Annotated in this window: 57 protein-coding genes and 1 rRNA gene (1 of these 58 running past the window's edge); 16 read left to right on the forward strand and 42 right to left on the reverse strand. The window is 41.9% G+C overall.

Features of this window, described 5'->3' with window-relative positions; translation table 11 throughout:
• Nucleotides 1-64: ribosomal RNA gene (locus DP73_RS05015) — 16S ribosomal RNA — on the reverse strand; the annotation flags it as partial.
• A 422-nt stretch (nt 65-486) separates the two neighbouring features.
• Nucleotides 487-810 (reverse strand): hypothetical protein, encoded by a 324-nt coding sequence (locus tag DP73_RS05020; protein ID WP_034597954.1) that lies wholly within the window; start codon nt 808-810, stop codon nt 487-489.
• Nucleotides 811-946: 136 nt separating this feature from the next.
• Between DP73_RS05020 and DP73_RS05025 the strand changes: the two genes are divergently transcribed.
• The gene (locus DP73_RS05025; RefSeq protein WP_034597955.1) at nt 947-2134 is read left to right on the forward strand and encodes an N-acetylmuramoyl-L-alanine amidase; all 1188 of its coding nucleotides are present in this window, start codon (nt 947-949) and stop codon (nt 2132-2134) included.
• Here DP73_RS05025 and DP73_RS05030 read toward each other — a convergent pair.
• The 7 genes from DP73_RS05030 to DP73_RS05060 all read right to left on the reverse strand — a co-directional run bounded on the left by DP73_RS05030 (nt 2131) and on the right by DP73_RS05060 (nt 8361).
• Nucleotides 2131-3717 (reverse strand): peptide chain release factor 3, encoded by a 1587-nt coding sequence (locus DP73_RS05030; RefSeq protein ID WP_034597956.1) that lies wholly within the window; start codon nt 3715-3717, stop codon nt 2131-2133. The genes DP73_RS05025 and DP73_RS05030 overlap by 4 nt on opposite strands.
• 141 nt (nt 3718-3858) lie before the next feature.
• Nucleotides 3859-4215, reverse strand: coding sequence for a hypothetical protein (locus DP73_RS05035; RefSeq protein ID WP_034598029.1), 357 nt, complete (start codon nt 4213-4215; stop codon nt 3859-3861).
• A 95-nt stretch (nt 4216-4310) separates the two neighbouring features.
• A complete protein-coding gene (locus DP73_RS05040; protein WP_034597957.1) occupies nt 4311-5147 on the reverse strand; it encodes a hypothetical protein in 837 nt (278 codons plus the stop codon).
• A gap of 96 nt (nt 5148-5243) precedes the next feature.
• Nucleotides 5244-5996 (reverse strand): hypothetical protein, encoded by a 753-nt coding sequence (locus DP73_RS05045; protein WP_242865703.1) that lies wholly within the window; start codon nt 5994-5996, stop codon nt 5244-5246.
• Nucleotides 5917-6798, reverse strand: coding sequence for a diaminopimelate epimerase (dapF, locus tag DP73_RS05050; RefSeq protein ID WP_034597958.1), 882 nt, complete (start codon nt 6796-6798; stop codon nt 5917-5919). Before dapF ends, DP73_RS05045 begins: the two co-directional genes overlap by 80 nt.
• A gap of 89 nt (nt 6799-6887) precedes the next feature.
• Nucleotides 6888-7427: a nitroreductase family protein gene (locus DP73_RS05055; RefSeq protein WP_034597960.1), complete on the reverse strand. Its 540-nt coding sequence runs from the start codon at nt 7425-7427 to the stop codon at nt 6888-6890.
• Between the two features lie 34 nt (nt 7428-7461).
• Complete coding sequence (locus tag DP73_RS05060; protein WP_034597961.1) at nt 7462-8361, reverse strand: DUF3658 domain-containing protein; 900 nt, start codon at nt 8359-8361, stop codon at nt 7462-7464.
• Nucleotides 8362-8522: 161 nt separating this feature from the next.
• Between DP73_RS05060 and DP73_RS05065 the strand changes: the two genes are divergently transcribed.
• A complete protein-coding gene (locus DP73_RS05065) occupies nt 8523-8726 on the forward strand; it encodes a hypothetical protein (protein ID WP_034597962.1) in 204 nt (67 codons plus the stop codon).
• Nucleotides 8727-9833: 1107 nt separating this feature from the next.
• On the opposite strand, the gene DP73_RS05085 is transcribed toward DP73_RS05065, so the two are convergent.
• The 8 genes from DP73_RS05085 to DP73_RS05125 all read right to left on the reverse strand — a co-directional run bounded on the left by DP73_RS05085 (nt 9834) and on the right by DP73_RS05125 (nt 19024).
• Nucleotides 9834-10628 (reverse strand): lipid II flippase Amj family protein, encoded by a 795-nt coding sequence (locus DP73_RS05085; RefSeq protein ID WP_034597965.1) that lies wholly within the window; start codon nt 10626-10628, stop codon nt 9834-9836.
• Nucleotides 10629-10902: 274 nt separating this feature from the next.
• Entirely contained in the window at nt 10903-11400 is a 498-nt protein-coding gene (locus DP73_RS05090; RefSeq protein WP_034597966.1) for a hypothetical protein, read from the reverse strand.
• 375 nt (nt 11401-11775) lie between these two features.
• Nucleotides 11776-12021 (reverse strand): hypothetical protein, encoded by a 246-nt coding sequence (locus tag DP73_RS05095; protein WP_034597967.1) that lies wholly within the window; start codon nt 12019-12021, stop codon nt 11776-11778.
• Nucleotides 12022-12316: 295 nt separating this feature from the next.
• Nucleotides 12317-13093, reverse strand: coding sequence for a formate dehydrogenase accessory protein FdhE (gene fdhE / locus DP73_RS05100; protein WP_034597968.1), 777 nt, complete (start codon nt 13091-13093; stop codon nt 12317-12319).
• A gap of 23 nt (nt 13094-13116) precedes the next feature.
• On the reverse strand, nt 13117-13818 hold the full coding sequence (locus DP73_RS05105; RefSeq protein WP_034597969.1) for a cytochrome b/b6 domain-containing protein: 702 nt from the start codon (nt 13816-13818) through the stop codon (nt 13117-13119).
• The gene (locus tag DP73_RS05110) at nt 13818-14600 is read right to left on the reverse strand and encodes a 4Fe-4S dicluster domain-containing protein (protein WP_034597970.1); all 783 of its coding nucleotides are present in this window, start codon (nt 14598-14600) and stop codon (nt 13818-13820) included. Before DP73_RS05110 ends, DP73_RS05105 begins: the two co-directional genes overlap by 1 nt.
• A gap of 2 nt (nt 14601-14602) precedes the next feature.
• Nucleotides 14603-17638, reverse strand: coding sequence for a formate dehydrogenase-N subunit alpha (gene fdnG / locus DP73_RS05115; RefSeq protein ID WP_081962960.1), 3036 nt, complete (start codon nt 17636-17638; stop codon nt 14603-14605).
• 261 nt (nt 17639-17899) lie between these two features.
• On the reverse strand, nt 17900-19024 hold the full coding sequence (locus DP73_RS05125) for a cache domain-containing protein (protein ID WP_034597973.1): 1125 nt from the start codon (nt 19022-19024) through the stop codon (nt 17900-17902).
• A 167-nt stretch (nt 19025-19191) separates the two neighbouring features.
• Here DP73_RS05125 and DP73_RS05130 point away from each other — a divergent pair, with 167 nt between their 5' ends.
• Nucleotides 19192-19647, forward strand: coding sequence for a YbjN domain-containing protein (locus DP73_RS05130; protein ID WP_034597974.1), 456 nt, complete (start codon nt 19192-19194; stop codon nt 19645-19647).
• Nucleotides 19648-19727: 80 nt separating this feature from the next.
• On the opposite strand, the gene DP73_RS05135 is transcribed toward DP73_RS05130, so the two are convergent.
• The gene (locus tag DP73_RS05135) at nt 19728-20378 is read right to left on the reverse strand and encodes a hemolysin III family protein (protein ID WP_034597977.1); all 651 of its coding nucleotides are present in this window, start codon (nt 20376-20378) and stop codon (nt 19728-19730) included.
• 200 nt (nt 20379-20578) lie between these two features.
• Between DP73_RS05135 and DP73_RS05140 the strand changes: the two genes are divergently transcribed.
• Nucleotides 20579-20785, forward strand: a complete 207-nt coding sequence (locus tag DP73_RS05140) for an alpha/beta-type small acid-soluble spore protein (protein WP_014902444.1) — start codon at nt 20579-20581, stop codon at nt 20783-20785.
• A gap of 187 nt (nt 20786-20972) precedes the next feature.
• Here DP73_RS05140 and DP73_RS05145 read toward each other — a convergent pair whose 3' ends face one another.
• The 12 genes from DP73_RS05145 to DP73_RS05200 form a co-directional block, all read right to left on the reverse strand.
• A complete protein-coding gene (locus DP73_RS05145) occupies nt 20973-21170 on the reverse strand; it encodes a hypothetical protein (RefSeq protein WP_014902443.1) in 198 nt (65 codons plus the stop codon).
• A 311-nt stretch (nt 21171-21481) separates the two neighbouring features.
• Nucleotides 21482-21682, reverse strand: a complete 201-nt coding sequence (locus tag DP73_RS05150; protein WP_034597978.1) for a cation transporter — start codon at nt 21680-21682, stop codon at nt 21482-21484.
• A 141-nt stretch (nt 21683-21823) separates the two neighbouring features.
• On the reverse strand, nt 21824-24565 hold the full coding sequence (locus DP73_RS05155; protein WP_034597980.1) for a heavy metal translocating P-type ATPase: 2742 nt from the start codon (nt 24563-24565) through the stop codon (nt 21824-21826).
• Nucleotides 24566-24591: 26 nt separating this feature from the next.
• The gene (locus DP73_RS05160; RefSeq protein ID WP_034597982.1) at nt 24592-24942 is read right to left on the reverse strand and encodes a metal-sensitive transcriptional regulator; all 351 of its coding nucleotides are present in this window, start codon (nt 24940-24942) and stop codon (nt 24592-24594) included.
• Nucleotides 24943-25169: 227 nt separating this feature from the next.
• A complete protein-coding gene (gene hutH, locus DP73_RS05165; protein ID WP_034597984.1) occupies nt 25170-26738 on the reverse strand; it encodes a histidine ammonia-lyase in 1569 nt (522 codons plus the stop codon).
• Between the two features lie 283 nt (nt 26739-27021).
• Nucleotides 27022-27462 carry a HutP family protein gene (locus DP73_RS05170; protein ID WP_034597985.1) on the reverse strand — a complete coding sequence of 147 codons (441 nt, stop codon included), beginning with the start codon at nt 27460-27462 and terminating at the stop codon, nt 27022-27024.
• A 272-nt stretch (nt 27463-27734) separates the two neighbouring features.
• On the reverse strand, nt 27735-28343 hold the full coding sequence (locus DP73_RS05175) for an isoprenylcysteine carboxylmethyltransferase family protein (protein WP_034597987.1): 609 nt from the start codon (nt 28341-28343) through the stop codon (nt 27735-27737).
• 102 nt (nt 28344-28445) lie between these two features.
• Nucleotides 28446-30578 (reverse strand): heavy metal translocating P-type ATPase, encoded by a 2133-nt coding sequence (locus DP73_RS05180; RefSeq protein ID WP_034598032.1) that lies wholly within the window; start codon nt 30576-30578, stop codon nt 28446-28448.
• Between the two features lie 105 nt (nt 30579-30683).
• On the reverse strand, nt 30684-31097 hold the full coding sequence (locus DP73_RS05185; RefSeq protein ID WP_052090410.1) for a metalloregulator ArsR/SmtB family transcription factor: 414 nt from the start codon (nt 31095-31097) through the stop codon (nt 30684-30686).
• Between the two features lie 258 nt (nt 31098-31355).
• Nucleotides 31356-31835 (reverse strand): spore coat protein, encoded by a 480-nt coding sequence (locus DP73_RS05190; protein WP_034597988.1) that lies wholly within the window; start codon nt 31833-31835, stop codon nt 31356-31358.
• Nucleotides 31836-31961: 126 nt separating this feature from the next.
• Entirely contained in the window at nt 31962-33254 is a 1293-nt protein-coding gene (locus DP73_RS05195; protein ID WP_034597989.1) for a methyl-accepting chemotaxis protein, read from the reverse strand.
• Between the two features lie 63 nt (nt 33255-33317).
• A complete protein-coding gene (locus DP73_RS05200) occupies nt 33318-34220 on the reverse strand; it encodes an MBL fold metallo-hydrolase (RefSeq protein ID WP_052090411.1) in 903 nt (300 codons plus the stop codon).
• Between the two features lie 158 nt (nt 34221-34378).
• Between DP73_RS05200 and DP73_RS23345 the strand changes: the two genes are divergently transcribed.
• Complete coding sequence (locus DP73_RS23345) at nt 34379-34543, forward strand: hypothetical protein (RefSeq protein ID WP_165574385.1); 165 nt, start codon at nt 34379-34381, stop codon at nt 34541-34543.
• A gap of 142 nt (nt 34544-34685) precedes the next feature.
• Here DP73_RS23345 and DP73_RS05205 read toward each other — a convergent pair whose 3' ends face one another.
• From DP73_RS05205 to DP73_RS05220, 5 genes are all read right to left on the reverse strand, one after another.
• Nucleotides 34686-36458 carry an acyl-CoA dehydrogenase family protein gene (locus DP73_RS05205; protein WP_034597990.1) on the reverse strand — a complete coding sequence of 591 codons (1773 nt, stop codon included), beginning with the start codon at nt 36456-36458 and terminating at the stop codon, nt 34686-34688.
• A gap of 66 nt (nt 36459-36524) precedes the next feature.
• Nucleotides 36525-36665: a hypothetical protein gene (locus DP73_RS23350; protein WP_165574386.1), complete on the reverse strand. Its 141-nt coding sequence runs from the start codon at nt 36663-36665 to the stop codon at nt 36525-36527.
• 247 nt (nt 36666-36912) lie between these two features.
• The gene (locus tag DP73_RS05210) at nt 36913-38070 is read right to left on the reverse strand and encodes an acetyl-CoA C-acyltransferase (protein ID WP_034597993.1); all 1158 of its coding nucleotides are present in this window, start codon (nt 38068-38070) and stop codon (nt 36913-36915) included.
• A 12-nt stretch (nt 38071-38082) separates the two neighbouring features.
• A complete protein-coding gene (locus DP73_RS05215; protein WP_034597995.1) occupies nt 38083-40470 on the reverse strand; it encodes a 3-hydroxyacyl-CoA dehydrogenase/enoyl-CoA hydratase family protein in 2388 nt (795 codons plus the stop codon).
• A gap of 39 nt (nt 40471-40509) precedes the next feature.
• Nucleotides 40510-41109 (reverse strand): TetR/AcrR family transcriptional regulator, encoded by a 600-nt coding sequence (locus DP73_RS05220; protein WP_034597997.1) that lies wholly within the window; start codon nt 41107-41109, stop codon nt 40510-40512.
• Nucleotides 41110-41402: 293 nt separating this feature from the next.
• Between DP73_RS05220 and DP73_RS23355 the strand changes: the two genes are divergently transcribed.
• From DP73_RS23355 to DP73_RS05240, 5 genes are all read left to right on the forward strand, one after another.
• A complete protein-coding gene (locus tag DP73_RS23355) occupies nt 41403-41573 on the forward strand; it encodes a hypothetical protein (RefSeq protein ID WP_165574387.1) in 171 nt (56 codons plus the stop codon).
• A 158-nt stretch (nt 41574-41731) separates the two neighbouring features.
• Nucleotides 41732-41935 carry a hypothetical protein gene (locus DP73_RS05225; protein ID WP_034597999.1) on the forward strand — a complete coding sequence of 68 codons (204 nt, stop codon included), beginning with the start codon at nt 41732-41734 and terminating at the stop codon, nt 41933-41935.
• Between the two features lie 190 nt (nt 41936-42125).
• On the forward strand, nt 42126-42854 hold the full coding sequence (locus DP73_RS05230; protein ID WP_034598000.1) for a (Fe-S)-binding protein: 729 nt from the start codon (nt 42126-42128) through the stop codon (nt 42852-42854).
• Nucleotides 42851-44266, forward strand: coding sequence for a LutB/LldF family L-lactate oxidation iron-sulfur protein (locus DP73_RS05235; protein ID WP_034598001.1), 1416 nt, complete (start codon nt 42851-42853; stop codon nt 44264-44266). The genes DP73_RS05230 and DP73_RS05235 overlap by 4 nt, the downstream gene beginning before the upstream one ends.
• A 5-nt stretch (nt 44267-44271) precedes the next feature.
• Nucleotides 44272-44961: a lactate utilization protein gene (locus tag DP73_RS05240; protein WP_034598002.1), complete on the forward strand. Its 690-nt coding sequence runs from the start codon at nt 44272-44274 to the stop codon at nt 44959-44961.
• Here the strand turns inward: DP73_RS05240 and splB are convergent.
• The 3 genes from splB to DP73_RS05255 all read right to left on the reverse strand — a co-directional run bounded on the left by splB (nt 44958) and on the right by DP73_RS05255 (nt 48137).
• Nucleotides 44958-46001 carry a spore photoproduct lyase gene (splB, locus tag DP73_RS05245; RefSeq protein ID WP_034598003.1) on the reverse strand — a complete coding sequence of 348 codons (1044 nt, stop codon included), beginning with the start codon at nt 45999-46001 and terminating at the stop codon, nt 44958-44960. The two genes, DP73_RS05240 and splB, sit on opposite strands and share 4 nt — an antisense overlap.
• Nucleotides 46002-46042: 41 nt before the next feature.
• Nucleotides 46043-47722 (reverse strand): AarF/UbiB family protein, encoded by a 1680-nt coding sequence (locus DP73_RS05250; RefSeq protein ID WP_034598004.1) that lies wholly within the window; start codon nt 47720-47722, stop codon nt 46043-46045.
• Between the two features lie 124 nt (nt 47723-47846).
• Nucleotides 47847-48137 carry an ATP synthase subunit B gene (locus DP73_RS05255; RefSeq protein WP_034598005.1) on the reverse strand — a complete coding sequence of 97 codons (291 nt, stop codon included), beginning with the start codon at nt 48135-48137 and terminating at the stop codon, nt 47847-47849.
• 375 nt (nt 48138-48512) lie between these two features.
• On the opposite strand from DP73_RS05255, the gene DP73_RS05260 reads away from it, so the two are divergent.
• A complete protein-coding gene (locus DP73_RS05260; RefSeq protein ID WP_034598007.1) occupies nt 48513-49247 on the forward strand; it encodes a C40 family peptidase in 735 nt (244 codons plus the stop codon).
• Between the two features lie 113 nt (nt 49248-49360).
• Here DP73_RS05260 and hprK read toward each other — a convergent pair whose 3' ends face one another.
• The gene (hprK, locus tag DP73_RS05265) at nt 49361-50251 is read right to left on the reverse strand and encodes an HPr(Ser) kinase/phosphatase (protein ID WP_034598008.1); all 891 of its coding nucleotides are present in this window, start codon (nt 50249-50251) and stop codon (nt 49361-49363) included.
• A 205-nt stretch (nt 50252-50456) separates the two neighbouring features.
• Between hprK and DP73_RS05270 the strand changes: the two genes are divergently transcribed.
• Nucleotides 50457-50744, forward strand: a complete 288-nt coding sequence (locus tag DP73_RS05270) for a UxaA family hydrolase (RefSeq protein ID WP_034598009.1) — start codon at nt 50457-50459, stop codon at nt 50742-50744.
• A gap of 58 nt (nt 50745-50802) precedes the next feature.
• Nucleotides 50803-51960, forward strand: a complete 1158-nt coding sequence (locus tag DP73_RS05275; RefSeq protein WP_034598010.1) for a UxaA family hydrolase — start codon at nt 50803-50805, stop codon at nt 51958-51960.
• A 248-nt stretch (nt 51961-52208) separates the two neighbouring features.
• Here the strand turns inward: DP73_RS05275 and DP73_RS05280 are convergent, their stop codons facing one another.
• Nucleotides 52209-53420, reverse strand: a complete 1212-nt coding sequence (locus DP73_RS05280; RefSeq protein ID WP_034598012.1) for an NADP-dependent isocitrate dehydrogenase — start codon at nt 53418-53420, stop codon at nt 52209-52211.
• Nucleotides 53421-53859: 439 nt separating this feature from the next.
• Between DP73_RS05280 and DP73_RS05285 the strand changes: the two genes are divergently transcribed.
• The 3 genes from DP73_RS05285 to DP73_RS05290 all read left to right on the forward strand — a co-directional run bounded on the left by DP73_RS05285 (nt 53860) and on the right by DP73_RS05290 (nt 55706).
• Nucleotides 53860-54432: a xanthine phosphoribosyltransferase gene (locus DP73_RS05285; RefSeq protein WP_034598014.1), complete on the forward strand. Its 573-nt coding sequence runs from the start codon at nt 53860-53862 to the stop codon at nt 54430-54432.
• Nucleotides 54433-54575: 143 nt separating this feature from the next.
• Nucleotides 54576-54719 (forward strand): LysM peptidoglycan-binding domain-containing protein, encoded by a 144-nt coding sequence (locus tag DP73_RS22390; RefSeq protein ID WP_081962964.1) that lies wholly within the window; start codon nt 54576-54578, stop codon nt 54717-54719.
• 177 nt (nt 54720-54896) lie between these two features.
• Complete coding sequence (locus DP73_RS05290) at nt 54897-55706, forward strand: CAP domain-containing protein (RefSeq protein WP_052090412.1); 810 nt, start codon at nt 54897-54899, stop codon at nt 55704-55706.
• A gap of 170 nt (nt 55707-55876) precedes the next feature.
• On the opposite strand, the gene DP73_RS05295 is transcribed toward DP73_RS05290, so the two are convergent.
• Nucleotides 55877-56593 carry a SprT family zinc-dependent metalloprotease gene (locus DP73_RS05295; RefSeq protein ID WP_034598016.1) on the reverse strand — a complete coding sequence of 239 codons (717 nt, stop codon included), beginning with the start codon at nt 56591-56593 and terminating at the stop codon, nt 55877-55879.
• A 29-nt stretch (nt 56594-56622) separates the two neighbouring features.
• Nucleotides 56623-57671 carry the 3' portion of a PAS domain-containing protein gene (locus DP73_RS21975; RefSeq protein ID WP_052090413.1) on the reverse strand. It continues 625 nt past the right edge of the window, so the window shows 1049 of its 1674 coding nt (coding positions 626-1674); its start codon lies off the right edge, out of view; the stop codon is at nt 56623-56625.

Here is a 57671-nt window from a genome sequence, read left to right on the forward strand (position 1 = left end):
CGACTTGCATGTGTTAGGCACGCCGCCAGCGTTCGTCCTGAGCCAGGATCAAACTCTCCAAAAAAAGTTATTTCAAACTTCTCATTAGAAGAAGATGATTGACTCATGATTTATTTTGAAACTCTTGCGAGTTTCTCTCATTGGCTGTCCTTGTTGTTTAGTTTTCAAAGATCAGGAATTTTTGTTTTGACCCGTTTGGGCCAGAATCATATCCTAGCATTTTCAACTTGCGATGTCAACACTTTTTTATCGATTAGTGGGAGCATGTAACCCCTTCCTAATCTTCCAGCACCTCATTTGTGGCGCTCAGTTATAATAGCATTATCACTATTCCCTGTCAACTAGTATTTCTAAGTTTTTATTTTCTATGCATCTCTATGCATCTCTTAGGCATTATATATAATTTTTTTTATTAAAATTTGAACCGGGAGTCTAAGTAATTACTTTTTTTGTACACCATAGATTATGCCGTTATAAGTCAAAGGGTTACAACTTTTTAGCAGAATATATTATAATCCACCGACTTACAGCTATATCATGCAAAAGGCAGTTACTTACAGACATGGATTTTTTCCAAGTTCTGTTCCACTTAACTCCCAGCCATTGACCAGAAAAATAGGCACTTCCTAAGAGAAGAACCGTAGATAATCTCCATCCAATTCCCAAGTGAATACGGAAAACTACCATAACAAGTACCGGAAAATGAACTGCGAAAAACCACTGAAGAGATAGTCTCTTAACATTCTCTCTCCAATACCCAAAAGGGATATTCAATACTATCACCAAAAACAGCAACCATCCCCAAACCATTTCCACACCCCTTTTCACTATTCTAAACAATAATAAAAGCAAGGGTTTTACAAACTTTTCTCAAATTATGTTTACGAAACACATTCTTACAATATACATAATGAGATAACTCTAGTGAGAGGAGTGTGCTGAAAGATTGTTTAATCGACCGCTGATTGTATTTATTAGCAAGCCCCTTATTTTTACGGGTATCATTGCGTTAATCATTTTATTGATGGGAGCCAGCACCTTAAAATTAACGTCCGTATTTTCTTCCAATTTAAAGGATAAAGTTATTGTGATAGACCCAGGGCATGGAGGAGCTGACCCTGGGGCCCAAAATTCAGGACTTAAAGAAAAAGATATAAATCTAGATATTTCGTTACGTTTAGGTAAAGTTTTAGAGTCTAAGGGGTGCAAAGTTATTCTAACCCGGGAAACAGATAAAGATTATTTTCTCCCGGGCTTTGTCAAAGGACGAATGGCTAAAAGAGCTGAGCTAAACCAAAGAATTCAAATTGCCTCAGAAAATAATGCTGATCTATTTCTTAGTATTCATGCAAACAGCTTCCCTCAACGAAATTCTTATGGAATGGAAACCTATTACCATCTGAAATCATCATCCGGAAAAGCCCTTGCCGAAGTAATTCACGAGCAGCTTATCCAAGTTCAACCTGACAATAAGCGTAGGGCCAAAGCCGGAGATTACTATTTAATTAACCAAGCTGAAATGCCTTCGGTCATAGTTGAGGTTGGATTTATATCCAATGCTCGAGAAAGAAAGCTATTATCCTCCGATGACTACCGCAATCAAGTGGCTAATGCTATCGGAACTGGGGTAGAGAAATATTTTGACGCTTATCCACAGGGAGTACGAGAAAATTTACCCACAGTTGCTCAAGAAGTTCCTCCTCTGATTAGTGAAAACTCATATAAACTCTACTTTTCAGATGATAATTTAGATAGTCTTGTACCAGAAATACGTCATATAAATCAATCCGAATGGTCTCGACTTGATCTTTCGCAAAAAACGAGCCTTGTCATGAGTAAGCTCATACAAGGCCCAGTTTCCAGTAAATTATCACCGACTATTGCTCCAACAACTAAATTAATTTCTGTGACAACACAGAACGGTTTAGCGACAATTAACTTTAGTAAAGAGATTAGAGATGATTTTGCAGGGGGTGCATCCGGGGAAAATATGACCATTCGATCGATCATCTGGTCTGTGACACAAATCCCTGGTATCACCGGAGTTCGCATTCTTGTTAATGGGGAATTTGGCGACTCCATTGGAGGACATATTCTGTTAGATCGAACTTTTACTACTCAATTTGGAGTTTAAAAGGGTTGATTATAAAATTTAATCTCATAGCGTTCGCTTAACCAATTTGCTTTCCATTGATCTAATAACAATACGGCATAGTTATCGTCTTTATCCATCACAACAGTGCTCATGCTTGACTCTGTAAGAAGCTTAACAGTCTTTTCGTCCTTTTCAACCCAGCGCACAATTTCAAAGGGCAGGTGTTGAATATTGACGTTTACCCCATACTCTTCACGCAACCTGTATTCTAAAACTTCAAACTGTAATTGGCCTACTACACCAACAATCGGAGCTTCTACCCCCACATGGAGGTCACGAAACACATGGATAGCGCCCTCTTCTTGCAGTTCCTGAATTCCTTTAATGAATTGCTTGCGCTTTAAAGCATTGGCAATATTTATCCGGGCAAAGTTTTCAGGACTAAAAAATGGCATTGCTTCAAATTGAAGTCCATCCTTTTCAGTAAGGACATCCCCAATCCTAAGAAGCCCGCTATCATGTACCCCGATAATGTCGCCAGCAAAGGCTTCATCGAGAATCGTTCTTTCTTGGGCGAACAACTGTTGAGGTTGGGCAAGGCGAAGACGACGGTGAGAGCGAGTGTGAATCACATTCATCCCTCGCTCATAGCGACCGGTACAGATACGAATAAAAGCAATTCTATCTCGATGCTGGGAATTCATGTTAGCTTGAATTTTGAAGATATACCCAGAAAAACTCGGTGTTTCTGGATCTAGCTCTCCTAAATTTGTGTTTCTGGGTTGTGGTGCCGGAGCTAGTTCCAAGAAATATTGCAGAAAATTAGGCACACCAAAGTTATTTAGGGCACTGCCGAAAAATACCGGTGTCACTTCTCCACGATCTACCCGTTCTTGAGAAAAGTCATTTCCAGCTAAGTCGAGAAGTTCAATCTCCTCGGTTAATTGTTTGACAAGACCTTCTCCGATACCATCCTGCACCAAGGGATCACTAAAAGCACCGGATATAGGCGGCTTAGCGCTGGATCTTGCACTTCCCTCAACAAAACGTTCCACTTGTCCGGTTTTGCGGTCATAAATCCCCTTAAAATCTTGACCCATACCAATTGGCCAATTCATAGCATAAGATTCAATTCCCAGTACCTTTTCTACTTCATCCATCAAATCAAGTGGATCCTTAGCATTGCGGTCAAATTTATTGATAAAGGTAAAAATCGGAATCCCACGCTGACGGCAGACCTCAAATAGTTTCTTGGTCTGGGTCTCAACCCCTTTTGCTGCATCAATCAGCATCACTGCACTATCCGCCGCAGTCAGAGTTCGGTAGGTATCCTCACTAAAATCCTGGTGCCCAGGTGTATCAAGGATATTAATAACGAATCCTTGATACTTAAATTGCAGAGCACTGGACGTAATGGAAATCCCACGCTGTCTCTCAAGTTCCATCCAATCCGAAGTAGCATAGCGTTCCGCTTTCCTTGCCTTTACCGAACCGGCTTCACGAATTGCCCCTCCAAAAAGAAGCAGCTTTTCGGTTAAGGTTGTTTTTCCTGCATCCGGATGAGAAATAATCGCAAAGGTTTTACGAGAATTAATTTCTGATTTTAAATCCGTGTGACTCAATGTTTTAACTCCTTAAACTAATCTTTTGTCATACATCATATTCGAAGGTTCAATTGTTTTTCAATTAGTATAAGAGTTAATTATACACGATATTGTATATATCCTCAATTGGCAGGCCCTATGAAAAAAACACCATTGTCTTCATGTCTCAATAACGGCTACAGGCTCAAAATCCTTAAGCTTGCAGATCTCTTTAAAATAGACCAGCAGGATGAAAACATCCCGCGGCTCTTCAAATTCTTCCACATGTTCGATGTTGATTTGTTTCCCTGCGAAGAAGGTCTTCAGATCCAGGTCCTTGTTATCTTCCTGTCCAATCAGTGCACTATATTCATTGACCAACTCCTGCAATTTGTTTTGATTTTCATCATTGACCTCCACATCCGGAAAGAGGTAATTGCTGGAGTTTTCCCCGAAGCAAAACATCTCTTTAATGGTTGATTCCCCTTCGGCAGCAGCCTCTTCTTCAGGTCTTAACATAATATATTTCTTCGACATCCTACTGTCCTTTCCGGAGGCTGAGCCTCCCTGATCTGGAATATTCCCAGATCCGATATGAATTCTAAGTGACATTTGGAAATTCCCTCATTTTACTATACTTTATTTTTACAAACACATGTGAACCTCATATCATATTTACAGTCAGGCTTAAAAGGCCATAATAATTTGAACTCCGAACTAATATTTATCAAACCACTTTCCAATCTTAATTCCAAGTCATTTTCCGCTTGAATAGCCCCTTCAATTCCACCATACTGTCCTTCTATCCCCATCTCATAGCCAACAAATAATGTATCTTCAGTGCTTTCTATGACTGCCGCATTAAGCTTTTTTGCAATAATTTCATTCATCTTTTTTATTTTGTCAATAGCCAGATTATCTGTCTTCCCAGTTATTTGTAGACATATTGACCAAATCTGCTGTAAATAAACATTTATCTGACTATGAACTCCTATTAATATACTATTTTTATAGGTATCTTTTCCGAAAACTAATAGATATTTGTCAATTTTATTAGTTAGATTATCGAGGAGACTTAATATTTTTCGTCGACTATTTAAATTATTCGTACTAGTAAAAAAGTATTTCCTTACTAAATATTCATAATCTCTATATTCGCTATCCTCGATACCCAAAAAGTCACAAGCTATCAATTCGATTTTGTTGCTATTTTCTAATGAATACTGTTTAATACCCTCTTTCATAGAAGACATATCTATATCAATTAAAATTACCTTTTTAAATTTAGATTCAAGTATGCGCAAATCAATATCATTACATTTACCTGCACCAAATATTGCAATACTTTCAAAGTCTGTAGTATTAGAAATAATATACTCTGTTACTTGATATCTATAACTACTCCATTCTTCGTAAGCTCCGGCAATTATTTGCGACTTCTTTAACTCATCAAAAAAGTTAAGGTCCATTAAAGCTCACCCCTACATTAAGTTATCATTTCAAAATATTATAACACGGTGAAAATGGCCTGTTCATGTTTTTTAGTCTTCCCCCTTTGGCAGTGATTAGTGAGTGAGTGTTTGTTCCGCCAGCCCCTCAATTTGTTTTCCTGAGACGGGCATGACACAATATTCTCGAATAGAAGAGGCGAAATAAGCCCCATCTTTTGCCTGTTCATAGCTTTCCAGAGTATAGCTCCCGTCAGGGCCTTCTTGATAAGTGATGGCTGCCGGAATAATCCCTCCTCCTTCTTCGCTCAGAACATTGTCATACAAGCGATAGCTTTGCGCAAAGGTTGTCACAAAAACCTTGAGTTTGCCGTCTTCCCGATAGCTGGCAAAGATATGGGGGGCCACAATGCAAAATCCGCCCTGCCGTCCCTTATGCTTTTGAACTTCCGTCTGATAGACGAGTCGGGCCACGGGATCATTCCCTTGATAGGCAAAATCAGGCAAGCTTACTTCCCGGCGAATCTGAAGACGGCTGTACCATTCCTGAGGGGATAAGGTTTCATCACTGACATTATTTCTCACCCCCATCAATTCCTTACCAAGCCTCATCAGAATTTGTCCCCGCAGTCCTTCGGCATTTCCTGCTTCAAACTGGGCTAAAACATAGGGCAAGGCATTCTCACCCCCATATTTGAGGATACTCTCATAAGCCAGATCATGAGCTTTGATATAATCGTCAGGATTAGAGGACTGCCCGGGAGAGGACATGATAGTCCGCAGATTGTCTTCAATAAGTTGGGCGACGTTCTGAGTCTGGGCACTCCAAACGCTGCCACATTTCGTCTGAAAATGTACCGCTTGCGACACTCGAAACCGTACCGGTCATGTGTACGTGTCCGTCATTATTAATGTCTATGTTAATGACTCCACCAGGCATATGTACCTTCACTTGATTATCTACTAAACCTAGCTTATAGGCAGCGCTTGCTGCCGCACAGCCACTACTGCCAGATGCCAAAGTATAACCTGCTCCCCGTTCCCAAATCTCAATTCGAATATTATTTCTATCAAGGACCTTTAGAAACTGCACATTTATCCTATTTGGGAACATGGGATGGTTCTCAATAACTGGCCCCAATTCTTTTGCTAGCTCCTCAGAAATTATATCCATGAGTAACACGCAGTGTGGGTTACCTATCGAGAGACATGTAATTCTGAACGAACCCTTTTCCGATTCTAAGACATCATCAATAACCTCGCGGGATAGTCCTGCCACTGGAATGGATTCACTCAAAAATGTAACAGTCCCCATATCAACCCTAATTAATTGACCTTTTCCGTCTAGTATGGTAACAAGCACCTCCCCTCCCAAGGTGTCCAAAGTGAAACTGTTCGTGTTTATATAGCCCTGATCAAAAAGATGCCTTGAAAAGATCCGAATTCCGTTTCCGCTTTTCTCGGCTTCACTACCGTCAGGATTTAAAATTCTTAGCTTTATGCAGCCGCCATCAAGGATTGGTCCATACAAAATCCCGTCCGATCCTATTCCAAAATTCCGATGACAAATTAGTTGGATATTTTCCATTGTTAGATTAAGCCTGGTTTTATTAGGGTCGATAACTATATAGTCGTTACCTAACGCATGATATTTTACATAATCTACTTTCATCTATTAACCCTCCTCAATAGACTACAATATCTTCTTTATCATTGGGTATACGTTATAGACAACATCTGCATGAAAATCGTTTTTTTAATTCACCAAACCTCCAGGTGTATTATCTCCTCGAGTTTTTTTCTGGGACGTGCCTTGGGAATTTCATTTGCATAACCAAGAGTAATGATACTCACAACGTATTTGTCGGGGGGAATATTTAAAATCGGCCTAATTTCTTCTTGTGTAAACCATGCAACCCAACATGTACCTAATCCTAAATTTTCAGCTTCGAGCACCATATGCTCTATGGCAATTGAGGTATCCCTTATTATCTGTTTAACTTCCTCCTGTGGACTGGCTTCATCTATTGAAATTGTCACATTATCTTTTATCCTAGAACGAATATCTGCAACACATACGATAAAAACTGGGGCGGAGAGCATCCAGCTCTGATGATGGGAAACTTCAGCTAGTTTTTGTCTGTTATGTTCCGACTTTACTATAACAAAATGCCACGGCTGTGTATTATCTCCGGATGGAGCAAGCCTAGCACTCTCAAGTATTTGAATTATTTTTTCATCTTCAACTGGCTTATCCTTATAACTTCTTATGCTTCTGCGCGTTTTGATCGGCTCAATCATATTTTTCTCCTTTAAATCTTCTCTCTGGCTTCACCTAAATTGGCGTTGATTTCTCTACTTTTCTTAAAATTTTTCCGTATGGATGAGATGCATCGTTATCTGCAACAATTTCTAATTGATTTTTAGCAATCATCATTTCAATGCGCAGGGCATACCAACCGTCTCCAACTCCTAACTGATATTTCCCCAAAATAGTCCCAATAAGGTGACCCATAACAAAATTACGATCCGGAATATTTTTTCTAATGATATGGTCGTAAAAATCTTCCTGAACAGAAATCAACCTACCGTTGACTAAAGCCCTCAATGGTGTATTTTCAGCTTTTAGATCATTCCAAAGACTGCTTTGCCATTGTTTTTCAATATTGGTTATTTCACGCGCCAAAGGCAAGAAACTATAAAACTGCTCTGGTGAAACTTCTGCCCAATAAGTACAAGACTGTATCGTGTCGTCTGAAACCTCCCAATAATCAGGTAGTGAAATTATACTCATTTTGCATTTAATGGTTCGTAAAGCATCACAGATAAAAGCAAAAGCACAAGCCGAAAATGGTGTATTGCTTTTCCAAACTCGTATGGGCTCTCCGTTTTTTGCAGAGATAATTAAGTTCTCAAAATCTTCACGCTGTGAGTTGAAGAATCGTGCTATTTGGTTATTCCCAATTTTTATTGACCCAAACACTCTGATAAATTCATTTTTGCGTTCTTCACTGTCAATTTCGCTGGCAATATCACCTATATCTAGGTTAAAGCCAATGTAGACGACATCCCTGCCAATGGCTTTACTTTCAAACTGTTTCTGGTTTTCCAACTCATTTTTTGATGGCCTCTTACCTATATATCCCATAGCATTGCTATGCACATTTTCTTGGTTGTAGTGTTTTGCCATTTTCATAGCACCTTTGGCGCTATCGCTAAATACAACTTCGAGCATATATTTACGACCTTGTAAGATAATTTGTGGGGGGAAAAGTAGAAGTGATACTAACACTTATGCTAATAATTTACATTATTCTACAACCACATGACTATCACCTTCTAAGTTGGCAAAACTAGCCATATAGTATTGAAACAGTATTTGGAAGGTGTTATGATATGGACAAAGAGGAAGAGCAGTTGTCAAACGAGGAGGACGAGAACATGAACGGTGCTGTAAAAGACCAAGGATATAGAAAAACATCACTGTCATCCCAAAAACTTAAGGAAATCTCTGTTCGCCCAGTGACAATTAAAGATGGAAAATTTCTGTTCGATAGAAAGAATAAAGACCACCGGTATATTGTAAACGAGGGAGAATAAGAGGTTTCATAATGCATTGGTTTAGCTTAGGCGATGTTTTTTATTTTGACGTTGGGTTCGACGATATACCAGAGTAATCCAAGAAAAGACCCGCCATAATTATGATTCAAGAAGGCGAAGACCTTTTCATCTTAGTATCTACTACAAGTGTCCCTCCGAATGATCCTCCTAAATATTTCGATCAATTCAAAATACCCATTTTTAATTGGCGAAAATCAGGGTTTTCAAAACCTTCGTGGGGTCTTGGTTTTAAATTAATACACGTTACGAGACAAGAACTTATGAGTTCGGTTAAGAAAGAGGATATTCTTGGGAAAATACACATAACTGATTTTGATATCTTGTTGAGTGAAATCGAATATATTCACGATAATTAGTAAGATCCCCTGCACAGGGGATCTTTTCTCATTTTCTCTGTTCCTTCCGAAACATTACCTGTCGTTCCTGTGAAAGTACACATATTATTACGCTTAGTCCTTACCTCTTCGGGTACATCCTCAAGTCCATAATAGTTGCATAAATCTCTAAGAGTTGTGCGATGCCGGCAAATTCTACTCATACTCATACATTAATACCTTGTGGTTCTTTTCATTATAGCTCTCTGCCCAACAAAATAACCGATGTAAGCCATTAGTAAAGGTAAAAACATTGCTCCAAAAAACAATTTGCTCCTCATAAAATCAAAAATATTAAACCCATTTACTGGAGCCATAAATGCAATTGTGACAAATACTAATGGACTTGGACCTATGATCATTGAAACAAATGAAAGTCCTAATCCAACTCCCCAAAACCAGTTATAAAAACCAAAAAGCTTGCTTTTCTTTCATAGCCTCTATAGGCACCGAACAACAGCCAAAAACCTAAGAATAACATAGTTAGGATAAAGTTTAAAAATGTGGGAGGGGGCCCATCTATTAATCCTTTCAGATTAATAAAAAAGTATAGAACAATGCTAAAGATCGCAAGAACCCAATTTATTACTATATTTATTGCCATGACACATATCACCTAACTTTCATAATTCCCCTAAAATGACCTAGGTGTCGCATAATCTTATTCGGTGCATTTTCAAATATTCTTTGTACGGTTCGTTCAGTAATGTCATCACGACCCGTAAAAGCTAGCTATAACTTTTGCAGCTGGCAAAAACATTATCTGTCCAAGTAACGTGCCAATTAGTTTAGTTGCAATGAGTAAAACTACTAGTGCCTTTACGTCCTCGTAGGGTCTGTTTCCTCTTAACGCCTGGTCAGTGATCATAGCGGATTTGGGGTCAATGAACAAGGTTAATAAAATTGTAGCTAGTCCATTGATCATTCCCGATGAACCAACAGCTGCTATCCTCTGGTGCTCAGTAACCAATATTGCAGAATAGTTCGCAGCAAGAACCCCTACTGTATAAATTCCTGTAACCAAGGCATTGATGATAAGCAGTCTCTTAGGAATTTCGCGATACCTAAGTCGCTGCAACATCGTTTTCGTTGGTCTAGTTGCACTTTTCATCATTCGCTTGATGTTACTTACTTGTAATGCTTCGACCACTAAAGACGGAATGGATCCAGTGGTTTCCAGCCGTTTTACTGCTACATCAAATACCCTGAGAAATGTTGGAATCAGAAGTATACCAAATAATGAACCTATTGTTGAAGCAAAAATCACCTTTCGCAGGTCGTTAATTGGGTCAATACCATAGAAAAGGCTTTCACCGATTATGAAACCAATTAACGGGGCCTGAAAAGTATTGGCAGTTCGTGAGACAAGTACGAATAGGTTGAACAAAGAAAACGACAAGGCAAACTGTCCACTTTTTACCGAGTTCAGCCTAACCGAGTACGAAAGAGTATCAATAAGGTGGATTACAAAAGTTAAGACCAATAATTCTAATAGAACTTTTTCCACTAAACCACTTCCCTTCTCCGAAAGGACGATTTAATCGTCAACTCACGTGATTTTCCCGAAGTCGGAGTGGTTACTACTCGCATTTACTCTCAGGCTTTAGGAAAACTCTGTTAACCTATGAACCATGCCATGTTCAGAGACAACTACGGACGGTAGTCCCTCAACATTACCAAGATGTAAAGGTTTCCATGTTCTCTGACCCTATTCATCATTCTCTAAGTTTCGGGAACACCATGAATGTGAAACCCTCTGTTATCGGAAGTTGTGGGTGACTTTACCCACTCAGCTGTTTTGCCTTGTTTCCATAGTATAGACCTGCACAGATTGTGACCACCATCCCTACGAATACTATTGGTAAAAATTCAATTCCAAATGAAGCTTCCTTATAAACAAACGCTACTACATGCATGGTGTTCTTTTGATTTAGGAGTTTCATTTCTTCACCAATTGCCTTACTCATAGCTACTTGTATGGTGTTCCAGGTTAAGTAAACAAATAGCCAAACACTTTCGACTTTGATACAATTGATCGTCAGTCTTCTAATACGGTACTGTTTTTCGGCATTTATTGGAGTTATCACCCAAAGATTATTAATCATATTTGGAAATCTACTGATATACGATAACAATACGTATAACCCAATACCGATCCCAGTAAGTAACACAAGGGATCCCTTTCCTTCCCAATCAACCTTTCCACTCATACCAAAATTAGTTGAAAGAAGATCAGGTGGTGTTTTTCCCCACCAAAGAAATGGCATGATTACTATCAAGACAACCCCAATTCCAGCAACTATCTCAACCTTAATTTCGCGTTTGGCTTATGGAATTTGTAGTGCGTGCCGATCACCAGGTATCTGCGATGTGCCCAAGCAGATCCACTCCTTTTCCAACTCTATTCTTTCTAATTATTACCCGTCTAAAGAGACATGACCTAGCAATTTCAGATAACGTCCCGAGGGTTTGCGACGTCGGGTTACTACATTCATATTCTCTCAGATGGCGAAAACCCTCTGTTACACGGAGCCAGGTGCCCCATAAGCCAGAAGCCGCCATGGACGGCGGCTCTTCAAATATTCTCATTCTTTATACATCTAATATTAATGATAATATTCTAAGATCTATTACAGCACCTAACTTCATATCCATTAGACTGCTCCTCTAAATCCAAATATTTGCTTAATAGGTACTTCAAGCTTTTGTTTTCCGGTGTGATAAACAATTTCATCGTCTTTTGTTCGTACTAACTCCCTTGTTGCTTCCCTCTCATCATCAAAAGCCTTAACAACCGCCATATCATCAATGTACCGTACACTATCTTCAATATGAGCCTCTAGTATCTGGATTTTTATAAATCTTTCCGGATATATTTTTCTGACTTCCTCCCATTTCATAAAATGCACCGCCTCATTGTTTCAATATAATCCCATTATACCATGTTACTTACATTCTAAAAATCCCCTTGAAAGTCACTCCTCCATAATGTCATTCCATTAAAGTTATATGCATTACAAAGATGTCGGCCCTAATTCTAGACACTCAAGCCGTCCAATTCGGAACCTGCCTTCTGAGAAAATCTTTTCAAGTGAAAATAATTTACCACTTTTCCAGTTTATAAAAACAGCAAATTGCCGGTCAAGTCTGACTTGGCCGGCAATTCCGGGCTAAGTCTCAGTTCAGTTCAACCTGCTACTGAAAGGTGAATTTGTGAGCATGGTCAGCCAACCATTTTTCTGCCGCATAATCCAGGGGGAGCGTTCTGATGTTTTCCCAATCCAGATCCTCTACATTCTGCACTCGTAAATCATATTCTTTAAAATACTGCCCACAAGCTTGACAGATAACCACCTCTAGCCTAGGGTACTCCTCTGCCTTAAGATAGTTCAGTTTTGAAGCTTCCTGAATTCCACAGCGAATACAACCAACGCGCTTAGCTACCCATTCATGTCCGCAGGTCGAACAATGTAAGAATCGTTTACCAATCGGTGAAGAAAGAACTGATACGGCGGCTAACTCTCCACAGATCGGACAACCCATACTTTGAGTGGCTGCCAGTCCAACATAATCCTTGACTTGGTTATTCCCCGAATTATTTTTGGTAACGACCATTGTCTCTCGAAACAACTGTGCTACACCAGATAAGGCAAGCTGCAGACGGCTTAAGAGCTCTGGGTTTAGCACAAGTTGAAAGGTTTTAAATTTGTGCCAAGCTTCTAATAACTCAGGCTCTGTGAGCAAAATATTACTTGCTCGATTTAACCGTTGACATAATTCTAGAATTGCTTCCTCAGGTAGTTCATTAATCGGATAGTAGGGGGGTGCCTTGGCTGGGCTGAGCTTTTCGGTCCAGAAAGAACCTCGCTCGGCTTGCCATTGTTTTACTTCTTTCTTAAGGAGGGTATAGGTCTCAAAGGCGTTGTCCATCGTACTTTCTCCTGACGGCTTCATAGTAATGTTATTGTTCATAAAGGACCACTCCTTATCATCTATCAGAGATTCTGCTGCTCATTCTTCAGGCGTTCATACCACTTAGCATGATGTGCCTTAGCAAACTTTTTGGATACATAACCATTGAGCATGCCGGACATAGCGACTCTGGAATCCGGATGTAAGAGGCCTAAGTATATATGTCCGATGACAGCGGCGGTCATGACAAACACTGAAAGATCATGCACCGGATAAGCCCACCTAACTAAGCTGGGCGGAAAATGTGGTGCCCACCACATGACAACCCCACTGAGAGTCACGAATATGGTACCAAAGATGGTGATCAAGGAATTAATTTTTTCTCCTCCATTGTACTTATCTTGGGCCGGATAGTTGCCATGCCCGCCGAAGAATTCCTTAGGGAAGGCACTAACATGCTGCAAATCTGATTTTGTAAAGTTAAAGGTGAATTTTAACCATCGCCAATGAAATCTTGGGTTTCCGACAAAGAAAAGCAATCCCACCACCACCACAAAGAAAACAGCTGATATTCGGTGAATCACCTGAGCAACGTGAATTCCCCCGACAATAGCCATGGCAGGTTGAAATAAAGAACTATAAACTCCCAGTCCGGTAAAAAGCAAAACAAAGAAAGAAACGGCATGAACCCAATGACTCAGGCGTTCACCTTTACTAAATCGCAATACCTGGTCTCCAACAATTCTTGGGGGTGCTTGATTTCCTGCTTTAGTTTTAGGAGCCATTAGTCTTTCCCTCCTTCTTTATAATTTCCCCTCAAGAGGTTGGCAAATACTCCGAGGACTACTGCCGCTGCCGCGCCACCCACTGCCACACTCCCTACAGGACGAACCACATCTTTCCAGATGGTTAGAGAGAGGGGAACCGTTGGGTTAGCTGGGAGGCCGTAAACCTCAGGACTTTCCAGCAACAAATAGAGATAGGTCAGGCCCCCCATTTCCGTTTCCCCATAGAGCTGGGCCTTGAGATGGGTCTTTTGAACCTCGGCAAGCCGCTTCTTTGCTTGAGCTAACATAGCATCACGTTCTCCAAAACCTAAGGCACCTGGTTGACAGGTCTGCACACAGGCTGGCAGCAAATTATTTTCAACCCGATCAATACACCCCGTACATTTAGAGGATTTTTTCTTGACCGGGTCGACCTTCGGTACCCCAAAGGGACAGTTCTCCACACAATAACCACAGCCGATACATTTATCTTGATTAATCACCACATACCCGGATTCCGTCTGAGTAATCGCACCGGAAGAACAGGCTTTCAGACAAGCGGGATCTGCGCAGTGGAAGCATTGGGCCTTGCGCATTAACCAATTCATTGTTTGGTTTTCATATTTTTCGATAACGGTCATATATGTCCAGGTTTTAGTTGTAAAATTCATTTGAGTTTGATAACTGGTGAGCAGCTGGGTTTTCTCTGCTGGAAGCTCATTCCATTCCTTGCAAGCCACTGAGCAAGCTTTGCACCCAGTACATTTAGAAGTGTCGACAAAAACCATCTTTTTCGTCATGGCTATGCCCTCCTTATCTTGACTAGGCAAACCTTATACTCCGGAGTACCGGCCCCAGGATCCAGCGCAGCAATGGTTAAATCATTAGTACTCGGACCGGGACTTAAGGAGGCAAAACCCCAGCTCCAGGGCATTCCGATGGTTTCAGTGTCTTTTCCGTTGACTTTGTAGGTCTGCAGGCGATCAGTCACTAAGGCCCGTACGATGATTTTGCCCCGTGCTGAAGCAACTTCGACCATATCCCCTTCTTTAACTCCAATCTTTTGCCCTAGGTTTTTACTGATTTCAGCAAAAGGTTCCGGCATGATTTCATTCAACCAGGGAATATTGCGGGTAATCCCTCCGGCACAGAAGTGCTCAACCACTCCATATGTGGTCAGCACATGGGGATACTCTTCCGACTTACCCAGCTGAGTTGAGACAACCAGAGCCACTGGGCTGATGGAAACCTTAGGATGTAAGATGTTTGTCGTAGGGCTTTCCGTGGGTTCGTAGTATTCCGGCATGGGTCCGTCTACGCAGAGACCTCCGGGACGTATCCCGATGGGTGGCAGACCATCTGTTGGGGTGGTTGTCGGTAACCCGCTCATATAAGTGGCAGTAAATAACCTGCCTACACCCTCGGGATTCATACGGAAACTTTGCTTCCCTTCCGGTGTATCAGGACCCTTAGTTTTATCGACAACATCCGCTCCATCGTTTCCTGCCCATACCTTAGATTCGCTATCCCACCAAATAAGCTGACGTTTAGCGTCAACCGGCCTTCCTGCTTCATCACAAGATGCTCGGTTGTAGAGAATACGAACATTTCCCGGCCAAGCAAAACTCCACTCTCTGAACAGTCCTAATCCTGTGGGGTCATCATTTTTACGACGGGCTGCCAGGTTTCCATTCCCTGTCACGCCGGCATAAATCCAACACCCTGTAGAAGCTGTCCCGATTGGTGCTTTAAGATAATCCCCGATTGTAGGCAGCAGCTTACCGGTGGTCTCGTCATAACCGCTCAACTCTTGAAGCACTTTCAAAGCGCTGGGTTCTCCCTCACCATAGTCCCAACGAGCCTTGAGTATTGGGGCATCCTTGGCATCCGTGCTGCCTTCATATAGCTTTCTGATTTTCTTGAAAAGGTGATCCAGCAGATCCAGATCCGGTTTCGATTCTCCAAGGGGCTTAATCGCCGCCTCTTTCCACTGAATCCAGCGGGAGGAATTAGACATACTGCCTGCTTTCTCATAAACAAAGGCCGCGGGGAACATGATGACTTCAGTCTTAATATCCGCCGGGTTCACCCCCGGTTCACGCCAAAACTGGGATGTCTCAATCTCGAAAAGGTCAGATACCACGAGCATATCAAGTTTAGCTAAGCCCGAACGGACTAACTTGCGATCCGGAATAGAAACCAGAGAGTTAGAGCCAACATTGAAGAGAAGCTTAAACTGTCCTTTATTCATCATCTCAAAGATTTTGACCATCGTAGCATTCACTGAAGGATTGGTCTTGGGTAAATAGTTAAATCCATAATCGTTTTCTTTTGTGGCGTTGGCACCAAACCAAGCTTTTAGCAGGGCAACCAGATGTTTCTCATAAAATGACCCATTACGCACCAGATAATCCCGCAAGGTCTTATCTGTATTAATCGGGTAGGGCAAATAACCCGGCAAATTACTGACCAGGTTAGCCATATCCGTCGAACCCTGAACATTGGGCTCTCCTCGTAAAGCATTGATGCCGCCGCCGGCTTTTCCGATGTTGCCCAACAACAGTTGGATAATAGCATAAGCTCGAATTCCTTGCACACCCGTGGTATGTTGAGTCATTCCCAAAGCGTAGAGAATACTTCCCGGTTTTCCTTTACAGAAGACCTCAGCAATTTCCTTAATCTTGGTTGCAGGAATTCCGGAAATGTTTTCCGCTGTTGCAAAGGTATATCTTGCATAGTGAACCTTAAGCTTGGCAAATACGCAATCAGGATCCTCCAGACTTTCTGCCTTCAGTGGCTTATTATCTGGACCAAGTTGATAAGCCCAGCTGGTAGTCGCATATTTTCTGGTCTTCTCGTTATAACCGGAGAAGATACCCTCTTCTAACTTGTAATCTTTGCTGATCTTCATTAGAGCGTTGGTGTAATTTAAGACATACTTCTCATCGTACAATTTTTGATTAATAATATAATTTATAATTGCTCCTAGATAGGCAATATCCGTTCCCGGACGAATTTGGGCAAAGATATCTGCTTTAGCAGCTGTCCGGGTAAAGCGGGGATCAACGACGATGATTTTCGCACCCTTTTCTTTAGCTCGATTTATCCACTTTATGGCAATAGGATGGTTTTCGGCACAGTTACTGCCAGCTATTAAGAAAACCTCAGAATTTTTCAGATCAGACCAGGAATTTGTCATGGCACCACGACCAAATGAGGGTGACAAACTTGCCACCGTGGGAGCGTGTCAGATCCTGGCCTGATGTTCATTATATGGAGTTCCGATCAAGCGACTGAATTTTGAAATCAGATATGACTCCTCATTATCAACTTCCGCTGATCCCAAAAAGGCGATTCCCTCCGCCCGGTTTACTAATAAGCTCTCCGGCAGTCCGGTTTTGGCATTCACAAGCTCATCGACAGCTTTCCAACTGACATCCCTGACTGCTTTAGTTTTCTTGGCCACAATGTCCAAGGCCTCTTCCCAAGAAATGTCTTCCCAATGATCAGCTCCGGGAGCCCGCCGTCTTGGCCTAATTACACGATCCGGCGAGTTAGCAACACTAAGTAAACTAGCAGCCTTTGGGCACAGCGTCCCTTCATTGGTGGGATGATCGGGATCACCTTCAAGATGTATAAGCTTACCATCTTTGACATACAAGAGCATCCCACAGCCACCGGAGCAGAAGTGACAAATACTAGGAATCTTTTTACTTCCCTCCAGCTTCAATACATATCCCTTGGCCTCAGCTACTGCGGGGTCAAACCCCAAACCAGCTGCCAAAGCAGCGATGGAAAGCCCAGAAAGTTTTAAGAAATTTCGACGCGAAACATCCATCTTTTTTCCTCCCTCTTTAAATGTTCATACATGCCTATGTGTTGGTATCAGTTTTACTGCTTACAAGTAAGGTATGAATGACACAAATTGGACGAGGACCTAGATCAAATAATTAGAAAGAATTTTCTGAATCAACACATTATAAGCTTACAGCCCTTTGTCGCTTTAGTCATTATCAAAATAATTAAGTAAATAAAAAAATATTCTGTAAATATAAAGTACACTGGCTCTTTACTATTCTGAGTTGTTATGGTTAACCAATTAATCAATATCTTTAACACTTAGATTAGGTACGGGTTGAAATAGTTTTACCGGTCTTCCCACTGTTCCGTATTTTAACTCTGTTGTCAAAGCACCATGTTGTTCCAGAAACTCTAAGTATCTCCGAACAGTTACTCTTGTTAGGTTTACCCCTTCGGCGACGTTTTCAGCAGATACCAGTTCCCTTGTCTCGCACATAAATGAAAGGATTTGCATTAAAGTGAGTTGATTTAATCCCTTAGGTAAGCTTTGTTGATCAAATTTCCAGCTATTCTTTGGATCTTCAGTCATATTTAGCGCAGAAGGAGCTTTATCAACTTGTAAGTCCCTAGACATGGTGGCTTTACTCATTTCATCTGCGATATCCCCTAGTCTTTCAACCATTTGGTTAAAGGCAACCGCCAGATCTCCAATCTCTTTGGGGCCGGTGATATCAACTTTCTCGGCAGCGTGTCCGGTAGCCACATCACGTGTGGCGAGGGTTATGTCTCGGAGTGGGTTAATGATTACTTTTTGAATAAAGAACCAAGTTGATAAGGCCACAATTAAAGTAATTCCTAAGCCAAACCCTGCTAACAGAATTAACGAATTAACAATGAAAGCTTGAGTATAGTTTTTTGAAATACCAACATAAAATATCCCAATAATATCACCATTGCTATCACGAATAGGTTCATAGGCCGTTTGATAAAGCTGACCAACGACATTCGCTTCACCCAGGTAGATCTGCCCATCTTTCAAGACAGTCTGCGCCACTGCATCGGATACTTTTGTCCCTATTGCTCTCTCACCGTTGGTACTGCGCACAGTTGTAGCAACTCGAGTATCGCCGAGAAATAAAGTCACGGTGTCACCGGTTAGTTCTGCTAAATAATCGACAAGTTCTGTTTGATGGGATATTTGAGTATCACCTTTGTACAGAAGTCCCTCTTTTACTTGCCAAGAACCTGGGGTCTTTAAATCGATAATTTCCATGCATGTTGTTAAATCAGTTTTAGCTTTGACGATAGCCGCATCCACTGCTCGATGCTTCAAATGCCAACCTAATCCGAAAATCAAGCTCGTCGCGAGGACAATTAGCGACCCCAGCATGAGTATAAGAATTTGATGTTTTAGTGAGTGCAAAGAAACACCTCCTCGGAGATAAATATACTTTCATTCAATTCGGGATCTATCCAATAAAAACCTCTCTACCTAGTAACTAATTTATTTTTATTCCATAACTGGAAGGATTTTACCTTTATCGCGTTGAACTTATTTGAAAATCAGTCCGGGTTTAGGAGGAAGTAAAGATGTCCTTATTTCGGATGCTCTATGATATTCTGAGTCAAAACGGTTGGGAGTTTGATTTTGACAATAAAAACGAAATCATTCGGCTGGAGATTCGAGGCATAAATACAGATTTTAACGCTTTCCTTTTTGTAGACGAGGAGCAAGAATCACTGCTATGCAATACACATATTAACCAAAAAATCCCTCCTTCTAAACGGCTTGAAGTATGTGATTTCATGAGTAGGGTTAATTACGAGTTAGTCAATGGCAACTTTGAAATGGACATGGATAACGGTGAGATAAGGTACCGTACATACCTAGATCTTGCTGACGCCAAACCCTCTCAAGATCAAATACTAAATGTTGTCTGGAACGGGGTACTAGGATTTGATACCTATTACCCAGGCTTAATGAAGCTGGTATATGGGGATTACAGTGCGGAAGAAGCCGTCGCTTTTTGCACTGAGGATAGTTAATATTATTAAAAGGGTTGTCTCATAATGAATGTCTGAAAACATTCATTATAAGACAACCCTTTTAATGTTTATAACCTAAGCTACTCAGCCATGGGCATAATATAGATCAGAATCATTATGTAATGAACAATACTTCCTGCCCCAATGAATATATGAAATATCTCATGGAAACCAAAACGTTTCGGAAAGAAGTCAAAAATCTTAGTTGCATATATAATGGCCCCAACGGTATAGGTGACTCCACCTACCGCCATGAGAATAATTGCACCCATGGGCAAATTCTTAACAAGCTGTAGGAAAGGAACTAAAGCTATCCAGCCAAGTGACACATAAAAGGCTGAAGATACATAACGGGGCGCATGAATAAACCAAATTTTTAATAACATCCCTATAATCGCCAGAGCCCAAACCACAGTTAGCATCGCCCAACGCCATGCCCCTTCCAATCCATAATAAAACACTGGTGTATAAGAACCGGCAATTAATAAATAAATCGCAATATGATCCACCTTTTTAAGGAGAAGTTCTTTCTGGGGAGTTGTTCTTACCCAATGGTAAAGTGAGCTGGCACCATAGAGCAAGATCATACTAACTCCATATACCGTCATTGTAATGAGCTTTGAAATATTATTTTTACTTAGGATAATAAGAAACACTAGTCCCACGATTGCAGCCATAAACAATACAAAATGTGTCCAAGTGTTAACTGGTTCCTTCATCTTTAAAAACATCTGAAAGCCTCCCCTAAGTCTAAGTAATTTAATTCTAAACCTTACAATCCATAAAATCAATAACAATTCGGCTCCCGAACCAAAAGGAAAGCCTTTTATATTGTAGCAATAATTACCTGAGTAAGAAAATCGATAAATCACATAATAAGAATGTTCCAGTACACAAACACAAAACACAATTTTAAAGGAGGGTACCTATCATGGCAGGAGAAAGAAACAGTAATCAACCAGCAGCTAAAGGCGCTTCACAACAATTGGATCAGTTCAAATATGAAGTGGCAAATGAAATGGGCCTTCAATTAGGCGGTGACCGTACCAGTCGCGAAAACGGTTCTGTCGGCGGTATGATGACCAAACGTATGATTCAGTTTGCTGAGGAACATCTTAAAGGCGGAAGCAAAATCTAACTTCAAATAATGTTGTTAGTACTTAAGAAGGATATCGAAAGATATCCTTCTTACTATTTATTTAAGGCATAGTATTAGCTTTATAAAACTAAAAAATTCTTCTAACTCTTATACATACTAACTTTCACATACCAAACTAATAGAATAGAAATAAATCTGATTAAATATAAAAGGAGCTTTAAAGCTCCTATTTAATCGTTCCATCTGTTTCCTCAAGGAATTTTTTCTTTGAAGCCAAGTGCTCTTTAACATCTTTAATTTGATGAGCACTTAACTCTTCAGCATTCTCTAATAGAAACTCTTCATTCTTATGAATGTTGCGGAGAGTTAATTCGATCTTTTTCAATTCCTCATTTTTATACTTGTTGCCATCATTTCTTGGCATTGTTTCATCACCTCAGTAAATAGTTTATCCAAAGATAAGGTATTCATCCGAGATAATAATTTCCGAAGTTAAGGAATTAGTTATTCTTCGACTTTTTTGATTTTGTAAAGCGAGCGAGCAGACAAGCGCTCCTTCAGTCAGTTTGTTGGGAGTAAAGTAGAACTTTAGGGGTGCTCAGGTTAGCCTTGTGGAAATCTTACTCGTGCTAGGCATTTTTATTATCTGATGGTGCCGCCTTAGCAGCAGCATGAATGGTATCCAGTGCACATGCCGGCGAATACCAAAGGGGCCGCTTAACGGCCCCTTTCAACTTATTCAACGACGGTATACCCAGCATCTACGATTGCTTTCACGAGATCCTCGCGCTTAGCCTCACCAGTTACGACCGCTTCCTTAGCCGCAAGATCAACTTTTACGCTTTCTACACCACTCACTGCCTGTAAAGCTTTTTCTGCTCTCATTTTACAGTGGTTACAGGTCATCCCTTCAACCCTCAGAATAGTTTGACTCATCCTTATCACCTCGCTTATTCAGAAGTCAGAGTTCAGATGAAATCTGACTCGGACAGAATTATGGGAATATCCTTTAAGGCCCGCAAATGACTGGTTCGGCAACTCACAAGCCGAAAAGGAAACTTAAACATTGTCTTCTATCTAACCCTCTAGTTGACGATCAAACCGTCTTAAAAGAATAGAACTTGTCACTACTGAAACCGAGGAAAAGGCCATTGCCAGTCCAGCCCATTCAGGAGGCAGAAGCTCACCGGTAATCGGATAAAGGACACCTGCGGCAATGGGAATACCGATGACATTGTAGATTAAAGCCCAGAAAAGGTTTTGCTTTATCTTGGTTAGAGTTTTTCGCCCTAAACGAATTGCTCTCTCCACATCCAGCAGGTCATTGCGGACTAAGACTACATCCCCGGTTTCCTTGGCAACATCAGTTCCTGAGCCAATGGCTATCCCGATATCAGCTTGGGCAAGGGCTGGAGCGTCATTAATCCCATCCCCCACCATGGCCACTTTATAACCTTGATCCTGATACTTCTTAATAATACTGATCTTATCTTGGGGCAAAATTTCAGCAATAACTTCATCGATCCCCACCTGTTCACCAACCACATTAGCGACTTTTTTATTGTCCCCGGTAATCATAAAGGTCTTTAAACCTAAGTTATGCAAACGCTTAATAGCTTCAATAGTGCTTTCTTTAATGACATCGGCTAAAGCTATAAGACCTATAACTTTACCATCAAGGGCAATAAAGCTTGTGGTTCGGCCGGATTCCGCCAAACGCCTAAAGTCTTGCTCCGATTCACCAATATCCACACCTTGTAAATTCATCAATTTAATATTCCCAATCAGTAAGGTTTTCCCTTGATAAGAACAAGTTACTCCATAGCCAGCCTCTTCCCGATAATTCTCGACATTTTCAATTTTTAGATCTTCCAGCTTACTCTTAGCTACAACAGCCTGAGCCAAGGGATGAATTGAGGGGTTTTCACCAGCAGCTGCAATCCTAAGAATATCTTGTACTGAGAAATCCCCATAGGGCACAATATCTGTCACTTCCGGAGTACCCTTAGTTAATGTTCCTGTTTTATCAAAACCAATAGCCTGCAGCTTGGCAATTCCTTCGAGAACTGCCGCGGTTTTGAACAAGATACCTCGGTTTAATCCTACTCCGCTCCCAACCATAATGGCCGTAGGAGTCGCCAGGCCTAATGCGCAGGGGCAAGCAATTACTAAGACAGCTATGGCAGCGGTAAAGGCAAAGACAAAGGTACTATGGAAAACTACATACCAAATTGCAAAGGTAAGGATTGATAAGCCAACCACAGCCGGGACAAAGTAGTTGGATATAACATCAGCAAGCCTCTGAATCGGTGGCTTAACCCCTTGGGCATCTTCTACCATTCTAATAATTCCGGAAAGAACCGTGTCCTTACCTGTTTTAGTTGTTCTAACCTTAATACTTCCCGATCGATTAATTGTTGCCCCAATCACCTGGTCTCCAACACTTTTGTCAATGGGAATAGATTCTCCGGTCAGCATTGACTCGTCAATACTTGCTTGGCCCTCAATTATTTCACCATCAAGGGGTATTCTTTCTCCCGATTTCACTATAGTGATATCTCCGATTTTTAAATCCGAAGCCGACACTTCTTTAACCACGCCATCCACCCATAAATGGGCTTTATCTGCCTGGAGCTCTAACAGTTTTTTCAGAGCCTGTCCAGCCCTGCCCTTAGCCTTCGCTTCAAGATATTTTCCAAAGCGAACAAAGGTAATCAACAAGGCAGAGGTATCAAAAAAGTTGGGGCCTTCGAAGAAAACAGCAGGGATAAACATATGAATTGTGGTCATCAAACTATATCCGTAAGCAGCAGTAATCCCAATCGCCACTAAAACGTCCATATTAGCTGAGCGATTCTTTAAAGCATGGTAGGCCCCCCGATAAAATGTCCAACCGGCAGTAAACTGAACCACTGTCGCCAAAATGAGCATAGTATACATGATTGGTCTGGACATTGGCAAGAACATCAGCGGCATAATCGGCAAGGAAAGAATTGCACTAAAGATTAGCCAATTACGCTGCCTGAGGGCAGTGCGATCATCTTGATTCTCATCCATATTCTCGACAGGCGTATATCCGGCATCCCGTACCTGGGCAAAGATTTCTTTCATAGTTACTGCACTGGAATCGAACTCTACCGTCACTGTTTCACTTGCCAAGTTGACAGCCACACTGTGGACACCATTGGTACCCTTGAGTTTTTTTTCGATTGCCAAGGCGCAGTTGGCACAGGTCATACCGCTCACTTTAAATTGTTGTTTTCCTTCATCTGCACTTTGAGCACTATACCCCAGATCTTTGATCTTTGCTAGAAGATCATCGTCTTTAAACACCTTAGAATCCGTTTCTACCGTTAGCTTTTCCGAGGCAAAATTAACTGCAGCTGATTTTACTCCTGGTAAATTCCGCAGACCCTTTTCAATCGTTAAAGCACAATTCGCACAAGTCATCCCCGTTATTCTAAACTTGAGCTTTGAATCTATAATCGAAGACTCACCCTTAGTCTCCTCAGACTCCTTCTGTTCATCATCCCTCACAGAGTTGCCTGGCTTTACTTCCTCTAAGTCCTCCAGCTCTGCCTGTTCAACGGCCAGTGGTTCTAAAGAATAACCGCCTTCCTCAATCTCCTTCCGAACCTCCGCCAAATTGACCTGACCGGGGTCCCAGGTAAAAGTGGCCTTGGAGTCTGCTAAAGAGACCTGAACCTGTTCCACACTTGGATATTTTTCCAGAATCTTCGTGACATGATTGACGCAATGCTGACAGCTCATGCCATATATCTTAATTTCTTTACGTTCTCGGTTTGCTTGTTCCATCATTTATATCCCCCAAACATAGTCCACTTCTAACGCATCATGCGAAAGATCGTCTTTAGGACTTCATCAACAACTTGATCATCATTCCCTTGTAATCTTTCTTTGACGCATGATTTCATATGCCTTTCCAGAAGTAAGCGAGACGCTCCATCTAGAGCGGATTGAGCAGAGGAGATTTGATTTAAGATATCATCACAATAAACCTGCCGCTCTATCATCCCTTTAATGCCACGAATTTGCCCTTCAATACGGTTCATTCGCGTTACAAGTTCTTTAATTGTCTTATCATCATGATGACTCCTTCGCTCTCCTTGTCCTTGCCCCTGTGAATCACCACCGCAAACTGAACAGGTCTGGGTCTGCTTATCATTAAAATCCATTTAAATCACCTCTAATCAACATAGTATACCCCCCTACCCCTTATGTCAAGTTCTTGTTTCTTACTGCTTAACAATTATCCCTTAGTATTCCTAAATAGTCCTATGTTATCCTGAGCCATCATTTGAACAGACTGGGTTCAACTCAAATGATGGCTCACAGATAACAAACAATCAGACACCCTCTTCAGCAATTAAAGTAGGTGCCTGATATTTTCTCGGAAGCTATTTTAAGCTAATGGAATTCCCTTACGATCCAATTCAAATTTAACAGCATTAGCAAGTTTACCGGATATCACCAGTTCTTTGGCCAGATTAATATCCATATACATAACCCGATCTTCTTTGAGGGTAGGTACCTTGGAACGCACCAGTCGATAAGCACTCTCACTTCCCTTGCCAAGACTTAAGTTTTCTTTGCCCGATCTCAGATCCAGGCCTTGACAGGCTGCTAATAACTCCATTCCCAGCACATGCCCTGTGTTTTCAATGATACTGCGAGCCTTGCGGGCGGCGATTGTCCCCATACTCACATGGTCTTCTTGATTAGCAGAGGAAGGGATGGAGTCTACACTTGCTGGATGAGCTAAAACCTTATTCTCGGAAACCAAAGAAGCGGCTGAATACTGCACAATCATAAAGCCTGAATTCAACCCTCCATTAGGTGTCAGAAATGCCGGCAACCCGCTTAGGCTGGGATTAACTAAACGCTCTAAACGCCGTTCCGAAATATTAGCCAGCTCCGCCATGGCAATTCCCAGAAAATCCATGGCTAAGGCAATGGGCTGACCGTGGAAATTCCCCCCGGACAGCACGGAATCTTGATCAGGGAAAATTAAAGGGTTATCAGTAGCGGAGTTGATTTCTGTTTCTACAACCTTTTTAACGTAGGCAACCGCATCCCCCGAGGGACCATGGACTTGGGAAATGCAGCGCAGAGCGTAGGCATCTTGCACTCGGGGATGATGTTCATCAGCAAGGAAAGTACTGCCTTCCGTAAGCTGGCGTATTTTTTTCGCTGTCTCAATTTGCCCAGGATGAGGACGGACGGCATGGATTTTGGGATCAAAGGCTGCCAAAATCCCTTCTAAGGCTTCGAGAGTCAAAGCTGAGGTAATATTTGCTGATTCACATAAAATCTCAGCATCCCAGACCGCTAAAGCCGCTATGGCTGTCATTACCTGAGTGCCATTAATCAGGGCTAAACCTTCTTTGCCTTCCAAAACCACAGGTTCTATACCCGCTTGAGCCAAGGCATCCCGCCCACTCATCCGCCGTTCTTTATAAAAGGCTTCTCCTTCACCGAGCAAAACCAAAACCATATGGGACAACGGTGCCAAATCCCCACTTGCCCCAAGGGATCCTTTCTCAGGGACGACGGGAACTATTCCTGCATTTAACACCTTAATTAAGGTCTGAAGAGTGGAGAGACGAATCCCGGAAAATCCTTTGGCTAAAGCATTGGCCCGCAGCAGTAAAATTCCTCTTACGACTTCCGAGGCTAGAGGTTCTCCAACACCTGTTGCATGACTCATTATAAGATTACGTTGCAATGTTTTGGCATCCTCTTTGGAAATAAAAACATCACTAAACTTGCCGAAACCGGTAGTAATGCCATAAACGGTTTTATTACCTGCAATTAATTGATCTACGTATTCTCTGGATTTTACGACCTTTTCCTTAGCTGAGGGGTGTAATTCTACTTTAGCACCATAGCGTGCCACGGCAACCACTTGCTCTAAGGTCAGGTTTTCTCCATCCAAAGTAACTTTAGACTTTTCTGCTAATACTACGCTCATGTTTTTGTCCTCCTTATTAGAGTAAAGAAAACTTGGCTGGCGCTGAAGACACTGTCTTCGCACGAATTAACCATCTTGCAGCCGCAGGCGCGGCAAGCAGCCTTAGTTGCCCTTATGTTTAGATAGTATAATAACAAAGTTTTATACTTTCTGGATTGTACAAAAAAGAGGATTAAGCCATAAACTTTCGTCTATAGCTTAGCCCTCTAACATCTAATAACTCTGAGCATACCCTATTTTATTGCAACTTTCGAAAATACATACACTTTATTAATTCAAATCTTTAGAGATGGTTAATACCTAAACCACAAACCTCATGTTCATGTCCTTTAATTGGTGCACCTATCATTCCATACATGCTGACAGCAATCCAAAGATCATCTGAATCCTCTAGAGTTCGCGGCCCTTTGACAACTGCAAAGCGAAGTCCCACTGTACGCAAAATATTCCCCAGTTGAAGGGGCCCTCGGCCCAAACCCTGCAAGGCATCAAGAATAGCGTGATAAAGAGCATGCTGGGAACGATAACTCTCATCCGTGAGCCCCGCCCGTTTGGCTGCCGTTTCCACTGCAGCAATTATTTTTTGGACATCCATAGAACCAACCTTACCCGTAACAACCTCAAAGCCCTTTAATCTAGCCCGAGAAACGTAGTCATCAGTCTCAGATCCTTCGGCCATCGCAATCAGTAAAGCCGTTTTTCCCAACGATGAAAAATGTAACATGATAGCCCCCTGATTCAACCTGAGCATTCTATTATCTATGTCAGCATGCTTACTCATTAATAGCTGACCCTATTCTTATCATAGACGAGAAACAACTATCCTTCAAGAGAAAATTCTTAAATAGCTTACTTAGATGGCTAATAATCTTGATTGAAATTATATTCAGCCCTATGCCAGTTTGCAATCCCCTTGCAAACTGGCATTCCTGCGGCACAGCTGCCCTGGAAGACCCTGGCACGCCAAATTTACTGTCATCAGATGAACTACCGGCACTATAGGATGAAATAGCGCCCTGTATTTCTGAAATACTTTAGATAGTCCTCCTGAAAAGTTGCCTTGAGATGGACTTCCTCCTGGAGGATTAATAAATGGATGGCCAAGATATTGGTGAAGGCTAGTGCTAAGGTTAGAAGACTAGGGTAAGTAAGGAAAAGACCCATAAACATTAAGTCAAAGCCAACAAAAGCAGGATTTCTGGAAAATTGATAGATCCCGTCTGTTACTAGAGAGGTTTTGACACTTTTATCAATACCCACCCGCCAGGAGGTTTTCATGGCAATCATGGCTACAATAAATATTCCTAACCCCACTGTAGTGATGAGAAGGCCTAAACCGCTGAGATAACTAGTCCTAAGGAAAGGAACAGTCCACTGGGAAATTAGCGGTTCGAATAAGGAAAGCAGCAACCAAACAACACCCCAAAGAAATGTCGTGAATTTAACAAATGCTTCCACCACTCTTATAGGAGATTCCTTCCTGCCTTTACTGAGGACATTGGCGTCAATTCTATACCTTTTTTTTAGAAGTAATAGTTTGGACAAATATGAGAACAGAAACACCAGAAATAAGAAAAGTGAAAGACTATTTTTCAGATTAAACATAGACGTATCCCCCATAACAAAGTTAATCCCTAGGCACCAATATAAATAGCTTCTATATATCCGTTGATCAACCAAGACCAGGTTAAGTGGTTTGGGGATGATTTAGTTCTCCAAACTTGTGTGCCTGCTTACTCGAGTCGCATTTAACACGGCTAAAAGGGCTACGCCTACATCAGCAAATACCGCTTCCCACATGGTGGCAATGCCAATTGCCACCAAGAAAACAAAGCCTAGTTTTATTCCTAAAGCAAAGAAGATATTCTGCCAGATGATTTTCTTTGTAAAAAATGCGATTTCAATAGCCGTTAAAAGTTTAGCCGGTTGATCTTCCATCAGCACTACATCAGCGGCTTCAATAGCTGCATCTGATCCCAATCCCCCCATAGCTATCCCTACATCTGATCGCATCAGGACCGGAGCATCATTAATCCCATCCCCAACAAAGACAACCTTCTCTTTGCTATTTCCACTCATTAGTTTTTCTACCCAAGCAACCTTGTCCTGAGGCAGTAAATCAGCATGGAATTCCCTTACCCCTAAGTCTTTGGCCACACTTTCGGCAACAGTTTGATGATCTCCCGTCAACATCACTGTTTTAATCCCCGAGTTTTCTAAAGCCCTAATGGTTTCTTTAGCACCGACTTTTAGTCGATCTGAAATCAAAATCTGCCCCGCATATTTGCCCGAAACTGCTACATATACTAAAGTTCCCTTAAGACCATGTTCCTCCTCAGGAATAAGAATTCCTGAATCTTTTAAAAGTACAGCCTTGCCAACCAGAACATCGAACCCTTTAATTCTAGCTCGAATCCCCTTCCCGCTGACTTCTTCATAGTCCTCAATGTCTCCCGGGTCAATGGCGTATCCGTAACTCTCACGTATCGACTTAGCTATCGGGTGACTGGAATGAGCTTCCGCAATGGCTGTTATCTCCATAAGAAATTCTGATTCAAAGCCCTTTGCCGGGTTTATTTTTACTACATCAAAGACCCCTTGAGTTAAGGTTCCGGTTTTATCAAAAACAACAGTCTTTACTTTAGTCAGCGCTTCAAGATAGTTGGCCCCTTTGACCAAGATTCCCTGCCGAGATGCTCCGCCAATTCCGCCAAAATACCCCAAAGGAACTGAAATTACTAAGGCGCAGGGGCAGGAAATCACTAGGATTGTCAGGGCACGATAAACCCATTCACTGTAAGTTCCCATTCCGATAAGCGGTGGAATTATCGCAATTCCTAAGGCGATGAACACCACAGCCGGGGTATAATAACGAGAAAAAGTAGTGATAAACTTTTCGGTGGGTGCTTTTCGCGAACTGGCGTTTTCCACAAGATCGAGGATTTTTTGAATTGATGACTCTGCAAAAGGCCGAGTAACCCGAACAGTGAGCACACCGCTGGAATTGACCATCCCAGCTAAAATGGTATCCCCTTTTTCCATATTTCTCGGGACTGATTCTCCGGTCAAGGCAGAAGTATCTACAAATGAAGAACCGTTTACCACTTCTCCATCTAGGGGAACCTTTTCACCAGGTCGTACTAAGATTAATTGTCCAACTTGAACATCTTCCGGAGCAACTTTCTGAACATCTAATTGATGAACTAAGTTTGCATAGTCCGGCCTGATATCCATCAAGGCTTGAATAGAGCGTCGTGAACGATTAACCGCTAAGTCTTGGATATATTCGCCAACTGTGTAAAATAGCATTACCCCAACTGCTTCAGGAAGCTGCTTGATGGCTATGGCTCCAATCGTGCCCAAAGCCATTAAAAAGTTCTCGTCAAACAAAGCCCCTTTAGTTATGTTTCTCAGGGCAGTATAAAGCACCTCATAACCAACGAGAAAATATGCCGTTAAAAACACCGTATATTCTAGGGGCAAAGGCAAGTCAATTTTCAACACCGGCAATATAAGGCCTAGTGTAAGTAAAATCCCTGCCACAAACATTCTCATTTTCTTCCAGATTAATTCTGAGGAACCCTCTTCTTGTTCAAGGCCCCTACTTAGTTGGTTTATAGGTTTCAATATTACCCCCGGCTCAATCCGATCAACGATACGTTGGGCTAGTTCCAAAGCAGCAGGAGGTAAATAAACAGTTTGGGTTGCAAAGTTAAGGCTGGTTTCTCCAATGGTTTCCTCTAAACTGAATGCTTTTTCAATTTTTAAGGCACAGTTCGCGCAACTCAGTCCTTCTAAGCGATATTTAAGCTTTTCTTGATTGTGTTTTTCTATACTCATCTCTTTTTCTATACTCATCTTTTTTTCCTCCAACCTACTATCAATAATAATTCAATGCTGTCTAGGTCCGAGGCACCTAGTCACTCAGAGATGTTCCTTATTTTCTTACCTATGCCCTTCGGAAATATGCTCCAGACCCTCACGATAAAGTCCCATTACATGGTCATCATCTAAGGAGTAATAAACCATCTTTCCCTCTCTTCGATATTTCACCAGATGATTACTTCGAAGTACACGTAATTGATGTGATGTGGCTGATTGACTTAACTCTAATAGCTCAGCTAAATCGCATACACAGAATTCATTTTTGGCTAAGACATCCATAATTCTCACTCGGGTCGGATCTCCAAGGGTTTTAAATAGCTCAGCCAATTGATGAATCTGTCCGGCAGGTATGAGAGTTTGGCGAACTGATTCAATCAAATCAGTGTGAATACATAAAGTATCACATACAGGGTTATCCGTTGACTGGGTTATAGATTCTAAAGCTTTATTATGTTCATTTAGATCGGGAGTCATAACAGGAACCTCCTTACATATGTTTATATGTTCATATGTAATTATAGCATAAGTTCTTTTTTTATCAATCCTTTCTCCAGATATTTTAGGGTTAAGGCACAAAAGGAAACACCCTATCCCGGGTGCCCTAAATACAGTTTAATTAGGAAAAATAGCTTTTTGCCTTAGTATTTTTGGGGCAAAACAAATCGGAACACCAAATTTAAAGTTGGTGTTCCGATTTGCTTTAAGGCTAGGTTCTAATCGGTACAGTGAAAACTATTGTACCTGATACATACCTTTGCTTTGCATGTATTGGAATAATCCTTCGCCATGTTCTTGTTCTTCCTTTTGAATATGGTTCAAAACTTGTCGGACATTAGTATCTCTAAATTCAAAAATTGCTGTATTATAGGCACCTGATACATACTTTTCCGTCATCAGCATATCTTTACAGAGTTTTGCATCTTCTTGATTGTAATTTCCTTGCGTTTGACCTTGGCTGCCACTAGAGGCTTGTTGGTTCTGAGCCTGTTGCCCTTGCTGTTGCCCCCCCATAGTAGGTATCTGCCCAGCTAACATCTGATTTATCGAATTCAGGTGTTCTTGTTCCTTAGCTGAGTATGAAGTAAATAACTGCTTTAACTCAGCGTCTTGTGCTTGATTAGCATATTTTGCATATTTGTCTACGCAGCTTTCCTCGTGTTCTTTTTGATCCATTAAAAGAGATTTCTCTTTTTGTGAAAATTGAATTGTCATATAAAGCACCTCCCTATTATGCTTTATATTGTTGTCGATAACTATAATTCTATGCATGAATCAAGCTTTTTCTTAATAATCGGTTTTCTTTACTAATACCTTCGATTAAATTATTCTTTTATTCGGTTAAACCCTAAATTTCTCAACGGCACTTTGCAGCTGGTTAGCATTTTGCGCTAGAGATTGAGCAGTTGTGGCAACAATTTGCATAGATGCTGAGACTTCTTTTGTTGAAGCTTCAATAGTTTCCGCTTTTATGACCGATTCTTCAGAAACTTGCTTGACTCTATCAACATAACGATTCATTTCCTCCATACTGCCAAGCATTTCTTCGCTGGAAGCAGCAATATCTGAAATATTGCCCGAAACATCTTTAGTCGCTTTGGCAATCACCCCCAAAGCCTCCTGAGCCTCGCGTATTGATATTACACTATCTTTTACTTGAGAATCTGTGAGCATCATTCCCTTAACTGCCTGGCTGATACTCTTTTGAATTAGAGTTGTGATCTCTGTAACATTCCGAGTTGATGAGGCTACATCCTCGGCAAGTTTATGGATTTCGTCAGCTACCACAGCAAATCCCTTGCCATGTTCGCCTGCCCGGGCAGCTTCAATAGCGGCATTGAGTGCTAAGAGATTAGTTTGTCGGGCTACTTGAGCAATTGTTTCGGTGATCAAACCGATGCGATTTGATTGTTCGGCCAACTCTTCAATGATCTGTACGGATTTGTTGACTGTTTGGTTAGTTTCTGCCATTGTCAACACTATCTGTGAAAGCTTTGCTAATCCCTCTTCTGAATGCTTCTCAGATTTTACCGCTTCAAAAGAAACGGATGTTGCCTTTTCAGCAACCATCTGAGCGGCTTTTTCAAGTTCGATAACCATAACTTTCATCTGGCTTTGAGTTTGGGCTTGTTCTCGAGCCGCGCTGGCCATGTGTGTTGTGTAATCGGCAACACCACTGTTGGTAGCTGTTACTTCTTCCGAACTTGCTGATAACTCCTCCGCCGAAACTACCCAAGCTTTAGCCATCTCACGGATATCATGAATCATAGTTCCAAAGTTAAGCATCATGTGGTTGAAAGCCTTGCCTAACTCAGCCACTTCACTCTTTGGGGAAAAACTAATTCTTTGGCTTAAATCCCCCTGGGCTACCTGAATAATTTTTTCCTGCATAACATAAATAGGTTTCAGAAATTGAATATAGTTTTTCAATGAGGCAAATATCCCAATTACTATACCGGATACTAAAAAACACGAAAACAGTATGATTGAATTTGACCGATTAAGCTTCATAATATAAGTAATTATAAGACCCATAGCAGATATCATAGGTACCACTGTAACTAAAGTTTGACTTATATACTTCACCAAACTAATTGTCTGTTTGCGTTCAATCGTCTCACTAACGGTTTCCATATATTAGAATACCTCCTTAGTTATAGACTAATTTCGCTGACAATTCATAATATCATAATTACATTAGCCCACCTTTTTCTTAAGTTGTTCCCAACCATAGACATAATGCAATTGTATAAAAAGTAAACCAGGATGTATTGCTTCACCACCCAGACTTGAAGCACTTGCATATACAGACTCAGCCGGGCTATGTCTAAGCATTTGCTTATTTAATTTGCCTCTAATCTCTTGACACCGGGCTTTCAAGTTATCGCTGGGTAAACCATGTCCCGGCAAATATACCTTACTTGGTAAATTTTCTATTCTATTAAGGCTTTCCAGATAACTAGGCATCCCGCTTACTACAATCCCTTCTTGTTCCCATATTCCTGGGTAAGGAATCTCATCGGGAAGAAGCATATCTCCAGAAAATAAGACAGAGTCCTTAGCAGCGTAGAAGGAAAGATGTCCTGCTGTGTGACCTGGTGTAGGTATTACCTGCAAGAGACTATTACCAGCCTGGATTGTTTGATAGGGTTCGAGCAAATTTACCTGATCAGGCAAGGCTGTAAAGGTTTGTAATCTTTTAGATATCTTAAGCATACCGGGAATCACGTTTTCCGGCACTCCCCACTCTCGAGTTGCCCATTCATTAAGTCGGGTAAAGGCCTCCCCCTGAACAAAACTAGTCCACTCTTGGTAATCTCTAGAACCGGCAAATACTCTTGCCCCTTCTTGGGCCAAGGTGTTTGCTGCTCCGGCATGATCCACATGCCAATGGGAAATCAGGACTTGTTCTAGCTTCTTTATCCCAACCTTCTTCATTCCTGCATGAACCGCTTCAAGAACCTCGGGAGTATTAGTTCCGGCATCCAATAATGTAGGAATTTCTCCGGCAAATAAATACAAATTAACCGCATCCACATTGATCGGAACTGGAATTCTCAACATAAACACATTATCTGCAACTTCTTTAAGATCAATCATCGCAAAAAACCTCCAAAAAATGAATGAACATTCATTGTTATTAAGTTAATTATGGAGTACAATTGAATAAGTAAGCAATAAAGGATTCATAATCTAAGTGTATCCGGGTGCTATCCAAGTTTTAAAAAACCGAAGAACTGTTAGGAGGATTTAATCAAATGAATACAACTTTAACTTCCCTACAAGAAAAACCTTATCAGTATCGGGTAATCTGTGAACGTTGCCACAGAACCTTATTTTATCAAGGTGAGGAAAAGGGAGAGACTATATCCGTCCTTTGCGATAAATGTACGGAAGAAACCATTGAGCCATATACCAACTGAACAAATTATAGTAAAATATTTACATTAAAAGGCCATGTCCTACAGACGATGGCCTTTTGTGTTGGAACAACACCCGAGAGTACTCCCACTTCTTTGTTAAAAAGTGAGAGTACTCTTCTAAGGTTAAACTACATTTTAAAAATTAGTAGTTAACAGGATAACCCTCTTTTTCAATGATATATTTAGCAATCTCTTGGCGCATGCCAATCATGTCAACGTTCGGACGTTTAACAAGCTTACGCATTCCAGCCAAGACTGTGTTCAGAGAATCCCCCTTCTCTACGGCACAAAGAACCTCTTTAGCTTGAACTTCAAGAATATTAAAGGCGGCATAGGCACCCAAAGTTGCGGCCTTCTCAACAAATACTTTGTGCTCATTGGAAACATCAAGAGTTTGGACTTTCTGAGCACGTAGAACGGCACTTTCCATAGCGTAGACTTGGTTGACCATCTCTGCCATACCTGTTAAGACAAATTGATTATCTTTTAAAGCCATACCTAGGTTTTGTGCTGCTAATCCTGCTGCCATTAAGCAAAGTTTCTTAGCTTTCTGAGTCATTTGGTTGAGAGCTTCTAATCCTTCTGCGTTTCCGCCCATTCCGACAGAAACCAAATCTTTACTAACAGCTTGAGCCGCTTGCAGCAAAGGAAGTTCACCTGTCATAGCCCTCTTCAGAAGAGTACCCGGAACAAGCAGGCGGTTAATTTCATTGGTTCCTTCAAATAGGCGATTAATACGAGAATCACGATACATGCGTTCAATCGGATATTCCTTAATAAATCCGTATCCACCATGAATCTGAACCCCTTCGTCTACTGCAAAATCCAGTACTTCAGAGGCATAAACCTTGTTTAAAGAGCATTCGATAGCGTACTCTTCCAAGGCCTTACCGGCTTCCTTGCGGCAGTCACCTGTCAGATCAAGATCGTGGAATCCGCTCTCCATCAGACCAGCTGTTCTGTAAACAACACTTTCTGCCATATAAGCTCGGGTAGCAATTTCAGCAATCTTGTTTTGAATTGCTCCAAAAGTATTAAGGGCTACCCCAAATTGTTTACGCTCTGAAGCGTATTTTAAAGCAGTCTCTAAAACCACTTGGACACTCCCGATGGCTCCGGCAGCCAGCTTAAAGCGGCCAACATTCAAGATATTAAAAGCTACAACATGACCACGTCCCAGTTCACCAACGACATTTTCCACCGGAACCATTACATCTTCTAAGATGACTTGACGGGTAGAAGATCCTTTAATACCCATTTTTTGCTCTTCAGGTCCCAGAGAAAAACCAGGATAGTCACGTTCGACAATGAAGTTGGTCATTTTTCCATCTACTTTTGCGTAGACCAAGAATACATCTGCAAAGCCGGCATTGGTGATAAATTGTTTTGTACCGTTAAGGATATAGTGGGTTCCCTCCGGATTAAGAACAGCCGTAGCCTTGGCACCCAGGGCATCTGATCCTGAACCAGGTTCAGTCAAACAATAGGCAGCAACCTTAGAACCATTAGCAAGCCCGGGAAGATATTTTGCCTTTTGCTCAGGTGTACCAAAATAAACGATTGGTAAAGTTCCAATTCCCGTATGAGCCGCATAAGCAACGGCAAAGGACCCTCCACGAGGAACCTCTTCCCCCACTACAACAGTCGCATACTTATCCATGGATAGTCCTTCAAATTCCTCTGGAATCTCTAACCCCAGTAATCCCAATTCTCCTGCTTGACGCATAAAATCTCGAACAACACCATCTTTTTGCTCCTCCATTTCCTCTATCTTAGGAGCAACTTCTTTGGTCATAAAATTATGAGCCATTCTCTTAAGCTGTTTATGGTCTTCGTTGATCTCCTCACGTACAAATATTTGATCAGGAGCGACTTCAGTCAGTAAAAATCCGCCTCCGCGTAATGCTAATTCCATATAACATCCTCCTCATTATCGAAGTACGAAGTTCGAGGCTCGAGGTTCGATTGAAGACGTTGGAGATCAAACGTCTAAACTTTTACCCGAATTTCCCGACTCCGCACCACGCATCTTATCTTTAAGCTTTAATAAAATGGACATCCCTTTACCTGCTCCCACTTCCCGGAAGTCAGCCAGACCGTCCTCGCCAGGTTCCCAGCCCACTCGCCCCTTACTTTCACACCCTCACTCACGTTCCCAGCCCCGTCGCCAGAAACTAAGGGGCCAATTGCACAGTGAACACTTCAGTGAAGTTCACGCTAACGCGAGTGCCGATGCTGAAGGGCCAATTGCGCCCAGGTTCACTCCTTTTGAGCGACCCGGAGGTTGGCGCAATTCCTTCAGCATCCAACGAGCCAGTGAAACGAAACGTGTGTGAACAGGGCAATTTGCCCCTTACTTTCACAAGACCCTATAGAAGCTCGTAAATCCCGGCCGCCCCCATACCGCCACCGATACACATTGTCACCATGCCATACTTCAACTTCCTCTTAGTCATTTCGCTTAAGAGTGTTGCTGTAAGCTTAGCACCGGTACAACCCAGTGGGTGTCCGAAAGCAATTGCTCCACCATTGAGATTCACTTTTGCAGGATCTATCTCCAGGGTTTTTAGAATCGCTAGAGATTGAGAAGCAAAAGCCTCATTGAGTTCAAATAAATCGATTTGATCCAGGGTTAATCCAACTTGTTTTAAAACTTTAGGAATGGCCTTGATCGGGCCGATACCCATCAATTCCGGTTCGACGCCGGCCACTGCAAAGCCACGCCAAACTGCAACAGGTTTTAGATCGAGGGCCTTAACTTTTTGTTCTGACATAAGTAGAGTCATTGCTGCACCATCACTGGTCTGAGACGAGTTCCCAGCCGTAACCGTACCTCCGGCTTTAAAAGCTGTTCTTAATTTAGCAAGGGACTCCGGAGTGGTCTCCGGACGAATTCCTTCGTCTTTAGTGAACCACTTTTCACCGGGTTTTCCATACATGGGAAGTGGAACCGGTACTATCTCATCATCAAAACGCCCGCTGCTTTGTGCCGCCCATGCCTTTTGATGACTTGCAGCAGCAAAAGTATCTTGTTGCTCACGAGTTATCTCATATTTCATAGCCACATTCTCAGCGGTGATGCCCATTGACACATAGGCCTGTGGAGCATGCTGAACCAAGTAGGGGTTTGGTGCTGGTTTCGCACCACCCATTGGAACCATCGACATGCTTTCCGACCCTCCGGCGATCATCACATCTGCCTCACCTAAGCGAATCCGATCGGCAGCCATGGAAATTGCCTGCAATCCGGAAGAGCAAAAACGATTGATGGTTACCCCGGACACGTCAATCGGAAGTCCGGCGCGCAGTGCCATGATTTTGGCCATATTCATTCCCTGCTCTGCTTCAGGAAATGAGCAACCTATAATGCAATCATCAATCTCTGCAGGATTAAGTGATGGAACTCTTTTAAGAATATCCTGTATAACATAAGCACCTAAGTCATCCGGACGTACCTGAGCCAAGCCACCTTTGCCTGATTTGCCAATGGCAGTCCGCTTAGACTGGATAATAAAGGCTTCTTGCATGCTTTTCCCCCCCTAATTCCGTAATGGCTTGCCTTTAGCGAGCATATGGCGGATACGATCTTGAGTTTTCGGTTCGCCTACTAAACTCATAAAGGCCTCACGTTCAATATCTAAGAGATATTGCTCATCTACGAGCATTCCCGCCGGTCGATCTCCGCCGGTTATGGCATAAGCTACTTTCTTGCCAATATGCTGATCATATTCCGATATATAATTTCCCTCGCGCATTCCATGGAGAGCTAATTCTAGAGTTGCACGAACTCCGGGTCCACCAACTTTATATTTCTTGGGCAAATTAGGTCTGAAGCTGCGGGCTAAGTCGATGACTCTCGCCTTGGCATCCAAGATGACATGGTCCGGATTCATGCTATAACGATCGTCCGCCCGTAAGAAACCAAGCTGTCTAGCCTTTTCTGCACTGTTTGAAACCTGAGCCATAGCCACGATTTCAAATCGTTTGGCAAAGAAATAATCTGGAGCTGCCTGGATACCTGGAAGAATACCTTCCATAGCTCGTATAGCCATTTCCTTAGTTCCGCCGCCGCCAGGGATTAAGCCAACCCCAACTTCAACTAAGCCCATATAAGTTTCTGATGAAGCTTGAATAGCATGAGAATGTAAGCAAACTTCACATCCTCCTCCCAGGGTCATGCCAAAGGGAGCTGCTACCACAGGTTTTTTAGCATATTTCAAAGCCATGGTGCCATTCTGGAATTGACGAACCATGTAATCGAGATCATCCCAGTTCTCTTCTTCTGCCTCAAGAAGAATCTGCATCAGGTTAGCACCTACACAGAAATTCTTACCTTGATTCCCGATAACCATGCCCAGATAGTTTTTATCGACTTCTTCTAATGATTTATGAATCATGGTCAAGATATCTGCACCTATGGAATTGCTTGGTGAGTGGAATTCTAAGCAGGCTACCCCATCTCCCAAGTCAATTAGGCTTGCTCCGGCATTGCCTAAGATTTTCTTGCCGTCTTTATGTGCTTGTTTCAGAGAAATCGCATAAGGACTTGATGCTTTTTTGTGATACTCTCCAGCCTGGAAATAGGAGACTTCTCCGGATTCGCTCTTTTGATAGAAACGCTCATTCCCTTTAGCCAGTAACTCTTCTACCAGAGGCGGCAAGGTTCCACCTTCGGCAATTACACGATCAGCAATTGTTTTGACTCCCAAGGCATCCCAGATTTCAAAAGGACCCATTTGCCAGTTAAAGCCCCAGCGCATGCCTTCGTCGATTCCGGAAATATTATCCGCAATGTCATTGGAGATGGTTGCTGCGTAAAGCAGAACCGGCTTTAAGACATTCCAAGCGAACTCTGCTCCTGCATCTTTGCCATTCACTAAGGTACGAATCTTTTCAGTTAAACCACCTGCAGCTTTGGCTTTTTCCAAAGAAGCAAATTTAACACTTTTCTTGGGAACATAGGTCATGGTATGAGGATCAAGAACTTCAACCACTTTACCTTGAGGCCCTTTAGACTTTTTGTAAAAGCCTTGTTTGGTTTTATCTCCAAGCCAACCATTGGCCAGCATTGTTTGCATAAATTCCGGTAAGGTGAAATTATCTTTTTCGGCAGGCACCCCAACTGCTACGGTGTTAGCAGTATGGATAAAGGTATCTAAGCCGACGAGGTCAACTGTTCTAAAGGAAGCACTCTTTGGACGTCCCATTACAGGGCCGGTGAGAGCATCAACTTCATCCACAGATAAGCCGGAACGCAACATTTCCTGAAGCGTAACAGCGAGACCAAAAACACCAATACGATTAGCAATAAAATTCGGAGTATCTTTTGCTAAGACAACTCCCTTACCTAGAACCCTTTCACCGAACTCGGAAATAAAGCTCATTACTTCCGGATCCGTATTAGGGCCGGGGATGATTTCTAAAAGTTTCATATATCGTGGTGGGTTAAAGAAGTGGGTTCCTAAGAAATTGCGAGTAAAGCTTTCAGGCAAATCACTTACCATAGCTTGTAAAGAAATTCCCGAAGTATTTGAGCTCACGATTGTTCCCGGTCGAACAATAGCAGCAATTTTCTTAAATAAATCCACCTTAATATCTAAACGTTCAACGACAACCTCGATCACCCAATCTACTTCGCTCAAGCGACCTAAATCGTCACTTAGGTTACCAACTTCAATGCGTTCTGCAAATTCTGGGACTAATAGTGGAGCGGGATTCATTTTTAATAACTTTGTCTTATTACCTTCTGCGATACTATTTCGTACCTTGGGATCCTCCAATGTCAATCCGGCTGCTTCTTCTTTAGCCGATAGTTTGGAAGGAACAATATCCAACAACAGGCTCGGGATTCCGGCATTGGCCAAGTGCGCTGCAATGGTGCTTCCCATCACCCCTGATCCTATTACCGCTACTTTATGAATCTGCATTTCCATCCTCCTCTCGTTTCGGTTCAACAGCACTTCTTCTTATTTGATCTCACCTTTTCTTACCTGAAGTGCGCCCTCAAATAAAGCTAGCATTGGCTCTATCCCACTTGTTAGAGTCCGTGGACTTCGAGCCATAACCCAATCGGTTGTGGCCTCATCTAAGGATCCGAAGATCATTTGACGAGCTACGCGTGTATCCATTTTAGGAACCTCCCCACTTTCTATCCCTTGCTGGATCACCCCCTCAATAAGGTTAAAATAATCTGATACAGTACTATTAATGGGTAACCGAACCCGCGGATCGGATTGCCTAAGCTCAAGTTGGGTCACGATCGCAACTGATCTATTCTGCTCCATATAAGTAAAATGGGTTTTAACAATTGTCCTTAAGCGTGCTTCCGTCGTCCTACACTGGGAGAGCTCCCGGCTTACACCGGCAATGAAATCTCCCATGCGTTCCTGAAAAACTCGAATCAGAACATCTTCTTTACTTTTGAAGTATAAATAGATCGTACCATCGGCGACTCCTGCTAAGCGGGCAATCTTGTTTACCTGACAATGGTGGAAGCCGGATTCTGCAAAAGCTTCAATGGCAGCATCGAGAATCCTTTGAAACTTACCCTCGCGCTGCGCGTCCATAGGATCTGCACCTCACCTCTTGCTATTAGTTTAAAATGAATGAATCACCATTCAGTAAGACTATCATATCATAGCCTTCAAGAAAAATAAATAGATTTTTCAGAACCTTGTACAAATTTTTTCGAGTAAAAATGCAAATCAAATATTTCCAATGAGCACACAATAGTTTTTTTGGAATGACCTTTGTCTGTTCTTTTCTTGACAAACATTTATGCTGTCGTATGATTACTATATAAACCCGGAAGATTTGATTTTGCGATCTTTTAACACTGGCCAGTGAAAGGATGAATAGGTTGAAAGTAAAGGTTTTCAGTTCCCCGGATCCTCGTCTCTTAGAAAAGGAAGTCAACCAATGGTTAGAGGATAATAATTGGATCAAAGTGCTTAATATTACCCAGAGCACCGGAGCATCCACTGTTCTCTCGATTTGGTATGATGAACCTAATGTGCCGATTCTCGGCTAAGACCTGTTTCTTACGACTAAAAGGGATCGTCGCCTAACTACTGTAAAGTGGTTAGCGACGATCCCTTTTAGTTAGAAAGATAGGAAACTATTCATGATTATCGGCTAGCGTGAAATACTAATCCACAGTAAATCATTAAGATGAAAGAGGTACAAATAATGGGCGACCGCATCATAATTGATTATCAGTTATTGCTTTTCTTAATTTTCTCCCTTGGAAGTTTTGCTTTCGTTGGGTTTATTGTTTACATGATGGCAAAATTCAGTCAATTTCTCAAGTATAAATCCCAAAATGATAAAAAAGTCTTACAGAAGATGGACGAACTGATCAATCTCCTGCAGCAATCTGAGAAAAGAGTCTAAAACCCATAAAGCTAATTCCGGGAACTCATACAGCTCCAGTCACTACACTTAGTACACAAGGGTGCATTGCTAAAGCACCTTAATCAAGTAATTAACCCATATCCCCTATAACCCGCATCAAAATCGGACTTGTTAGGAAATACTAAGACAACTAAGCAAGGATTCTTGCATTTCCAAAAGGATGGTGTTTATGAAGGTTTCACTTTTTGCAACCTGCCTTACTAATGCCTTGTACCCTGATGTGGATCTAACCATGGCCAAAATACTAAAGCACTTAGGCCATTCCGTTGACGTCCCTGAAGGACAAGTCTGTTGCGGACAAATTGCCTTTAATTCCGGCTATGTTGATGATGCCAGGGAAGTTGCCCGCACTCTTATCGATGCTTTTGAACGCAGCGAAGTAGTAGTAGGCCCCAGCGGTTCCTGTATCGCCATGATTCATCACTATTATCCTACCCTATTTGAGAAGGAACCTTCTTACCTAAAAAAGGCGGAAGACTTGATCCATAAAAGTTATGAATTTACCCAGTTTGTGGTCGACGTCTTGAAGAAACCGGATCTGGGAGCACAGTACAAAGCTAAAGCCACTTACCATCCCTCTTGCCATGCCACAAGGCTCTTAGGTATTGGCGAGGCTCCACTAAAATTGCTTCAACACGTAAAAGGACTAGAACTTCTCCCTTTACCTGAAGCTCAACTTTGCTGCGGATTTGGAGGTACTTTCTCTGTTAAAATGCCCAAAATCTCTGAAGCAATGGTTGCGGAAAAGGCCCAGCATGTTCTGGATTCCGGAGCAGATATTCTTCTGGGGCTTGACATGGGCTGTCTGATGAATATTTCAGGTTACTTGGAAAAAATTAACAAGCCCGTCAAAACTATGCACATCATTCAGTTACTCGGGGAGGGAATGAAATCATGACCATGTACAACCAAACCACCGATGAACGGGTGGATAAGGCCCTCGCCAATAGCTTTTTACGCCAAGCCACTCGCCGAGCAACGGATCGTTTAAGAAACAATAAGTATAAGGCCTCGGCGGAACTGGGAAATTGGGAAGAATGGCGGGCAGCCGGTGAAGCGATTCGAAAAAATGTCATTTCTAATCTCGATTATTATTTGAATCAACTCATCGAACAAATGGAAAAACGGGGAGTTCATGTGCATCTAGCGAAAACTCCGGCAGATGCTGTGACAGTCGTACGTAATATAGTGAGTGAGCATAATGCCAAAAATGTTCTTAAATCAAAATCCATGATCTCAGAAGAAATCCACCTTAATCATGCTTTAGAGGAGGATGGGATCGACGTTGTCGAAACAGATTTAGGGGAATACATTATCCAAATTGCAGGCGAGCCCCCGTCCCATATCATTGTTCCGGCAATGCATAAAACCCGACAGCAAGTTGCTGATTTATTCGAACCTATCGCCGGTCATGCCTTAAGCTCTGACACCCCTACCCTTACTCGGTTCGTGCGTACTCAAATGAGGGAAAAGTTTCTCCGGGGAGATATTGGAATCACCGGCTGTAACTTTGCCGTAGCCAGTACAGGGAGCATTGTAATGGTAACTAACGAAGGAAATGGCCGCATGGTCAGTACCCTGCCTCGAGTTCAGATTACCCTCATGGGCATGGAGCGCATCGTTCCTTCTTTTCGAGAGTTAGATATCTTACTTAATCTACTTGCTCGCAGTGCCACAGGACAGCGTTTTTCAAGTTATACAACCATCCTTACTCCCCCCAAGAACACTGCTGACCCAGATGGCCCGGAAGAATATCACCTGGTTATCCTGGATCATAACCGTTCAGAGATTTTAGGGGACAAACTATTCCGCTCATCCTTAAACTGTATCCGCTGTGGAGCATGCTTTAATGTTTGTCCAGTCTATCGGCAACTTGGCGGACATGCTTACGGTTCAGTTTATTCCGGGCCAATCGGTTCAGTGATCACGCCTTTATTGGAGAAAGACTGGAAGAAGTGGGGGCATCTGCCCTATTTCTCCTCCCTATGCGGAGCGTGTTCGGAAGCCTGCCCCGTCCGCATCCCTCTCCACGATCTCTTAGTCAAGCTAAGAATGCGCAAAACTCAGAGCGGTCATACCCCTCAAGTCGAGCGCCAGATTTTTAAAGCTTATCGTTATTTCTTCACTCGTGAGAAAACCTTGCGCCGAGCACTTCGGCTGGGAGCACATCTCCAGCGGCCCTTTGTCCGAAATCAGCGGATTACCGGCGGTCCGCCGCCACTTTCCAACTGGACCAATAGCCGCACCCTGCCAATGGTGGCACCTAAACCCTTTATGCAACTATGGGCTGATTTAAAGAATAAGAGGTGAACGCAATGAGCAATACCAGTGATTTCATCAGTAACCTAGCAGCAAAACTTGGTCGGCCTACCCCTACCCAGCCTCCTCCGCAAGTTAAACTTTCTGTACCTCAGTATCAATTATCCAGCTCAGCAGAACGAGTCTCAGTTTTTTTGCAAAATTGGCAAGCCCTTGGAGGTAAAGGAGCCATTGTTAGATCTGAGGACGAGACTCTTCAGTGCCTGAAACAATGGTTCGGAGAGCAACCTATTACTTGGTTTAAAGAGAATTCTAAGGCTTTACTTGCTTGGGATAAACTCCCCACCATCGCCGAGTCAGCCTTTTCTTCCTTGAATTGGCCTCTTACCCGCTATAGTCAATCAGCCTTTGATCCTCGCGACCGCTACTCCATCGCAGCCAGTGCCGAACTTGGTATTACCGGTTCTGATTGGGGAATCTCACTTTCCGGCACAGTTGTAGTGAAAAGTGATCCTCTCAGAGGTCGAGCCATAAGTTTGCTTCCCCCCAGGCATCTTTCCTTCATCGAAAGTACCAAGATACAGGACAACCTCTTCAATGTCCTTGAAGAGGTTGCCGCTCTAGGAAGTCCGCCCGCCGCTATTGAAATGATTTCCGGCCCCAGCCGTACCTCGGATATTGAGATGGATCTATCCATTGGTGTACACGGACCGATTGAAGTTTATGTCATAGTTATCGACCATTAGATGAAATACTCTACCTGAGCTAAGGGGAAATAGTTCTTTACCTGCTCCAGAAAAAATTCTTTCATCTCCATCATTTCCTCCGGTTGGTAGATATACTTTCCGTAACCAAACTGACCATATTTAAACTTGCGTTCCTCCTCGTTCATAGGTAGGGATGACTTCGGGAAGATATCTAAAATATTTGTCTTAGCTCTCGCTGTAAAGCGATGAGAGATAAATTCCAGGGATAATTGTTGAGAAGACCAACCGGAGGGAGCCCTTTTGACCAGTTCTTCAGCTGACCGTTCCATAAGCTTTTGATACGCTTCCTGCCAGCCCGGAAATCGGAAAATCGGAGCGATAATAAAGCCTAAGGGATAGTCAGCTTTTAAAACTTTACCCGCGGCAATAATCCGCTGCTCCGGCGCAGGAGTTCCGTGTTCATACTTCTCCACAACCTCATCACAATTCAAACTAAAGCGAAAGCGGGTATGTCCTTCATGTTTAGCGTCAAGCAAGCTTTGAATATCTGTGTACTTTGTGACAAAGCGAAAACGGCCGTTAGCCTCCCTGCCGAAGAATTCAATGGCTCCCTTTAAAGACCCGGTATAACGCTCCACTGGAATCGGATCAGAGGTTGCTGCTCCTTCAAACTGAGTAATTTCCGGAAGCCGCTCCTCAATCAGTTTAGCGGCAATATCTAAAATTTCATCTAGATTTACATAAATTCTGATATAAGGCTTTTTCCCCAGGGTAGTAGCCAAGTAGCAGTATTCACACATGCCGGGACAGCTTGTGACCAGCGGCAGTTGATAATGAGCAGAGGGTTTACAGGATTGAAACTTCTCGCTGCGACGGACGCCGATCACTAATGTCCTCTTGGCCTCGCCATATTGGGCAGCCGGAGTATCCCCGGGAATTCCGGTTATACGGTTATGAGAAGACGTAGGTTTTATCGGCACTCCCTGGCTCCGAAACTGTTCAACTAAGTACTTTCCTAAGGGATAATCTAGGGCACTTGGCTCATAAAAAACCCGTGCAGGTCTGAATTCTAGCGACATTTTTCTTCACCTCAAGCTTAGGTTACCCTAAGAGTGCCCAACTAAAACTTACCGGACTTAAAAATTGAAACAAAAAGCCAAAGTAACATCAGCCCGGCCATGGCGGCACCAATCTCAATCACAGAAATCTGCCAAAACATAATCGGCTCCTGGCCTAAAGCAGATGCCACAATAATCCCCGCCATAACAATGCTAAAGGATAATAACACAATACTAAAAGATATTTGATTCGTAATTCGATCGAGCTTCCGCAAAAAAACATCCAGCTCAGGGACACTAACTTCTATGCGAATCCGGCCTCGCACTAGATTTCCCATCAAATCCTTCATCTGTTTAGGCAGCTCTACCAGGAGATCACCATAATCTGAGACATTATGCCATAGCCTGCCTGCAATACTACTTGGCCGATAGCGTTCCTTTAAAAGCTGAATTCCAAAAGGTTTTGCCATGTCCATAATACTCAGCTGTGGATCTAACTTCTCCACGATCCCTTCAAGAATAAGCAGGCATTTGGCAACCATGGTAAAATCCGAAGGAATGCGAATATGATGGCGAAAGGCCACCTCAAAAAGATCGCTGATCGCTTCTCCCAGGCTAATCCGACTCATGGGGACATCCATATACTTTTCGCGCAATTCATCCACATCATTGCTCAGCAAAAGTAAATTAACATCCTCCGGAACGATGCCGATGCGCAAGACAGCCTTAATCATAGCCTCTGTGTTCTGACGCATCATGGCAATAATTAAGGAAGCAAAATTGTGTTTCATGTCTAAAGTGAGTCTTCCAACCATACCAAAATCAATGAAAGAAATAACTCCCCCCTTCAGGAGAAATATATTTCCGGGATGTGGGTCAGCATGAAAAAAGCCTTCAATTAAGATCTGATGAAAGAGGGCCTGAACAAGCTTTTCTGCCAAAATTTTATGATCATACCCATTCTGCTCCAGAGCTTCAAACTGATTAAGCCTTAAGCCCTCTACAAATTCTAAGGTAAGTACTTTTCGAGTGGAATAATCCCAATAAATCGAAGGGATGTGAACACCTTTATTATTTTTAAACTGCTTAGCTATCTTCTCCGCATTTCTGCCTTCAATGGAATAATCCAACTCGTTGCGCAGGGACTTAGCAAATTCTTCTACCACATCTCGCAGTTGAAGACGTTCCATTCGTTTCATACGGTGTTCTGCCAATGTGGCCAGGTCAAGAAGTATCTCCAGATCAGTTTCAATCATTGTTTTAATGCGAGGCCGCTGTACCTTAACCGCCACCATCTCCCCGCTAGATCTGAGACGAGCGCGATGAACCTGGCCAATTGACGCCGCAGCAATGACTGTTTTATCAAAGGATAAGAAAATATCATTTAGAGGTGAGCCTAATTCTTCCTCGATAATAGTTGTTACTTCCTCGAAGGAGAAGGATGGGACATTTTCTTGCAGCTGTTCCAGTTCACAAAGTATTTCCTGGGGGAAGATATCAGCTCGGGTACTGGCAATCTGACCGATTTTTATGTATGTAGGACCTAATTCTTCTATAACTAAGCGTATCCTCTCTCCTATCGACAGTGGATCTATCTCTTCTGTGTCTGTGAAAAGTCGCTTAGGTAAAGATAGCATATGTAAAAGCCCCATCTCCTCCACAAAAAAACCAAAACCGTGGCGAGCTAAGACTTTAGCAACATCTCGATATCGCTTAATATGACGTATTCTTTTCCCAATCATAAGGATTCGTCCCCTTTATTCTTAGTGCGTGATTCATAGGTTCAGAATATATAGAGGGCCTGAATTATTCAGGCCCTAAAATTTTCCCGACTGAGTCCCACTCTGGGTATTACCGGTTCTATAATTACTGTTTATTTTCCAACTCTTGAATTCGCTTTTCCAAACGCTCTAGATCAGCTTTGTTAGGGATATTTAGATCTTTAAGCACTTTTTCTAATTGATCATGAATCCGAGCATTAAGTTGCTTATGCTCAGCTTCCCCTTTCTCCAACAGCTCATTGATTAGATCCTTGGATTCAGCTGTTGAAACTTCACCTTTTTTAACCAACTCATCTACTAGCTTTTCAATTTGCTCTTTACTTACTACCGCTAGTCCTAAACCCAAAGACAAGCCCTTTTTGATAAGGTCTTTCACAACCACATCTCCTCCTTACTTTTTGATCCTTTATTTGAATTATTATTCCTTTTATTATAACTCTTAATATCTTTATTACACTAATGATTGTTTACAAAAATGGTATAACTTATTTATTAGTTTTAGAAATATTGTTTAAATGGCCTCATTTTAATTTGTCTCAAAATCCAACATCTACCAAGGACAAGTTGATAAATATCCGTTATACTAAAGAAACAACTTGAGTAAGCTCATGCGGTTGTGAGTCAGCCTAATCCCCTCAGCCAGTTTAGTTGGAATCAAAGTACTAAATTAGGAATACAGTCGGCCCTCTCACCCCAATAACGATATCCAAAGCAAAATAACCTAGAAATTGAAATGGAAGGAATGAACTTTGTGAAAACTTTAAAAAATAATAAATGGTGGTCTCTAATTCTTGTCCCCATCTTTTCAACATCATTGTTTGTGACAATTCTCACAGCAGCGCCTTTGACAATCACTGAAAAAATGAACCCAGAGGAAATTCAAACCATAGCCGTCTCGACAACTAAAGTACCAGGAAATGCAACCGAGCCACAAACAACCTCAGAACCTCAGTCTACTGTAAATGCTGCTGATACTAATACCACCACAACAGTATCCAGTTCTACGCCGGCACCGACAAGTACTCCAGTAAAGAAAGCCCAGCCACAGCCAAGCCGAGGTGCTAGCACCAGCAGCAGTGCTGCCAGTAAATCTACTGCTGCCAAACCAACCACTCAACCCACAAAAGCCAGTGCCATTATTGCAACCGGCAAACAATACCTGGGGGTAAAATATGTCTATGGTGGAACAACACCGGCTGGATTTGACTGTTCAGGTTTCGTCCAATATGTTTTTGCTAAGCATGGTATAACTTTGCCCAGGGTTTCTAGAGATCAGTATAAAATTGGAACCCCAGTCTCTTTTAGTAACCTACAGCCGGGAGATTTAGTATTCTTCTCTTTGGCTAAAAACGGAGTCGTAGACCATGAAGGTATTTACATTGGTAACGGTCAATTTATTAATGCCGCAAGTTCTAAGGGGGTTACCATCTATACTTTGGGAACCTATTGGCAATCCGCCTATGTCGGAGCAAAACGAGTATTGTAATGGTGAAGTAAGATTATCCATACCTTACAAAAGAATAATCTTAAAGCGGGTGTATAACTATTACTGTGTTATACACCCGCTTTCTTAATACGTTAATAAGTATTTTCTTGCTATTAGTCCCTTAACGGTGGGGAGACATGCACTTTACAGTGACTATTCCAATTTTGAATTACCGCCACTTCAATCAGAGTTGCTAGGTTTCGTCCCGGTCGAACAGGGATTAAAATTTCGGGAACCGAGATTCCTAAAATCTGTCTTGTTTTAGGTGGTTCAAGTCCAATTCGGTCATAAACCTTATCTTGCTGCCATTCTTCCAGATGCACAATAAAATTAATGACTTTTTCTTCTCTCACTGAACCTGCCCCAAAAAGAGTGGTTACATCAAGTATTCCTAAACCTCGCACTTCAAGCTGATTCCGAATCCTTTTGGGTGCAGTACCCAACAATCTTTCTTCGTCCACCCGGCGAACTTTGACAACATCAGCGGCCACTAGTAAATGGCCTCTCTTTATAAGTTCTAAAGCTGCCTCGCTTTTTCCAATGCCTCTCTCCCCGGTGATCATTAATCCTACTCCATAAACATCAACTAATACTCCCTGAACATTGGTACTGGGAGCCAACTGATTAATTAGGTAACGAATTAACAGGTAGAATAGTTGAGTTGAAGAGCGAGGAGTTGTTAAAAGAGGAATCTTCCGTTCACTAGCTAACTCGATAAACTCTAGTGGAATTGTTAAACCGCGGGTAATAATAACACAAGGAACTTCCGCAAGCATAACTTGAGAGAGTTTTGAACGACGTACAGAATCATCAAACTGCTGGAGTAACCCTAATTCAGTTCTGCCGTATACTTGAATACGCTGAGGTGTCAAGTGTTCTAGATACCCGGCCAACTCAGCACTGGGACGTTTCAAGCTATATTCCGTAATTTCCTTGTCCAATCCTACATGCCCAGCTAAGACCTCAAAATTAAATTTTTCCACTAACTGGTTTACCGTAAGCAATATAAACCCTCTTTCCTAAAGGGAGACAGTCCCTCTGTTTTTCTATTGTTTGCTACTATAGTCATTTATTATAAACTATTTCCGTAAATCTCGCCTCTTTTTGGTGATATTGATTATTTACAATACCCCCTTGTTACCTTTATTCTAAGGTAAGATCATAATCATTACTTTCCCTTAAAACCGTCTTATAATAGGAGGTAGAATTTTGAAGAAACAAGCTGTAGTGATAAACCCTAAGGATAATGTTGCCACAGTTGTAGCTGATATATCAGCTAATTCAATTGTCCATTTTTTCATTGATCAAGCTGAGCACGCACTGACACTCCTTGAAGACATTCCTCTCGGGCACAAAATTGCTATTCAAGAAATTCAGGCCGGAGAAAATATCGTCAAATATGCTGAAAGCATTGGGGCCGCCACTGAATTAATTCAGCCAGGCCGGCATGTTCATGTCCACAATATGGAGAGCCTGCGTGGACGCAAGGATAAATAAACCAAAAGTTAGATGATATCCGAAAGTGAAGGATCATTGATCTTAGGAGGCAGTATACATGGAGATTCTAGGTTATCGACGTCCCGATGGCAAAGTAGGAATACGCAATCATATTTTAATAATCCCTACATCCGTCTGTGCAAGCACCGTTGCTGCAAATATCGCCCGCCAAATCCCCGATGCCGTTGCCCTTCCCAATCAACACGGCTGCTGTCAAATTGGCCCTGATCACCTGCAAACCCTTCGAACCCTGGTTGGGTTTGGCAAGAATCCAAATGTCGCAGCGGTTTTAGTAGTCGGCTTAGGCTGTGAAGGAATCCCTATTCAGGAAACCGCCGCAGAAATAGCAGCCTCTGGAAAACCCGTTGAAGTGGTGATTATCCAGGAAATTGGCGGCACTTTAAGAGCTGAAGCCGAAGGCTTACGCAAAGCCAGTGAATTTGTACGTCAAGTCTCTCATCAGCTACCGGCAAAAGTTGATATCAGTGAGTTAAGTTTAGCCATTGAATGCGGGGGGTCAGACTTCACTTCAGGCCTCGCTTCAAACCCTGCAGTAGGAATCGCTGCCGATCTGTTAGTTGCAGCCGGGGGCAATGTCATGCTGTCTGAAACCACGGAATTTATTGGGGCAGAACATGTTCTGGCCCGTCGCGCCAAGACTCCGGAAGTTGCGGAAAAGCTATTCAAAATAGTCCACGACTGTGAAGAACGTGCCAAGTATTTAAATATCGACATTCGTGACGGTCAGCCTACACCTGGGAATATTGCCGGCGGTATTAGTTCAATAGAAGAGAAATCTTTGGGGTGCATCTACAAAGCAGGCCACGCTCCCATCCAAGACGTCCTTAAGTATGGGGAAATCCCCAAAGGAAAAGGTCTGTATGTTATGGACACCCCCGGTCAAGACATTGAATCTATAACGGGAATGCTGGCCGGAGGCGCTACCATTGTGATCTTTACCACAGGCCGAGGAACTCCCACCGGTTCCCCCATAGCCCCTGTTATTAAGATCACAGCGAATCCACGGACATTTAAAATAATGGAAGACAACATTGACTTAGATGCATCTCCCATTATCTCTGGTGAAGAAACCATTGAGCAAGTCGGACATCGAATATACGAAGAGATTATTTCTGTGTCAAATGGACGCCGAACCAAAGCGGAGAGCCTAGGCTATAAAGAATTTGGAATTTACAAGATTGCTCCGACCTATTAAACAGGTCGCTCTTTATTAACTCTCTTACTTAAAGAATATTCTAACATCTTTAGGCGCTTATTTACAATGGTATTTTAAGTGAATCAAGTGATTCTTAGCATCAGATGTATCTCATCCTCACAACCCTCACCCGGGTTTCGTCACTGGCTGCTTTCGTACTTGTAAAAAATAGGAATATTACAGCTGGTTTATCAGATAAAAAAATAAAGCCAGCTGAAAGTAGTACCTACTCCTCAGCTGGCTCTTAATTAACCGCGAATACTATCCAAGGTCTGCTTAATCTCTACCAGAAATTGCTCCGTACTGACTGTTTTCTTATTAGGCAGTTCAGAGATCAGCGCTAAATCCTTCGTCATAATCCCTGATTCAATAGTTTTTAAGGAAGCCTCCTCCAATTGATTTGCAAATTCAACCAGCTCATTCAGGCCGTCAAGTTCTCCCCGCTTTCTCAAGGCCCCGGACCAAGCAAAGATCGTCGCCATGGAGTTTGTCGAGGTTTCCTCACCTTTTAGATGTTTATAATAATGCCGGGTTACAGTGCCATGGGCTGCTTCATACTCAAAATTACCATCTGGGGAAACCAATACTGAGGTCATCATTGCCAAACTACCAAAAGCCGTAGCTATCATATCTGACATGACGTCACCATCGTAATTTTTGCAGGCCCATATGTACCCTCCCTCAGAACGAATCACGCGAGCAACTGCATCATCAATTAGAGTATAGAAGTACTCTATCTGGGCCTCTTCGAATTTCTCCTTATATTCCCGATCATAAATATCTTGAAAAATATCTTTAAAGGTGTGATCATACTGTTTAGAAATCGTATCTTTCGTAGAAAACCATAAATCCTGCTTTAGATCCAGGGCATAATTAAAACAGGAGCGGGCAAAGCTTTCGATTGAACTATCAAGATTGTGCATTCCCATGAGAACACCCTTATCTTTATATTCAAAAATGGTTTGACGAGACACTTCCCCTTTTTCATTGGTGAATACCAACTCGGCCTTCCCCGGCTCGCTTACTCTATACTCTACATTTCTATAGACATCTCCATAAGCATGACGTGCAATAATAATAGGTTTTTTCCAGGTAGGCACCAGTGGTCGAATACCTTCGGCAATGATAGGTGCTCGAAACACAGTTCCATCAAGAATCGCTCTAATGGTGCCATTAGGGCTTTTCCACATTTCCTTAAGTTTATACTCCTCCACTCTTTGAGCATTCGGAGTGATTGTAGCACACTTTACAGCAACGCCATATTTCTGGGTAGCTTTCGCTGAATCAATAGTTATTTGATCCGCTGTTTCATCCCGTTTCTGCAAACCAAGATCAAAGTACTCTGTTTTCAAATCGATGTAGGGTTGTAATAAGATTTCTTTAATGGATTTCCAGATGATTCTAGTCATCTCATCTCCATCCATTTCTACTAACGGGGTCTTCATCTGAATTTTCTGCACGGTTCTGTTTCCTCCTTAGTATACCTCCTTGAATATCTAGGACTGATCCTAAAATCCAATGTTTTTATACTTCGACAATCAAAAGGTTTTCTCCTGTCCCTAAATCCCTTTTGGCAACAGTTATACAGCATACAACAATTGCTCAAAAAGTGCCTAGCCATTGGCATGTGTTATCCACTAGCATTAGCAATGTACTCATTATTATTCCCTTCGTTGAATACCCCTAAGAAGAGAACGCAACTACTTTTTTCTAAACTTAAGGTCAGGGTTTCCTATCTTAATCGACTCAACCGATTAAATTCTACGATTATCTACATAATTCAATTGATTTTTTGAGCCTATCAAGATATTCTATACATTATATAAGTATGTCTTTATTTTGTCGTTACAAAATGACATATATTCATTCACCGCACTAAGAAGGGAGTATTATACCACTATGGAACTCTTAAAAAACAAGATTCGTGATACTGCAAGAATTAGCGAGGATCGAATAATTCAAGTTGATAATTTTTTAAATCATCAATTGGATATCTCCTTATTCAACGAAATAGGTAAGGAATTCAAACGCAGGTTCGCTGATAAAGAAATAACAAAAATCATTACAATTGAAACCTCAGGCATAGCTATTGCGTGTATAACCGCTCAATACTTCGGCAATATACCCGTAGTTTTTGCCAAAAAACATGCCGGCCTCAATATGAACCCGGATGTTTACGAGGCTCAGGTTTTCTCTTACACAAAAAATCAGGAATACACCATTAAAATATCCAAAGCCTTCCTGTCTGCTGATGATAAGGTCTTAATCATCGATGATTTCTTGGCAAGCGGTAGCGCACTCTTAGGATTGGTTAGTTTAGTAAATCAAAGCGGAGCGGAAATAGGTGGAGTAGGTATCGTCATTGAAAAGACCTTCCAAGGCGGCCGAAAAGTCGTTGAAGAAAAAGGGGTTCGGATTGAATCTTTAGCAATGATTGACTCATTGAAAGATGGTCAAGTTTTTTTCAAATAACCTTGGACAAGTTAACACTGGCTAAAGCCTAAGAAAGCAAAGTTAGAAATAGCTTTGCTTTCTTTTATGTTACAGGCACTTCTAAGTTTTGTCCCGACATAATATGGGATATAAAAGAAAAAGGAGTGCTGAACATGCACATGATGTATCATACAGTTAAAGCGGGCGATACCCTCTGGAAAATAGCTCATCACCATCATACTTCTATTCATCATTTACTTCATGCTAACCCATCAATAAAAAATCCTAATCTGATTTATATCGGACAAAGAATAAAAATTCATTAATCTTCTTTATAACAGAATGACTTTATGAGGATGTCGCAAAGGCATCCTCTTATCTTTTAGCTTGACAAAACAGTTAACAATTATTTTCTATGGCATAGGTTTAAGTCAACATAAAAATAACGTCTTTGTTAAGACTAATAATATGTTTCTAGAGCAAGTAAATTCAGGAGGAAAACAATGAATTATAAGCACATCAAGTTTCTATTCGCATCTGTAATAAGCATAGTATTGATTGTCACAGTCTTAACGACAAATCTTATTGCTCAAACCCCATTCAGTAGAACAAATGTCCCTGCTCAAGTTAAGGTAACTTCAGCTACGCTCAATGTGAGATCAGGACCATCGGTTGACAAAGTAAAAGTGGGATTACTGTATAGAGACCAAATAGTAGATTGCATCGGCAAGATTGGTTCTTGGTGGGTTGTGCATTTAGAAAATGACACAGTAGGATTAATTTCTGCTAAATATGCTACCCCCTATTATCCCCCAGCTCCGGCTCCCGAGCCGACTCCGACTCCGGTTCCAGCTCCTACTCCTGCACCCACTCCTACTCCCACTCCTGAACCCACTCCTACTCCAGAGCCTACCCCTGAAAAGCCGACTATCGGAACAGAGGAACAACAAATGCTTGATTTAATCAACGAAGAGCGCTCAAAAGTAGGGGTTAAACCTTTAAGCGCAGATATCGAGCTAATGAAAGTTGCTAAGCTAAAAGCAGAAGACATGGTGGATAACAATTATTTTTCCCACACTTCTCCTACTTACGGTTCTCCCTTTGATATGTTAAATAAGTTTAGGATTACCTATAAGAGTGCTGCAGAAAATATTGCCGGCAATTCAACGGTGGAAGCCGCTCATAAAGCTCTAATGCAATCAGAAGGTCACCGTAAGAATATCTTGAATGCCAGTTTTAACTATATAGGTATCGGTATTGAACCCAGCCCTGTTTATGGAAAGGTTTTTGTACAAATGTTTGTAGGACGGTAAAATGTATTTATCTCATAAACTAGGCGTAGACAACAATGTCTACGCCCAGTCTTTAAGTCTTTTCTTGCTTTTTCATAGGAATCCAGACCCTGTATTTATTGTTTAGATTCTGTAATATTCCGGACAGGGTAAACCTGTCTTTCTTGCTTTGACCGGCCAATCTCCTTACATTAAAGCCTTAATTTTTGTCCATTAGTCTTAAACCACAATTTCCACACAGTGTAGTCCTGCATATAATCCTCAACCCGTTGCCAAAACTGTTTGGAATGATTGAGATAAGTCAAGTGGGCTAGTTCATGAATTACAATGTAATCAATCCCCTTATCTGGGGCCATGATAATTCGCCAATTCAGATTAATATTACCTTTACTTGAACAGCTTCCCCAACTTGTTTTTTGATCCTTAAGCCGAAAATCCTTATAGGATACCTGCATTTGTTTAGCATATCGATCCAGCCTCTCCTTTAGAACCTTGCGGGCTTGAGCTTTATACCATGATATTAAAGCAGCCTTAATATTCAACGCCACTTCCTGTTGAGGTAGATCTTGAGGTAACTCAACAAAAAGTAGCTGCTCCTCTAGAGAGGCTCTTATGATTTTCCCTGTATGCCTCTTGAGTTTTAATTCGATTCTATTTCCACGGTACCAGAAGTGCTCCCCATCAATATACTTAGCCGGTGGTTTCAGGGCGGCTTGTTTGGCCAGCCAATGCTTTAGTATCCAATCTTGCTTGGAGGCTAACAAGTCATTTAGTTGCTTAGGAGATACATTAGCAGGAACCGAAATACGAACTCTGTCTTCAAAAATACTAAGTGTGATCCTTCGATAACGCGTACTCCTGCGCTCTTCATAGGGAATTGAGTAATTGTTAATTGTCAGAGTAGTCATTACCGATCCCTTCTCTTTTAGGAGTTCTTTTAAGTAGGCTGATTGATGTTAATCAATTTATGCAATTTGATAGCTGCCGCAAGGGCTAGTCTGGTATCAACACTCTCAAGTGATACTCCAAGAATCTCTTCAATACGTCTTTTGCGGAAAACCAATGTTTTATAGTGGACAAATAATTTGTTAGCAGCATCTTTCAAGTTGTTGCTTTGCAGAATCTCTTCTAAGGTAATCAATAAATCCGATCCTTTTTCTTTGTCATAATCTATTATACAACCAATCATTTTCCGAACAAAATCTGACGAATAATCTTTTCCATAGATTAACGACAATATCTGGAATAAACCAACATCCTTATAATGAAAGATTCCGCCATCCTTGTGCATTTGACATTGGGCTGAAATAAGCGTGTTCCAGGCCTCTTTATAACTATTCTTTATAGAGTCAATACCTGAATGGAAATCACTTATCCCAATTGAAATCGTCAGACCAGGTTCAGCATTGCTTATTAATGCTTTGAGTTCGGATGCTGCCAAAATACTACTTTGAGTCAAATCTATAGAAGTATTGCTATGTTTAATAAAGTTACTTTCACACAAGACTCCGATCTTATCGCAATTATTCCATACCAGATAGTTTGTATTATTACTAATAAGATAAATAAGTCGATTCACCAACTGCTTAGAATGTTCATTCATTCTTTGATCTTTGTCGCTATGTCCAAGGACATTGATCAAGAAACAACATAAAGAACCCCGAAAATTAATTTTCAATTTTTCAGCTATTTCAAGAGTTTTTTCAGTTAAGCTTATGTTCCCACTAAGAATATCATTAATAAAGTCACTTTTACGCTGCAGTTCATAGGTGAATTTCAACATGCGCTCAACTTCATATCGCTCAGTTATGTCAGATACAACAACAACTGCGGTCTTCTTCCCATTTACTCGATATTGCATCGGAGCTGTACGCCCCTCGAAATAGCGCTTTACAGACTCAAAATTCATTTCACGAATCATACTTCGATTCTCTCCGGTTGCAATAACCTGTCTAATATCTTCAAGCATTAAATCCGCGAGCTCAG

The sequence above is a fragment of the Desulfosporosinus sp. HMP52 genome (assembly GCF_000765145.1).
Taxonomy (GTDB): domain Bacteria; phylum Bacillota; class Desulfitobacteriia; order Desulfitobacteriales; family Desulfitobacteriaceae; genus Desulfosporosinus.

Bases quoted from the DNA above. Each gene is read 5' to 3' on its own strand.
- DP73_RS05020 (WP_034597954.1), bottom strand. From the start codon at position 810: ATGGTTTGGGGATGGTTGCTGTTTTTGGTGATAGTATTGAATATCCCT.
- DP73_RS05035 (WP_034598029.1), bottom strand. From the start codon at position 4,215: ATGTCGAAGAAATATATTATGTTAAGACCTGAAGAAGAGGCTGCTGCC.
- DP73_RS05040 (WP_034597957.1), bottom strand. From the start codon at position 5,147: ATGGACCTTAACTTTTTTGATGAGTTAAAGAAGTCGCAAATAATTGCC.
- dapF (WP_034597958.1), bottom strand. From the start codon at position 6,798: ATGAAAGTAGATTATGTAAAATATCATGCGTTAGGTAACGACTATATA.
- DP73_RS05055 (WP_034597960.1), bottom strand. From the start codon at position 7,427: ATGATTGAGCCGATCAAAACGCGCAGAAGCATAAGAAGTTATAAGGAT.
- DP73_RS05060 (WP_034597961.1), bottom strand. From the start codon at position 8,361: ATGCTCGAAGTTGTATTTAGCGATAGCGCCAAAGGTGCTATGAAAATG.
- DP73_RS05065 (WP_034597962.1), top strand. From the start codon at position 8,523: ATGGACAAAGAGGAAGAGCAGTTGTCAAACGAGGAGGACGAGAACATG.
- DP73_RS05095 (WP_034597967.1), bottom strand. From the start codon at position 12,021: ATGAAATGGGAGGAAGTCAGAAAAATATATCCGGAAAGATTTATAAAA.
- fdhE (WP_034597968.1), bottom strand. From the start codon at position 13,093: ATGAACAATAACATTACTATGAAGCCGTCAGGAGAAAGTACGATGGAC.
- DP73_RS05105 (WP_034597969.1), bottom strand. From the start codon at position 13,818: ATGGCTCCTAAAACTAAAGCAGGAAATCAAGCACCCCCAAGAATTGTT.
- DP73_RS05110 (WP_034597970.1), bottom strand. From the start codon at position 14,600: ATGACGAAAAAGATGGTTTTTGTCGACACTTCTAAATGTACTGGGTGC.
- DP73_RS05130 (WP_034597974.1), top strand. From the start codon at position 19,192: ATGTCCTTATTTCGGATGCTCTATGATATTCTGAGTCAAAACGGTTGG.
- DP73_RS05135 (WP_034597977.1), bottom strand. From the start codon at position 20,378: ATGTTTTTAAAGATGAAGGAACCAGTTAACACTTGGACACATTTTGTA.
- DP73_RS05140 (WP_014902444.1), top strand. From the start codon at position 20,579: ATGGCAGGAGAAAGAAACAGTAATCAACCAGCAGCTAAAGGCGCTTCA.
- DP73_RS05145 (WP_014902443.1), bottom strand. From the start codon at position 21,170: ATGCCAAGAAATGATGGCAACAAGTATAAAAATGAGGAATTGAAAAAG.
- DP73_RS05150 (WP_034597978.1), bottom strand. From the start codon at position 21,682: ATGAGTCAAACTATTCTGAGGGTTGAAGGGATGACCTGTAACCACTGT.
- DP73_RS05155 (WP_034597980.1), bottom strand. From the start codon at position 24,565: ATGATGGAACAAGCAAACCGAGAACGTAAAGAAATTAAGATATATGGC.
- DP73_RS05160 (WP_034597982.1), bottom strand. From the start codon at position 24,942: ATGGATTTTAATGATAAGCAGACCCAGACCTGTTCAGTTTGCGGTGGT.
- hutH (WP_034597984.1), bottom strand. From the start codon at position 26,738: ATGAGCGTAGTATTAGCAGAAAAGTCTAAAGTTACTTTGGATGGAGAA.
- DP73_RS05170 (WP_034597985.1), bottom strand. From the start codon at position 27,462: ATGTTACATTTTTCATCGTTGGGAAAAACGGCTTTACTGATTGCGATG.
- DP73_RS05175 (WP_034597987.1), bottom strand. From the start codon at position 28,343: ATGTTTAATCTGAAAAATAGTCTTTCACTTTTCTTATTTCTGGTGTTT.
- DP73_RS05180 (WP_034598032.1), bottom strand. From the start codon at position 30,578: ATGAGTATAGAAAAACACAATCAAGAAAAGCTTAAATATCGCTTAGAA.
- DP73_RS05185 (WP_052090410.1), bottom strand. From the start codon at position 31,097: ATGACTCCCGATCTAAATGAACATAATAAAGCTTTAGAATCTATAACC.
- DP73_RS05190 (WP_034597988.1), bottom strand. From the start codon at position 31,835: ATGACAATTCAATTTTCACAAAAAGAGAAATCTCTTTTAATGGATCAA.
- DP73_RS05195 (WP_034597989.1), bottom strand. From the start codon at position 33,254: ATGGAAACCGTTAGTGAGACGATTGAACGCAAACAGACAATTAGTTTG.
- DP73_RS05200 (WP_052090411.1), bottom strand. From the start codon at position 34,220: ATGATTGATCTTAAAGAAGTTGCAGATAATGTGTTTATGTTGAGAATT.
- DP73_RS23345 (WP_165574385.1), top strand. From the start codon at position 34,379: ATGAATACAACTTTAACTTCCCTACAAGAAAAACCTTATCAGTATCGG.
- DP73_RS05205 (WP_034597990.1), bottom strand. From the start codon at position 36,458: ATGGAATTAGCATTACGCGGAGGCGGATTTTTACTGACTGAAGTCGCT.
- DP73_RS05210 (WP_034597993.1), bottom strand. From the start codon at position 38,070: ATGCAAGAAGCCTTTATTATCCAGTCTAAGCGGACTGCCATTGGCAAA.
- DP73_RS05215 (WP_034597995.1), bottom strand. From the start codon at position 40,470: ATGCAGATTCATAAAGTAGCGGTAATAGGATCAGGGGTGATGGGAAGC.
- DP73_RS05220 (WP_034597997.1), bottom strand. From the start codon at position 41,109: ATGGACGCGCAGCGCGAGGGTAAGTTTCAAAGGATTCTCGATGCTGCC.
- DP73_RS05225 (WP_034597999.1), top strand. From the start codon at position 41,732: ATGGGCGACCGCATCATAATTGATTATCAGTTATTGCTTTTCTTAATT.
- DP73_RS05230 (WP_034598000.1), top strand. From the start codon at position 42,126: ATGAAGGTTTCACTTTTTGCAACCTGCCTTACTAATGCCTTGTACCCT.
- DP73_RS05235 (WP_034598001.1), top strand. From the start codon at position 42,851: ATGACCATGTACAACCAAACCACCGATGAACGGGTGGATAAGGCCCTC.
- DP73_RS05240 (WP_034598002.1), top strand. From the start codon at position 44,272: ATGAGCAATACCAGTGATTTCATCAGTAACCTAGCAGCAAAACTTGGT.
- splB (WP_034598003.1), bottom strand. From the start codon at position 46,001: ATGTCGCTAGAATTCAGACCTGCACGGGTTTTTTATGAGCCAAGTGCC.
- DP73_RS05250 (WP_034598004.1), bottom strand. From the start codon at position 47,722: ATGATTGGGAAAAGAATACGTCATATTAAGCGATATCGAGATGTTGCT.
- DP73_RS05275 (WP_034598010.1), top strand. From the start codon at position 50,803: ATGGAGATTCTAGGTTATCGACGTCCCGATGGCAAAGTAGGAATACGC.
- DP73_RS05285 (WP_034598014.1), top strand. From the start codon at position 53,860: ATGGAACTCTTAAAAAACAAGATTCGTGATACTGCAAGAATTAGCGAG.
- DP73_RS22390 (WP_081962964.1), top strand. From the start codon at position 54,576: ATGTATCATACAGTTAAAGCGGGCGATACCCTCTGGAAAATAGCTCAT.
- DP73_RS05290 (WP_052090412.1), top strand. From the start codon at position 54,897: ATGAATTATAAGCACATCAAGTTTCTATTCGCATCTGTAATAAGCATA.
- DP73_RS05295 (WP_034598016.1), bottom strand. From the start codon at position 56,593: ATGACTACTCTGACAATTAACAATTACTCAATTCCCTATGAAGAGCGC.